The sequence below is a fragment of the Blastochloris sulfoviridis genome (assembly GCF_008630065.1).
GTDB classification, from domain to species: Bacteria; Pseudomonadota; Alphaproteobacteria; order Rhizobiales; family Xanthobacteraceae; genus Blastochloris; species Blastochloris sulfoviridis.
This window is the reverse complement of sequence record NZ_VWPL01000024.1, coordinates 1-47,882: the sequence shown is the minus strand read 5'-3', so window position 1 is coordinate 47,882 and position 47,882 is coordinate 1. Positions and strand designations below refer to the sequence as shown.

Here is a 47,882-nt window from a genome sequence, read left to right as displayed (position 1 = left end):
GCCCTCATCGCCATCGCCCGAAAGCTCCTGACCATCCTCAACGCCATGATTCGAGACAACAAACCCTGGCGAGACCCCAAAGCCGCATGACAGTTGCTCGCGCGCGCCACGCGCGCTTGCCCGGGACGACGACCTCACGTCTGTTGTCATCCCGGACGTCGCGCCGAGCCGGGATCGTGTGCCGGAAAGGCTCCCTTTTCTGCGAACGGTCCCGGGTTGCGCGGCTGGCGCCGCTTGCCCGGGACGACAGGCGGGGCGTCAGCGCGCGCAGATGATGGCGATGAGCTCGCCGCAGGCGCGGCCCGTGCAATTGGCGGCAACCTGGGTGCCTTGGGCGGGCTGGGCGGTCGGCCGTGCGCTGGTGGAGTTGGTGCGGTCGAGGCGGCCGAAATCGACCACGGTCTGGTAGTCGCGGCTGTGGCACCAAGCCGCCGCCGCCGCCTGTCCGCATGGGCGGCCCTCCGCCAGGCACTGGTCGACGCCGTAGCCGTCGAAATTGGAGATCACGAACGTCTCGGTCTCGACGGCGGCAGCATGGGTGACCGACAGGCCCAGGGCGGCGATGGCGGACAAAAGGGGGCGGGGAAAACGCATCGTAAAACCTCGCGCGGGCCGGCGCAAACCGGCCCGACGGAACACGGCACGGAAGGAGGATGGAGGGCGCGAAGACCTCGCGGCGCCAGAATCAGGATGCCTTGGATAGAGCGGCAGCGCGCCGCGCCCGTCAATGAAGCGGGTTTCGCGGGGGCCACTTTGCGCCGAGGTGTTGCGCGCCTGCCGCAGCCCGCGCTTCGCCGGCGCGGGGAGGGGCGCGTCATTGGGTGTCCGGTGGATCCCTTCGGGACACCGGAAACGGGCTTTTCGGCGAGGGGACAACGAGAATCCGGCCCTGTCGGCCGGATTTCGCCTCAGTCATTCTCAGGCGTTTGAACTGTGCGGGATCAGTGCAGCCCGAAGGGCAGGCGCAACAGCCGGCCGAGCCGGCGACGGCCGAACAGCGACCAGCCATCGACCGGCGGAGCCTCGCCCGGCAGCATGATGGCATCCGAGCGCGAGAAGCCGACCACGCCGAGCAACGTGTCGAGGCTCGGCAGAATCACCACCACGCGCGTCCCGTCGCTCTCCACATGTTCGCTGACGCGCGTCTCGGTGGGATCGGGGAATCGCGGACGGGGTGATCTTGTCATGGTGCCTTCCTGACGCAGCGTATGTGGTTTCTTCTGTCGCGTGCTATTCATGCGCTTGCTGTCGTTGCGCGCGCTGTTCTTGCGTCGTCTGTAAGGCGTACGAGGTTCATGACTCGCCAAGAGATTTGCCTAACAGAATTCTTGGTGAAAGGTTCCAAAACAAGTCGGAGTTTTTCGTCTGGTGCGGCGATGGCGGGGCATCTTTGTGGCCGGCCGCCATTCTGGCGCTTGACAAGCTCTGCCGGGGTGATCACGGTGCCGGCCATGACGGGAAATCGCGTCACATCGCGCTGTGCCATCGTCGCACAGATTATCGGCGGCTGAGGAATATCCGGCCGCGGACGCCCCGCTTTACCCATCGCGAGCGCCTCCGCCGGTCCGGCAGGGGGATACTTGTGGCGGAACTCAAGCTCTACGACACGCTGACGCGCGAAAAACGGCTCTTTGCCCCGCTCGATCCGGCGCGCGGCGTGCGCATGTATGTCTGCGGGCCGACCGTCTATGACTTCGCCCACATCGGCAACGCCCGGCCGGTGATCGTGTTCGACGTGCTGTTCCGCCTGCTGCGCCACCTCTATGGCGCCGACCACGTCACCTATGTGCGCAACATCACCGACGTCGACGACAAGATCAACAAGCGCGCCTTCGAGCGCTGGACGCATGAACGCCCGCTCACCGCCGAGATCCGGGCGCTGACCGACCAGACGCTCGCCCAGTTCCACGCCGATGTCGACGCGCTGGGCTGCCTGCGCCCGACCCACGAGCCGCGCGCCACCGACTTCGTGTGCCGGCCCGAGCCGTCCGCGCTCGACATGGTCAAGATCATCGAGAGACTGATCGCGCGCGGCCACGCCTATGTCGAGCAGGGGCACGTGCTGTTCGACGTGCCCTCGATGCCGGCCTATGGCCGGCTCGCCCGCCGCTCGCTCGACGAGATGGTGGCCGGCGCCCGCGTCGATGTCGCGCCCTACAAGCGCGATCCCATGGACTTCGTGCTGTGGAAGCCCTCCGACCCCGAGAAGGAGCCGGGCTGGGAGAGCCCCTGGGGCTTCGGCCGGCCGGGCTGGCACATCGAGTGCTCGGCGATGTCCGGCGCGCTGCTGGGCGAGATGTTCGACATCCATGGCGGCGGCATCGACCTCGTGTTTCCGCACCACGAGAACGAGATCGCGCAAAGCTGCTGCGCCTTCGGCACCGAGCGGATGGCGAACTTCTGGATGCACAACGGCTTCCTGATGGTGGAAGGCGAGAAGATGTCGAAGTCGCTCGGCAACTTCATCACCATCCGGGAATTGTTGGCGAGCGACAGGTTCGGTGGGCAGAATTGGGTCGGCGACGTGCTGCGCCTCGCCATGCTCAAGACGCACTACCGCCAGCCGATCGACTGGACCGTCGAGGGCCTGAACGAAAGCACGAATACGCTCGACGACTGGTTCCGCCTCGCCGCGCCGGACCAGCCGGCCGAGCCTTCGCCGGCGGTCATCGCGGCGCTCTCCGACGATCTCAACACGCCCAAGACGATCGCTGAGCTGCACGCGCTGCGAAACCACATCCGCGTGCCGCAGCAGGGTCAGGACGCCGAGGAATTGGGGCGCAACCTCGCCTTCCTCGGCTTCGATCGCGCGCAGTTCGCAGCATGGCAGAAAGGGCGCGAGCACGCGGTGCTGCAGGCGCTGGGCGGCATCGACGAGGCGGACATCGGTCGCCTGATCGCGGCGCGCCTCGCCGCGCGCAAGGCCAGGAACTTCGCCGAGTCCGACCGCATCCGCGACGAGCTGGCGGCCAAGGGCATCGCGCTGATGGACGCCAAGGATCCGGCCACCGGCGAACTCACCACCACCTGGAAGGTGGCGCGATGAAGCCACCTCGTCAGCGAAAATCTGCCTCATGTGAGGGAGCAACGGCCGAGCGCTTTCCCTCTCCCCTTGCGGGAGAGGGTGCCGAGCGATCGAATGATCGCGAGGCGGGTGAGGGGGCCTCTGTTGCCAGCGTGCAGTCCCCCTCACCCGGCGCTCGCGTTGCTCGCGCCACCCTCTCCCGCGAGGGGAGAGGGAAGGGGGCGTCGCGCGGCACCGCAGGTGATGACCAAGACACTATCGAGCGGCATGCCGCCATCATCCGCGCTCGTGCGTTGCGCCGCGAGATGACCGAGGCCGAGCGCGCGATGTGGCGGCTGCTGCGTGACCGCCGCCTTGCCGGCGCGAAATTCCGCCGGCAGGTGCCGCTTGGTCCCTATGTCGCGGACTTCCTGTCGTTCGATCGGCGGCTTGTCATTGAGGTCGACGGTGGCCAGCACGCCGGCTCCATGCGCGATCAGCGGCGCGAGGCATGGTTTGCTGACAGCGGTTTTCGCACGCTGCGCTTCTGGAACAACGACGTACTTGGTAACGCCGAAGGCGTGTTTTCGCGGATCCAGGAGGCCGTGCAATGACCGCGCCTTCAAGCCGTGCGAGGTGATCTCATGGCCCAATCCAAGCCAACCATCGCGCTCCGGCCCTATCTGCCGGCGGATGCGCCGGCGCTGACGGCGCTGTTCGAGGCGTCGGTCGCCGAGCTCGCGGCCGAGGACTATTCCGAGGCGCAGCTTGCCGCCTGGATCGCCACGCTCGACGTGGACGAACTGGCCGAGCGCCTTGCGGATCAGCTCGCGCTGGTCGCCACCGTCGGCGGCGAGATTGCCGGCTTTGCCTCGCTCGAAGGCAACCGGACGATCGACATGCTCTACGTGCATCCCGAGATGGCGCGGCAGGGCGTGGCGACGGCGCTGATCGATGCGCTGGAGAAGCTTGCCGCCGCGCGCGGCGCAACGGCGCTGGAGGTCGAGGCGAGCGACACTGCCGAGCCGTTCTTCCGCTATCGCGGCTATTCGCCGGAGCGGCGCAACACCAAAGTGCTGGGCGACGAATGGCTCGGCAACACCACCATGAAGAAGACCCTGTGAGCACAGGAACCCAAGGACCGAACCCCATGAGCCGCGAGCGCGTCTATCTGTTCGACACCACTCTGCGCGACGGCGCGCAGACCAATGGCGTCGATTTCTCCCTCGATGACAAGGCCGCGGTGGCGGCGATGCTGGACGGGCTCGGCATCGACTATATCGAGGGCGGCTATCCCGGTGCCAATCCGCAGGACACCCGCTTCTTCAGCGAGAAGAAAAACCTCAACGCCACCTTCACCGCCTTCGGCATGACCAAGCGCGGCGGGCGCTCGGCCTCCAACGATCCCGGCCTCAACGCGCTGCTCGACGCGGAGGCCGACGCCATCTGCTTCGTCGCGAAAAGCTGGGACTATCACGTCGACGTCGCGCTCGGCATCTCGCGCGAGGAGAACCTCGACTGCATCCGCGAGTCCGTTGCCGCGGCGCGGGCGCGCGGGCGCGAGGCGCTGGTCGATTGCGAGCACTTCTTCGACGGCTACAAGGCCAATCCGGAATACGCGCTGGCCTGCGCCAAGACGGCGTATGAGGCCGGCGCGCGCTGGGTGGTGCTGTGCGACACCAATGGCGGCACGCTGCCGGAGGAGGTCAGCCGCATCGTGTCGGAGGTGGTGCGCGTCGTGCCGGGCGATCATCTCGGCATCCACACCCATGACGATTGCGGCTGCGCGGTGGCGAACGCGCTGGCGGCGGTGGCGGCCGGCGTGCGGCAGGTGCAGGGCACGCTGAACGGGCTCGGCGAGCGCTGCGGCAACGCCAACCTCACCACCATCATTCCGGCGCTGAAGCTGAAGCCGGAGTTCGCCAACCGCTTCGATACCGGCGTGTCGGACGAGGCGCTGTCCAGCCTCACCCATGTCAGCCGCGTGTTCGACGAGATGATCAACCGCGCGCCGAACCGCTACGCGCCGTTCGTCGGCGAGAGCGCGTTCGCCACCAAGACCGGCATCCACGCCTCGGCCATCGCCAAGAACCCGGCGACCTACGAGCACGTGGCGCCCGAGCGCATCGGCAACCGCCGCAAGGTGCTGGTGTCGGACCAGGCCGGCAAGTCGAACGTGCTGGCGGAGCTGGAGCGGCTCGGCATCTCCATCAATCGCGACGACCCGCGCATCTCGCGCATGCTCGACGAGATCAAGGAGCGCGAGGCCGAGGGCTACGCCTATGAGGGCGCCGACGCGTCGTTCTTCCTGCTTGCCAAGCGCGTGCTGGGCGAGGTGCCGGAGTTCTTCAAGGTCGAGCGCTTCTCGGTGAATGTCGAGCGGCGCTGGAACGCGGTCGGCAAGCTGGTCACGGTGGCCGAGGCGATCGTGAAGGTGAAGATCGGCGACGAGGAGGTGATCTCGGCGGCCGAGGGCAACGGCCCGGTCAATGCGCTCGACGTGGCGCTGCGCAAGGATCTCGGCAAGTACCAGGGCCTGATCCGCGATCTCGAACTGGTCGACTACCGCGTGCGCATCTTCCGCGGCGGGTCGGATGCGGTGACGCGCGTGCTCATCACCTCGCGCGCCGCCGATGGCGAGACGTGGACGACGGTCGGCGTGTCGCCCAACATCATCGACGCGTCGTTCCAGGCGCTGATGGATTCGATCGTCTATCAGCTCGTGCGGGTGGGCGCCGCGGCGTGAAGCGCGTCGTGAATCCGTAGGGCGCAATAGCGACAGCGTATTGCGCCGCGCAGGCCGTGCGTGTGGTGGAATACGCTTCGCTATTCCACCCTACGCATTCCGCTACGCTCTGTGCGTTCGTCATCCCGGCCAAGCGGCGAAGCCGCGCGAGCCGGGATCGTTTTCAGGAGGGTGACTTTTCCTGCGGACGGTCCCGGGTCTCGGCTCGCGCCTCGCCCGGGACGACGTGAATCCGTCGACGCGAATCCGCAGGGCGCAAGAACGATAGCGTAACGGCAGCGTATTGCGCCGGGCGCCTCACATCTGCCGGGCGATCTCGCGCTCCTCGGCGACGAGCGGCGGGCGGGCGGCGGCGCGCAGCATCGGGATGATGTCGTGGACGTGCGCGGCCACCAGCGGCCGCACCTCCCATTGCGGGCGGATGAACGCATTTGTGCGCATGTGGTCGAGCAGCGCCAGCAGCGGATCCCAGAAGCCGTCGACATTGGCCATGAGGATCGGCTTGCGGTGGCGGCCGAGCTGGGCCCACGTCAACTGCTCGACCAGTTCCTCCAGCGTGCCGATGCCGCCGGGCAGCGCGACGAAGGCGTCGGCGCGCTCGAACATCAGCCGCTTGCGCTCGTGCATGTCGTCGGTGACGATCATCTCCTCGGCGTGTTCGAAGGCGAATTCGCGCTCGACCAGGAAGCGCGGAATGATGCCGGTCACCCGGCCGCCGGCGTCGGCCACGGCGTGCGCCACCGTGCCCATCAGCCCCATGCTGCCGCCGCCATAGACGAGGCGGATGCCGTGCTCGGCGAGAAGCCGGCCGAACGTGCGCGCGGTCTCGACGAACACCGGCGCGCTGCCGTCCGACGAGCCGCAATAGACGCACACGGCGTCGATGACGGGCTTGAAGGCGTCTTCTGGCTTGAAGGCGTCGTCGGCGGGCTTGCTGGAGTCGGCGGGCTGCGGAGCGCGGGAGGTGTCGTGCATGTGGTCCTTCTTCGGTTCGGGACCGGGGTGTCCCGTGGAACGCCCGGTCCGGCGGTGCCGGGCCGGACGCTCGGATCGACCGGAATGAAGCGACAGCGCGCCGTCCGGTCCCGTGTCGCGTTACGCCGCCGCTCGGCGGTAGTTCGCCCCTGCGGTGTCCCAGTTGACGGTGTTCCACCAGGCGGTGAGGTAGTCCTTTCGGCGATTCTGATACTTCAGATAGTAGGCATGTTCCCACACATCGACGCCGAGCACGATGCCGGACTGGCCGTCCATCAGCGGGCTGTCCTGGTTGGGGGTGGAGAGGATCCGCAGCTTCTTGTCCTTGTCGACGATCAGCCACGCCCAGCCTGAGCCGAACCGGCCGAGCCCCGCGGCGTCGAGCTGGTCGCGCATCTGGGTCAGGCCGCCGAGGTCGGCGTCGATCGCCGCCTTGAGCGGGCCGGTGGGCTCCCTGGCGCCGCCGGGACGCATCAAGTCCCAGAAGAAGCTGTGGTTCCAGTGGCCGCCGAGATTGTTGCGCACGCCGGTGCGGATCGAGTCCGGCACGGAGCCGAGGTCGGCCAGCGTCTGCTCGATGGGCCTTGCGCCGAGCGCGGGATATTTGGCGGCCAGCGCATTGGCGTTGGCGACATAGGCGCCGTGGTGGCGCTGGTGGTGGATCATCATGGTCTGCGCGTCGATATGGGGTTCGAGCGCAGCGTAGTCATAGCCCAGCGGCGGCAGCGTGAACGGCCCGCCCGACGCCGTGGGCTGGGCGAAGGCAAGGCCGCTGTGGCCGGCGAAGCCGGCCGCCGTCATCGCCACCAGGGCCTTCAGGGCATCGCGTCTGTCGATCTCGCGTCTGATCATGGCAGTCTCCGGGGGAGGGTGCCGCGACATGCAGCGCGTTATCAACGTGGATGACGACGGAAAGATCACGCACACGCAAGCGTGTGCGCTGCCGCGGGCGGCTGCATGCAGACGACGCGCGCGGGGCGTTCTGCGCACCCCCCACCCCCGACCCCTCCCCACCGCTCGCGAAGCTCGCGGGGGGAGGGGAGAAGCGGGATGCCTCTTCTCCCCTCCCCCCATGAACGCAGTGAATGGTGGGGAGGGGTCGGGGGCAGGGGGCTTCGAGGGCGAAGCTCGAAACCAGAAACTGGCCGGGAGCCGTTAGAGCGTGATCCGATCTGACTGCATCAGATCGGACCACGCTCCAAGTTTCTGGTTTGTCGCATTTTCTTTCGCGCAACCGGTATCCACTTGCGCGGAAAATGCTCCAGTGTGGTGTTGGCCCGGAAACTTTCTGCTCAGGCCACCGCGGCGCCGGCGCGCTCGAGGTGGGCGCGCACCGCGGAAAACACCGCGCGGAACATCTGCGGCGTCAGCCGGCCGGTGTTCGTATTGTAGCGGGAGCAGTGATAGCTGTCGAAGATCGTCACCCGCCCCACCGCGTGGGCGGCGCCGTGGCCGAACGGGTGCCAGGCCGGGCGGGCGCCGAGCGCGGTCAGCGTGGTGTCGTGGGCGATGCGCCCCAGCGCGACCACGGCCTGAAGCTGCGGCATGGCGTCCATCAGCGCGGCCAGGAACGGGCGGCAGGTGGCGATCTCGCCGCCGGTCGGCTTGTTCTCCGGCGGCACGCAGCGCACGGCGTTGGTGATTCGCGTCTCTTTGAGCGCCAGCCCGTCGTCGGGGCGCGCGCCATAGGTGCCCTCGGCCAGTCCGAACTCGAGCAGGGTGGCGTAGAGCAGGTCGCCGGCATAGTCGCCGGTGAACGGCCGGCCGGTGCGGTTGGCGCCCTTCAGCCCAGGCGCGAGGCCGACCACCAGCAGCCGCGCGTCGGCGCGCCCGAACGATGGCACGGGCGCGTTGTACCAGTCCGGCCAGGCGGCGCGGTTGCCGGTGCGAAAGCTGGCCAGCCGGGGGCACAAGGCGCACGCCCGCTCCGGCTCCGGCGTCGCGAGCATCGTCAGATGTCGTCGTCAGCCGTCGCCGGGGTCACCGGGCGGCGCAGGAAGTTCGGCGTGTGGTCGCCCTGGCGGGCGGCCCGCTCGGCCGGGTCGCGGCCGATCTTGGTGGCCAGCGTCGCGAGGTCGACGAACTCGTCGGCCTGGCGGCGCAATTCGTCGGCCACCATCGGCGGCTGGGTGGAGACGGTCGATACAACCGACACACGCACGCCGCGCCGCTGCACCGCTTCCACCAGCGACCGGAAGTCGCCGTCGCCGGAGAACAAAACCATGTGATCGAGATGCTCGGCGAGCTCCATGGCATCGACCGCGAGCTCGATGTCCATGTTGCCCTTGACCTTTCGGCGGCCGGACTGGTCGACGAACTCCTTGGTGGGCTTGGTGACCACCGTGTAGCCATTGTAGTCGAGCCAATCGAGCAGCGGGCGGATCGAAGAATATTCTTGGTCTTCGATCAGGGCGGTATAATAAAACGCTCGGAGGACATAGCCGCGGCCCTGAAACTCTTTCAGCAGTCGCTTATAGTCGATATCGAAGCCGAGCGACTTGGCCGTTGCGTACAGATTGGCGCCATCGATGAATAAAGCAATTTTTTCGGCTGAAGCGGTCATACTCTTACTTCCTTTCGGCCAAGGTGGGCTTGACCCGGATTTGTGCTCTGCAACAACATGTTCCGCTGGCCAGGCCAGCGTCGGTGACCGGTTAGGCGGACATTTGCAATGCCGGCTTCACATCGTGTGAATGAAATCGATGTCCGAATAACCTCATGATTGCGATACTATTGTTCGCGCATGAAACCGGAAATTATGCGTAGCAGGAGTTCCGCCCTCTGCAAAGCGGTTTGCCGCAGGGTTGGATGCGCTTCTTGCATGCCGCGACTGTTTCGTGTACGCGACACGTATCATCCAAACGCCGAAGAATGTGGAGTGACGACCGATGGCTCGCGTCACCGTCGAAGATTGCGTCGACAAGGTCGAGAACCGTTTCGAGCTGGTCCTGCTCGCCAGCCACCGCGCCCGCATGGTCTCGGCCGGTGCGCCGATCCTGGTCAGCCGCGACAATGACAAGAACCCGGTGGTGGCGCTGCGCGAGATCGCCGACCAGCAGATCATGCCGGGCGACCTCAAGGAGGAGCTGATCCACTCGCTCCAGAAGTTCACCGAGGTCGACGAGCCCGAGGCCGAGGCCGTGCCGCTGATCGCCGGCACCGCCGGCATGGAGTCCGACGATTCCGACGTGGCGATGGACCGCATGACCGAAGAGGATCTGCTGCGCGGGCTGGAAGGGCTGGTGCCGCCCCAGAACAACGACGACGACGAGCGCGAGTGAGGCCGCCGCGCCCTGTCCCGTCCGCCTGATACGGTTTGCGGCCGATCGCGCCCGAGAACCGTGTTCCTGTCGTCAAAAATCCCGTTTCCGAACAGGGATTTTCGGCGGGATCGTTTCCGGTGTCCCGAAGGGATCAGCCGGAAGCCGTCCGAAGCCTGCTGGCGGCCCCGAGCGGGGCCGCTTTGCGTTTGGGGCGGCATCCGCCCGTCTTGTGCCTTGCGTCGCGGCCGAGCTGCGACGATAAGTCCAGCAACCGTACCGCGTTGGGGTTTGCGTCCATGATGCGGCAATACGAGCTCGTCGAGCGCGTTCGCCGATACAATCCCGATACCGACGAGGCCCTGCTCAACCGCGCCTATGTCTATGCGATGCGCGCGCACGGCACGCAGAAGCGCGCCTCGGGCGATCCCTATTTCTCGCACCCGCTGGAAGTGGCGGCGATCCTCACCGATCTGCGACTCGACGACGCCACCATCGTCGCGGCGCTGCTGCACGACACCATCGAGGACACCGCCACCACCCGTGCCGAGATCGACGAGCTGTTCGGCGCCGAGATCGGCGCCCTGGTCGAGGGCCTGACCAAGATCAAGAAGCTCGACCTGGTCTCCAAGCAGGCGGCGCAGGCGGAGAACCTGCGCAAGCTGCTGCTGGCGATCGCCGAGGACGTGCGGGTGCTGCTGGTCAAGCTCGCCGACCGGCTGCACAACATGCGCACGCTGCACTACGTGCCCGAGGTCAAGCGCAACCGCATCGCCGAGGAGACGCTGGAGATCTACGCGCCGCTGGCCGGGCGCATGGGCATGCAGGCGATCCGCGAGGAGCTTGAGGAGCTGTCGTTCCGCCAGCTTTCGCCCGAGGCCTACCGCACCATCGTCGGCCGGCTCGAATCCTCGCGCGAGCGCCACATCCAGGCGATCGCCGAGATCGAGGCGCAGCTCACCAAGAAGCTCGCCGACAACGGCATCACCGCCGAGGTCACCGGGCGCGAGAAGCGGCCCTATTCGATCTGGCGCAAGATGGAGCGCAAGACGGTCGGCTTTGAGCAGCTCTCCGACCTCATCGGCTTCCGCGTCATCGTCGGCGAACTGGCCGAGTGCTACCGCACGCTCGGCATCGTCCACACCACCTGGCCGATGGTGCCCGGCCGGTTCAAGGACTACATCTCGACGCCCAAGCAGAACGGCTACCGCTCGCTGCACACCACGGTGGTCGGCCCCGGCCGCCAGCGCGTCGAGCTGCAGATCCGCACCCGCGGCATGCAGGACGTCGCCGAATACGGCATCGCCGCCCACGCCCTCTACAAGGACGGCAACAGCGCCTACGAGCGGCTGTCCAGCGACACCCAGGCCTATGGCTGGCTGCGCCGCACCATCGAGCTGCTGGCCGAGGGCGATTCACCGGAAGAGTTCCTGGAGCACACCAAGCTCGAACTGTTCCACGACCAGGTGTTCTGCTTCACCCCCAAGGGCCGGCTGATCGCGCTGCCCAGGCGGGCGACGCCGATCGACTTCGCCTATGCCGTGCACACCGACATCGGCGACACCGCGGTGGGCTGCAAGATCGACGGCAAGATCTCGCCCTTGGTGTCGGAGCTGCAGAACGGCTCGGAGGTCGAGATCATCACCGCCACCGGGGCGACGCCGCCGGCGGCGTGGGAATCGGTGGTGATCACCGGCAAGGCGCGTGCCGCCATCCGCCGCGCCACCCGCGCCGCCATCCGCGCGCAATATGCCGGGCTCGGGCGCAAGCTGGTCGAGCGGGCGTTCGAGCGCGCCGGCAAGCCGTTCGACGAGCCGCGCGTCATCGCCTCGCTGCACCGTCTCGCCCGCACCTCGCTGGAGGATGCGCTGGCGGCGGTCGGCCGCGGCGAGCTGCGCGCCAATGACGTGATCAAGGCGGTGTTCCCCGAGTGGACCGAGGATGTCAGCGTGCCGCAGCAGCAGCGCCGGCAGCCGGAGCCGATCACCGAGGCCGGCTGGTTCGCGCTGGCGCGCGCGCGCAGCGTCAAATTCAAGGTGCCCGGCCACGGCGCGGTGTCGCCGGCCGGACCGGCCATCCCCATCCGCGGCATCAATGGCGACCTGCCGGTGCGCTTCGCGCCCGATGGCGGGGCGGTGCCGGGCGACCGCATCGTCGGCATCCTGACGCCGGGGGAGGGGATCACCATCTATCCGATCCAGTCGCCGGCGCTGAAGGTGTTCGACGACGAGCCCGAGCGCTGGCTGGACGTGCGCTGGGACGTCGACGGCCAGGAACGCCACCGCTTCCCGGCCCGGCTGAAGCTGACCTCGCTCAACGAGCCGGGCTCGCTCGCCCAGATCGCCCAGGTGATCGGCGAGCGCGACGGCAATATCGACAATGTCCGCATGTCGCGCCGCTCGCCCGATTTCACCGAGGTGACCATCGACATCGAGGTGTTCGACCTCAAGCACCTCAACGCCATCATCGCCGATCTGCGGGCCAAGTCGGTGGTGTCGTCGGTCGAACGCTATAATGGCTGAGTTATTCGGCGTCGTCCCGGGCGAGCGCGAGCGAGACCCGGGACCGTTGGCAGGAAGGGTGCTTCTTCCTGATCGCGATCCCGGGTCGCGGGCCTTCGGCCCTTGCCCGGGATGACAGGAAGGATCAGGCGTCGTCCCGGGCGAGCAGCGAAGCTGCGAGACCCGGGATCGTCCGCCGGAAAAGACACCCCATTTTGAAAACGGTCCCGGCTCGCGCGGCTTGCGCCGCTTGGCCGGGACGACGAGATCCCGTCGTCGTCATCATTGGAGGCTTCCGTGTCCGTTCCGCCGCTCCGCCTCGGCGTCAATATCGACCATGTCGCCACGCTGCGGAATGCCCGCGGCGGCGCCCATCCCGATCCGGTGCGGGCGGCCCACGCGGTGCTGGCGGCCGGCGCCGACGGCATCACGTTCCATCTGCGCGAGGACCGCCGCCACATCCGCGACGACGACGTTCGCCGCCTGAGGGCGGAGATCAGCGCGCCGCTCAATTTCGAGATGGCGGCGACCGACGAGATGTTGGCGATCGCGCTCGCCACCCGGCCGCACGCCTGCTGCCTGGTGCCGGAGCGGCGCGAGGAACGCACCACCGAGGGCGGGCTCGACGCCGCGGGCGGGCGGGCGGCGCTGACGCCCTATGTCGGCCGGCTGGTCGCCGCCGGCATCCGGGTGTCGCTGTTCATCGCCCCCGATCCGGCGCAGATCGCGGCGGCGGCGGCGATCGGCGCGCCGGCCGTCGAGTTCCACACCGGCCACTGGGCCGATTTCGTGCTGGCCGGGCAGGCGGCCGACGCCGAAGCCGAGTTCGCCCGCCTCAAGGCCGGCGCCCGGCAGGCCGCGGGTCTCGGCATCGAGATCCATGCCGGCCACGGCCTCGACTACGCCACCTCGGAGACCATCGCGGCGATCCCCGAGATCGTCGAGCTCAACACCGGCCATTTCATCATGGGCGAGGCGCTGTTTGCGGGGCTTCCGGCGGTGATCCGCACGCTGCGGGCGGCGATGGAGCGTGGCCGCGCGGCGGCGCGGGTGGCGTGAGCAGCGGCATGATCCTCGGCCTCGGTTCCGACCTCGTCGACATCCGCCGCATCGAGAAGACGCTGGAGCGCCATGGCGAGCGCTTCATCGAGCGCGTCTTCACGCCGGTCGAGCGCGCCGCGGCGGAGCGGCGGGTGACCAAGGCCGCCACCTACGCCAAGCGGTTCGCCGCCAAGGAGGCGTGCGCCAAGGCGCTGGGCACCGGGTTCCGGGCCGGGGTGTTCTGGCGCGACATGGGGGTGGTCAATCTGCCGGGCGGGCGGCCGACGCTGAGGCTCACCGGCGGCGCGGCGGCGCGGCTGGAGGCCATCACCCCGCCGGGCTTCGCGGCCCGCATCGACCTGACCCTGACCGACGACTATCCGCTGGCCAGCGCCGTGGTGATCATCTCGGCGATTCCGCCCGGAAACACCTTGGCTTGATTGCGCCGCAGCCTCTCCAGCGGCTATAGGAGCGCCGGGACGCGGCTTGCGTCGAGATCCAGGATCATCAACGTGTCGACCGAAGCCAAGAAAAACGGCGGAACGAACGAAACCGTGCGCGTCCTGTTTCAGGCGCTGCTGATCGCACTGTTCATTCGAACAATCCTGTTTCAGCCCTTCAACATTCCTTCAGGATCAATGAAGGAAACTTTGCTGATCGGCGACTATCTGTTCGTGTCGAAATACTCCTATGGCTACAGCCGCTTCTCCCTGCCGCTGTCGCCCAACCTGTTCTCGGGCCGCATCTTGGCCAGCGATCCCAAGCGCGGCGACGTCGCGGTGTTCCGCAACCCGCGCCAGGAAGACACCGATTTCATCAAGCGGATCATCGGCCTGCCGGGCGACCGCATCCAGATGATCGACGGCGTGCTGCAGATCAATGGCGACGCCGTGCCGCGCGAGCGCATCGACGATTTCGTCTCCGAGGAAGCGGATGGCCGCCGCGTGCCCATTCCGCGCTATCGCGAGACGCTGCCGAACGGCGTGTCCTACACCACGCTCGACATGGTCGAGAACGGTTTCTACGACAATACCAAGGTCTATGTCGTGCCGGCCAACCATTATTTCATGATGGGCGACAATCGCGACAATTCCACCGATTCGCGGGTGGAGAGCGCGGTGGGGCCGGTGCCGTTCGACAATCTGATCGGCCGGGCCGAGGTCATCTTCTTTTCGCTCGAGGAGGGCAAGTCGGCCTGGCAGGTCTGGCAGTGGCCCTGGACGGTGCGCTGGGAACGGATATTCAAGCTGGTGCGATGAGCCGGAAGCGCGATCCTCTCGAACAGTTCGAAGCGTCCATCGGATATGCGTTTGCCGACCGCTCCCTGCTGGAGCTGGCGCTGACCCATGTCAGCGCGGCGAGCGGCGCCCGGGCCCGGCTCGACAGCTACCAGCGCCTGGAGTTCCTGGGCGACCATGTGCTCGGGCTTGCCGTCTCGACCATGCTCTACCGCGCCTTCCCCGACGCCGACGAGGGCGAGCTGTCGCAGCGGCTCGCCGATCTGGTGCGCAAGGAGTCGTGCGCCGAGGTGGCGCAGGACTGGCAGGTCGGCCCGCACATGCGGCTCGGTCCCGGCGAGGTGCAGACCGGCGGCCGGCGCAAGGCGGCGATCCTCGCCAATATCTGCGAATCGGTGATCGGCGCGGTGTTTCTCGATGGCGGCTACGCCGCGGCCGAGGCGTTCATCGAGCGCCACTGGTCGAAGCGGATGCTGTCGCCGGTGGTGCCGGCGCGCGACCCCAAGTCCGCGCTGCAGGAGTGGGCGCAGGCGCGCGGCCTGCCGCCGCCGGTCTATCGGGTGGTCGAGCGGGTGGGGCCGGACCATTCGCCGCGCTTCACCATCGCCGTGGAGCTGCCCGGCCTGCCGGGGGTCGAGGGCGGCGGCCGCTCCAAGCGGCTGGCCGAGCAGTCCGCGGCCGAGGAATTCCTGGTCCGGCAGGGTGTCATCTCCCGGATGCCGAGTGATGCCTGACGCGGTTTCCGCACGGTCGCCTCGGAACATCCGTTGGTTGGGAGCTGCCTTCCTTCCCTCTCCCCTTGCGGGAGTAGGGTGCCGAGCGATCGAAAGATCGCGAGGCGGGTGAGGGGTGATATTTTGCCATGCGTGAGGAGACCCCTCACCCGGCTCGACCTCGCTAGAGCGTCCACCGATCCGATTGGATCATGCTGACGCTCCAAGTCTTTGAGTTGTCGCTTTTTCTTTCGCAAAACCGGTTCCCACTTTTGCGGAAAATGCTCTAACGCTCGGCCTCGCCATCCTTTCCCGCAAGGGGAGAGGGAAGAAGAGGCGAGGGGATCAACCAAAAGCCATATGAGGCACCCAGAATGACCGACGGCACGCCTCCCGGCGTAGAGCCCTCGCGCTGCGGCTTCGTCGCCCTGATCGGCGCGCCGAACGCCGGCAAATCGACCCTGGTCAATGCGCTGGTCGGCGCCAAGGTGGCGATCGTCACCCACAAGGTGCAGACCACCCGCACCCTGGTGCGCGGCATCGCCATGGAGGGCGCTTCGCAGATCGTGCTGGCCGACACGCCCGGCATCTTCGCGCCGAAGCGCCGGCTCGACCGCGCCATGGTCACCACCGCCTGGAGCGGGGCGGCCGACGCCGACCTCGTCTGCCTGCTCATCGATGCCCGGCGCGGCATCGATCCGGAGATCGAGGCAATCCTGGACAAGCTTGCCGGCGCGGCGCAGCCGCGGGTGCTGGTGCTGACCAAGGTCGACGTGGTCGCCGAGAAGCCGAGGCTGCTGGATCTGGCGGCCGAGCTCAACCGGCGGCTGGCGTTCGAGGCCACCTTCATGGTGTCCGCCACCACCGGCAGCGGCATCGACGAGATGCGAAGCTGGCTGGCCCAGCGCGTGCCCGAGGGGCCGTGGCATTACCCCGAGGACCAGGTGTCGGACGCGCCGCTGCGCAGCCTCGCCGCCGAGATCACCCGCGAGAAGCTGACGCTGCGCCTGCACGAGGAGCTGCCCTACCAGTCGACGGTGGAGACCACCTCCTGGCAGACGCGGCCGGACGGCTCGGCGCGCATCGAGCAAACCATCTTCGTCGAGCGCGAGAGCCAGCGGAAGATCGTGCTCGGCAAGGGCGGGGAGACCATCAAGGCGATCTCGATGGCCGCCCGCAAGGAGATCGAGGAGGCGGTCGAGGCCAAGGTGCACCTGTTCCTGTTCGTCAAGGTGCGCGAGAACTGGAGCGACGACCCCGAGCGCTACCGCGAGATGGGGCTCGACTTCCCGCGGGAGTGACCAGGCCGTCGTCCCGGGCAAGGGCCGAAGCCGGACCGTGGTCGTCCCCGGCGAGCATCGCGGCAGCGATGCTCGGGAAGGGGACCCATCCTGCGCCGCAGGGTGGCGTCCCGCCTGTGGTCAGATGGGTTCCCTTCCCTCGCGCACCTATGGTGCGCTCGCCGGGAACGACGGCGGGGTGGCGCCTCGCCCGGGATGACGAGACCCGGGCTGTCGTCCCGGGCAAGCGGCGAAGCCGCGCGACCCGGGATCGTGCTCCGGAAGGGGTGTCTTGTCCCGCTGACGATCCCGGGTCTCGCTTCGCTCGCCCGGGATGACGAGGCCCATTCTGACGATCCCGGCTCTCGGCTGGCGCCTCGCCCGGGATGACGCTTCGGACTAAGTCGCCCCGGGACGACGTGGCCGCCTCACTTCGGCAGCGGCGTCTTGTCGGTGCTTACCGGCAGGACCGGCAGTTCGACCCGCGGCTGCTCGCCGGTCAGCGTGCCGAGGAAGGCGGTGATCGCCTCGATCTCCTTGTCGCTGAGCTTGGCGCCGAGCTGGCTCGTCGCCATGATCGCCACCGCCTGCTTGAGGTCCCACACCTTGCCGGAGTGGAAGTAGGGGGCGGAGAGGGCGATGTTGCGCAACGGGCCGGCGCGGAACACGTAGTCGGCGTCGGCGGTCTTGGTCACCTCGAAGCGGCCGCGGTCATTGGCCGGCAGGATGTCGGCGCCCGGCTTCTCGACCACGCCGAACGGAAAATAGGCCTCGCCGCCGACATTGACGCCGCTGTGGCAGGCGACGCAGCCCTTGTCCATGAACAGCTTGAGGCCGGTCTTCTCGGTGGCGTTGAGGGCGTCGAGCTTGCCCTCCAGGAACTGGTCGAAGCGCGAGCCGGGCGTGATCAGCGTGGCCTCGAACGCCTCGATGGCCCGGGCGAGATTGTCGAAGGTCACCGGCTCGGCCTCGTTGGGGAAGGCCGCCTTGAACTTCCCGACGTAGTCGGGAATGCTTTTCAGCGTCTCCTCGACCACCTTGGGCGTGTTGTTCATCTCGACGCCGGCCTGGATCGGCCCCTTGGCCTGGGTCTTCAGGTCGCCGGCCCGCCCATCCCAGAACTGGGCGATGTTGAACACGGCGTTGAGCACGGTCGGCGCGTTGCGCGGGCCCTTGGCCCAGCCATGGCCGATCGAGGTCTCCAGATTGTCGTCGCCGCCCATCGACAGGTTGTGGCAGGTGTTGCAGCTGATGAGCTGGGAGGCCGACAGGCGCGGATCGAAGAACAGCATCTTGCCGAGCTCGACCTTGTCGCGGGTCACCGCATTGTCCTTGACGGCCGGAACCATCGACGGGATCGGCTTGAAGTAGCCTGCGGCCTCCTTCTGCAGCGCCGCGTCGTCGGCGAAGGCGGGCAGGCCGGCGAAGGCCAGAATGGTGGTGGCCAGCAGGGTTGTGGTCAGCAGGACGCGGGTCATGTCACGGTTCGTGTCGCGCGGCGCGCTGCGCTGCTGTTCGCCCTGCGGGTTGCTCATCTGTTTGCTCTGCGGATTGCTCTGCGGATTGCTCTTCATGGCACCTCTCCGTTTCGGGAGCTGGCATCGCGGGGGCGGTGCGAGCGACAATTAGAATGATTAAAAACAGATCCTTTCGCTTTGCTTTGGGTCAATCGCGCCGGGCGTAGAAACCCGGATGCGGCCCAAAGCTGCATCCATGCCAATGGCTTGAACCAACGGTTTGGATCAACGGTTTCGGCCAATGGCGCAGCCTCCGCTGTTTTGGCGCGGCGGGCCGCGCCATCCTGATACGGTTTCCGGATGATCCCTTCGGGATCCCGGAAACGGGATCGCCGAAAAATCCTTGATCCGGAAGGGATTTTTCGGTGACTGGCATACGGTTCTCCGGCCCTGCAGGCCGGAAGCCGTATGAGACAGAGATTCCAGACTCGCTCAAAATCCCTGGTGGCGGAAGGGTTTTTCAGCAACTGGACTGCGAAGTCCGGGCCTGTCGGCCCGTTTGGCGCGAATTGAGACGGCGATGGATTGGACGGACGAGGGACTGGTCATCGGCAGCCGCCGGCACGGCGAGGCCGCGATCATCCTCGAACTGATGACCGCGGCGCATGGCCGCCATCTCGGCCTGGTGCGGGGCGGGCGCTCGCGCAGCCTCGCGGGCGTGCTGCAGCCCGGCAACACGGTGGTCGCCACCTGGCGGGCGCGGCTCGACGAGCATCTGGGCACCTATTTGGTCGAGGGGCAGGTGCTGCGGGCGGCGGCGCTGATCGCCACGCCGGCCTCGACCTTCGGGCTGCAGCATCTGGCCTCGCTGCTGCGGCTGCTGCCCGAGCGCGATCCGCACCCCGGCCTGCACGCGGCGGCCGAGCGGGTGGCGGGGCGGCTGACCGAGCCGCTGCTGGCGGCGGCACTCCTGGTGCGCTTCGAGCTTGGGGTGCTGGCCGACCTCGGCTTCGGCCTCGACCTCGGCGCCTGTGCGCTGACGGGCGTGCGCGCCGACCTTGCCTTCGTGTCGCCCAAGACCGGCTGCGCCGCCTCGCGCGCGGCCGGCGCGCCCTGGGCCGACCGGCTGCTGGTGCTGCCGGCGTTCCTGCTCGGCGGTGAAGAGGTGCCGTCGCCGGCCGACATCGCCGCCGGCTTCGCGCTCACCGGCCATTTCCTCAGCCGCCGCGTCTACGAGCCGCGCGGCCTGCCGCCGCCGCGCGAGCGCGAGGCGTTCCTGCGTGCGCTCGAACTTGCGTGAAGGGCCTGCGTGAAGAACTTGTGTGAAGCAGCCGGAAATTCGGCTCGCCGGCGCGTCAGTCTGCGCGCAGAACACGTTGATTTTGAACGTTTTTCCGCAGATTGTAGAATAGGATCCGGGCAGGCTTGGCCGGGTTTGCTGACAGGGAGAATCACCGGCGGGCTTGTTGACAGATCGAGTCTGGAAAACGCCGGAAGCCGTTGTTCGGGAGTCGCATTCGCTGCGTGCGGCCATGGGGCGGCCGGCCGGCGGGTGCGCCGGGCCGCGAAGTGCCCTATACCCCTGGCGTGGACGAGGTTGCGCGGAGCGGGATTGCGGTGAGGCTGGGCATCGAGTCGTTCGGTTCCAGGCGGGCAGGGCAGCCGCAAGACCGGCACGGCGGCGGGCGCCGCTGCCGGTTCCCGGGTCCCGGTTGACGGTTGGTGCTGCCGCCCATGCTGTTCGAAGTCCTGAAGACCGTGCACCTTGTCGGCGTGGTGCTGCTGGTCGGCAACGTCACCATCACCGCGTTCTGGAAGGTGTTCGCCAACCGCACCGGCGATCCGGCGGTCATCGCCTTCAGCCAGCGCCTGGTCACCATCACCGATTTCGTGTTCACCGCCTCCGGCATCGTGCTGGTCTATGTCGGCGGCGTCGGGGCGGCGCTGGCGCGCGGCCTCCACCCGTTCGCGCCGGGCTGGCCGCTGTGGGGGCAGGTCCTGTTCCTGTCATCGGGCGCGGTCTGGGCGGCGGTCCTGGTGCCGGCGCAGATCCGCATGGCGCGCGCCGCCCGCGCCTTCGCCGCTGGCGGCCCCATCCCGGAGTCCTATTGGCGCGACAATCGCCGCTGGCTCGTCTGGGGCGTCGTCGCCTGCGTGCCGCTGTTCGTGGCGATCCCGGTGATGGTGTTCAAGCCGCTTTGATGCGGTTTCCGGGATCCCTGCGGGATCGGTCGGACGCCGAATGACGAGTCCGGCGAGCGGATTGACGGGCATTCCGGCGGCGATGTCTCAAAACCGGCTGACGTGGGGCGGCAGCCGGCCAAGCTGACTTATGACGCAAATACATCTTTAAGAAGAATTAAACACTCAATGGTTGCTGCCACAGCAGCTCTCATATTTCCTTCACATAGAATGGTGTATGTTGAACAAGCTGGATAGATAAAAGCAATTATATTGAATGGTCACGCCACATTCCCTCAAGTGAAATGTGGAGATGACTCGTGCTGGTCGGGCGTATCATGCAATGTTCATGGCGTTATTTCTGGCGTCTTGATGCCAGATCGACCGCATCTGTAGCTTTAATATTATTGATTGCGTGTCTTTTTGTGTCGAGTGTGCCGGAAATCACGTCAAACGGTACGCTCTTTGTCGCATATCTGCAATGTCACTTTGAGATCACATCAATTCTGGTCATGACAGCGCTGCCGGCGCTCGGCGTCTTCCTCGTCGATGTTGCGCGGACAGGCTTTCCGCCACCGTGGTTCGAGGCTTGGTCTCTTGTGCCGATCTTCATCGGCCCGGCGGCGGATTTGGCTTTGGCCCCGCCTCAAGCCGCGGCCGACAGGCGGCAGGGCCGCGCCGCCTCGGCGGCTTGAGCGAGGCTGCAGCGTTGCGACAACTGGGCTGAAGGCGACGATGAACATCAACCCTCACATGACCGGCGACGAGCGGTTCGATCGGACGCCGGCCGACGAGAGCATGAGCCCGATCTCGGTTGCGGACCTGATCGAGTGGGCGAAGGGCTTTTTCGGCCGGCAATACTGGATCTTCGCCATCGGCGTGGCCTGCGCGCTGGCCGCCGCCATCGCCTATCTGAGCGTCACGCCGCCGCAATACACGGCCACGGCGATGTTGATGATCGACCGGGGCAAGGTTCGCGACCTTCAGGTTCCCGGATCGCCGCTGGGCGACGGGCCGCTCGATACCGTTCAGGTCGACACCCAGGTCGAGGTTCTGCGATCCGACACCATCGGGCTGGCGGTCATCAGGGCGCAGAACCTGATGGAGGATCCCGAACTGGATGGCAGGGCAAGGGCTGCCGTCAACCCGCTGGCGAAGCTGTTCTCGCTGTTCAGGTCGAATGCCGCCCCGGAACCGCTGAGCACGAAGGCCGTTCTCGGCGGGTTCCTGTCGCGCCGCAAAATAACGCGCGTGGGAAAGACCTATATACTTGAGGTGTCCTATCAGTCGTCGGACCCGGTCCACGCCGCCAACATCGCCAATGCCATTGCCGAAGCCTATATCGACAATGAGCTTGAGACGAAATACCAGGTGACCCGGCGCGCCAGCACTTGGCTGCAGGGACGCATCAAGGAGCTTCGGGCACAGGCCGCGGACGCCGACCTTGCGGTATTCGAATACAAGGAAAAGAACAAGATCATCGATTACGGCAACGTCTCGGTCAGCGGTCCGGGCGCGGCGTCCGGCCGGCTGATCGGTGACCAGCAGCTCTCCGAGCTCAACTCCCAGCTCATGGCGACGCGCGGCGCCACCGCCGAGGCCAAGGCGCGGCTGGACCGGATCGAGGACGTGCTCAAGCAGGACGTCCGCGACGCCACCGTGGCGGACACGCTGAAGAACGAGATCATCAACCGCCTGCGCACCCGGTATCTCGACATGGCCGCGCGAGAGGCGAGCTGGTCCGTGCAGTACGGCTCCAACCATCTCGCGGCCGTCAATCTGCGCACCCAGATGGACGAGCTCCTGCGCTCGATGAGCGACGAGCTCAACCGCATCGCCGCGAGCTATCGCAGCGAGTTCGAGATCGCCAAGGCGCGGGAGGAGGCGCTCGAACGTCGCCTTGCCGAACTGGTCAGCGAAAGCCAGAGCACCTATCGCGACCGAATCGGGCTGGGCGACCTGGAGAGCGGCGCCAAGGTGTCGCGCGCGATCTACGACACCTTCCTGCAGCGCTACCTGGAGGCGATGCAGCAGCAATCCTTCCCGATCACCGAGGCGCGGGTGATCAATCCGGCCACGCCGCCCTCCTTCAAGAGTTCGCCGATCGCCGGGCAGGTGATGGGTCTCGGCGGGGCGATCGGCTTCATCCTCGCCCTCGGGGTGGCGCTGCTGCGCGAGACCACGGACGGCACGTTCCGCACCGCGCGCCAGGTCGAGGAGAAGCTGCAGGCGCCGTGCCTGTCGGTGCTGCCGCTGATGGGGGAGGACGCCGAGGCCGCCTCGAACGTCTTTTCGGGCCTGCCGGTCAAGTGGACCGGGCGGCCGACGCGCCGGGACACGCCAGAACCGCCGGGCTGTGCGCCGCCGCTGGCGGGCGGGACGATGCTCAACGAGGCGGTGCTGCGCTATGTGGTCGAGCAGCCGCTGTCGGCGGCGGCCGAAGGCTTCCGCGCCATCAAGATCGTCGCCGACATCCGCAAGGCGAGCACCGGCAACAGGATCATCGGCGTCACCTCGACGCTGCCGGGCGAGGGCAAGTCCACCGTCGCCTGCAATCTGGCCGGGCTGATGGCCCACGCCGGCAAGCGCGCCATCCTGATCGACGCCGATCTGCGCAAGCCCTCGCTCGGCCGCAGCCTCACGACCGCCCCCGAGGTCGGCCTGCTGGAGGTTCTGGCCGACCCGGCGCAGCTCGACCGCGCCGTCTGCATCGACGCCGTCACCGGGCTCGCCCTTCTGCCGTCGGTGGTCGATGGCGGCCTCGTGCACAGCGACGAGATCGTGTCGTCGGAGGCCTTCCGCAGGCTGCTGGAGCAATTGCGCCAGCGCTACGACTACATCATCGTCGACCTGCCGCCGCTGGCGCCGGTGGTCGACGTGCGGGCGATCGCCGCGATGATCGAGTCCTTCGTGTTCGTCGTCGAATGGGGACGCACCAAGGCCGATCTCGTCCACCGCCACCTGCAGGCCAAGCCGGAAGTCTACGACCGCCTGCTCGGCGTCGTGCTGAACAAGGCCGACACCCGACTGTTCAAGAGATACGAGCAGGGCAGCCAGTTCAACCACATGTACTACGTCCACCATGGCGAAGACCGCCTGCCGGCCAAGGTCTGATACGGTTTCCGGCCGGGCGGCCTTGGTGTCCGAGTTCGGGTTTCGCGGCGCCCCCCACCCCGCCGCATCCGCACCCCGCCGTGCCCTGCGCCTCACCGCAGTGGCGGCCGGGCGGGTTTCCGCGGCAAACGGAGTCGGTTTTGGCCGTTCAGGCCGTCGGGCCGCAGTCCGAACGGAGCTCGGCCTCAAAATGCAGCCGAACGAACACATTTCGCATCTGCGAGGTTGCGGCCGCGAGACCTTGTTATTTTGTGGCGTGTCGTCGGGCGGCCGGGCAATTATTGCAGGCTGGGGGCTTTTCGCACCGTTGCCGTTCCGAAAAACCCTGTAATTTCAAACCGTGGATGTTGAGCAACACTGCCCAGGAAAGCGCCCGGTGCTCATACTTTGTTGTTTTCGCGGCGGATGGCGATGCTATCCTCCCGAACAAGTTGAGAATCGTGTGCCGCGGGGGCTTCTGCGGCGATAACAGCGGCGGCGTCAAGAGGTCGGTGATGGATCCCAAGTTCGGGGTCGGACCAGAAGCGGGCGAGGAGCGCGAAGAGCGGCTCGAAAGCCTCGTCGAGGTGTCCGGTTACATTAAGTGGTTCGATGTGGCCAAGGGCTACGGCTTCATCGTGCCGGATGACGGATCTCCGGACGTTCTTCTCCATGTCACCTGCCTGCGGCGCGACGGCTACCAGACCGCGCACGAGGGGGCGCGGGTGGTGGTGGAGGCGGTGCCGCGCGCCAAGGGCTTCCAGGCGCTGCGCATCCGCTCGATGGACCGGTCGACCGCCGTGCACCCGGCGCAGCTTCCGGTGGCGCGCACCCACGTGTCGGTCGCGCCCACCTCGGGGTTCGAGCGCGCCTATGTGAAATGGTTCAACCGGCTGCGCGGCTTCGGCTTCCTCAGCCGCGGCGAGGGCACGCCCGACATCTTCATCCATATGGAGACCCTGCGCCGCTACGGCATGGCCGAGCTGCGGCCGGGCCAGACGGTGATGGTGCGGTTCGGGCCCGGTCCCAAGGGCCTGATGGCCGCCGAGATCCGCCCCGAAGGGCCGGTCAGCGGCGGGGTGGCCTCGCACTGACGGCGCGGGCGATGGCGAGCCTGATGCGGCGAATGCTCGATGACACGACCGCGGCTCGGCGCGGGCGGCTGAACGCGCTGCTGGCGGTCATGCTGGTGGCGGCGCTGGCCGTTCTGTTCGCGCTGGCGCCGGCAGGGCCGGGGCTTGCCGATTCGGCAAAAGGGATCGGATCGCCAGGGATCGGATCTCCGGCGATCGATCTGCCGGCCGACGTGCCGCCGGTGCGGTTCGGCGGGCCGGAGGCGCTGGAGATCGCCACCCGCGGCGGCGTGCGCAGCTTCGATGTCGAGCTGGCGGTCGACGAAGCGCAACGGGCGCGCGGGCTGATGTACCGGCGCTCGCTGCCGGCCGGGCGCGGCATGCTGTTCGACTTCGGGGCCGAGCGCGACGTGGCGATGTGGATGCAGAACACCTATGTCTCGCTCGACATGGTGTTCATCCGGTCGGACGGGCGGATCGCCCGCGTCGCGGAGCGTGCCACGCCGCTGTCGACGGCGACGATCTCCTCCGGCGAGCCGGTGCGTTTCGTGCTGGAGCTGCCGGCCGGCACCGCCAGGGCGCTTGGCATCGCGGCGGGGGATCAGGTGGCCCATCGGCTGATCGGGCGGTGAGGCCGCCGGCGCCTGCGGTTCGGGCGCGCGCGCCTCGGTTCAGTCCTTGCCGTGGGCCGGCGGCACGTGTATCCGGAATGGGCCGCGGTGGCGGCGCCCGGGGTGCTCGGGGCGTGGCTCAAGTGGTAGAGCGGGAGCTTTGGGTGCTCCAGGTTGTCGGTTCGAGTCCGGCCGCCCCGACCAAACGGCTGATCATGTGATGGAAAATCCAGCCCTGTGGGCTGGCGTTTCGCGGTCCGGTCGGTGAAAATCCGGTCATCCGGTTCGGTTTTTCGGCGCGGCCGCTTCTTGGGAGCACGGGCTGGCCGGCCGGGCATCGTTGGCGAGGATGAAGCATGGTTGCACGCATCTACAGGCCGGCCCGCACGGCCATGCAGTCGGGCCGGGCCAAGAGCCGGGACTGGCTGGTCGAGTTCATGCCCGAGACGCGGGCGATCGAGCCGCTGATGGGCTGGACGGCGAGCAGCGACACCCAGCCGCAGGTGAAGCTGCGCTTCGCCACGCGCGAGGAAGCGGTATCTTACTGCCAGCGGAGCGGCATCCCGTTCCAGGTGTCCGAGCCGAACGAGCCCGCCCGCCGCAAGGTGTCCTATTCCGACAATTTCGCCTTCCAGCGCGTCGGGGCGTGGACCCACTGAACGCGCGGCGCGATGGCAGACCGGTTTCGGGCCGGTGTGGTCTGACCTGCGTGGTATGACCTGCGAAGATCCGGCGTCCGGGCCGGGATTTCCGGGGACAATCGGCCCCGGAATGGAGATTTGATCTATCGTGGCGTGTCTTGTCGCGATGTGATCTGCGAACGTCTGTACGAGATGATCGGCGTATGCCGCATGCGGGATGACGGCCGGCACCTGGATTGCGGATCGACGCGCCAGATGCTGGAGTTGTCCCTAACGGCCCCGTAGCTCAGCTGGATAGAGCAACAGCCTTCTAAGCTGTGGGTCGCAGGTTCGAGCCCTGCCGGGGTCGCCACTAACGATAAAACGCGGCGCAGATGATTTCGACTTGGTGCTGGGTTAGGATGCCTTTGGAATCTTGTCATCCAATTCCCGAAGCCGAGCCTCGATCTGCGGAGCAAATTGATAGATCTGGGTCAGTTCGGATATCAGGTGACGTTGCTCTTCTTTGCCTGAGAACGTTCCAAAGTGCTTGGTTGTGATAGCGTTGAAGTGAAGGCGTGCTATTGTTTTGCGGTTATTGTCGTCAAGTAGAATTGCACAGTAAGATTTTGCGTCACGAATTATTACCCTCTTCGGGTCGACGAACTTCGCTGCGATCGCTTGCACAATATGAAATCCAGACATTTCTTCCTGGGTGGTGATGACGCTTTCTTCGGCTTCATCTGGCGCGGAAAGGTCGACTGCTTCGATTGGTGCCGGCGCGGACGCATTCAAGGCGGACGATAGCCGCTCATTCACAAGATCTCTGATGATCGTCGCAATCGTAGGTCCCAGCATTCGAGCGATGTTGTCTTTCACTGCTGGCGTCATGCGCCCTTCGTGGACGCGGTAAGCCAACATTCTCGCTAGTTCCTCCGACGGTTCTGCGAACTCTTTCTCGATCTCCTTACGTAGCAAAGATTGTATCTTAAGATTCCCTGCCTCTTGGACAATCTTCTCGATATCGAACGTTGCCTTCGCAAATTTCTCCAGCGTCTTTGCGTCTGTTGGTTTAATTGCGTCCATTGTGAACGTGAAGAATGGACGCTCGTCCATTTTATTTGGCTTCTCCACGTCAGAATAGAATTGGTAATTTACTCCATTCGTTAAAATCGCAAGCCTCGCGTCCGTGACGCTGAAATACCTAAACAATTGGCCTGCGTGATTGATGTTTAGTTCTGTTGATGATGGCTTGCATTCAATTAATATTGTAACCTTACCAGAATTGCATATCGCATAATCAACTTTTTCACCCTTTTTTGTGCCAATATCAGCGGTGAACTCTGGCTTAACTTCGGATGGATTAAATACGTCGTAACCCAAAGATTGTAGGAAGGGCATAACAAGAGCCGTCTTTGCGGCTTCTTCTGTAAGTAAAACCTCGCGGTGCTCAATTGTTCTCTTCTGTAATTCTAGGAGCCTCGCAGCCAGTTCCATGGTCTCCCTCTCTTCTGATTCGGCAAAATTTTGCCAGGGGGCGATCGTGACGTCTACAAGTATAGATATTCTCCTGATGCATGCGGGGGGTGCGTGGGTATAATTTTTCAAAATGAAAGCGGAAGCGAAGATCGTCCAGCCAAATAGATTTCACAAGCAAATAGTTGATCCGACTGCGGGACCGCCAGTTCTCGAGGATGATAAATTTATATGCGGAAGCCGACGTGGTGGTACGAAATAGAACGTGGTCGCTTGGAGATGGAATCATTTGGACTCGTCGAAAGTATCCGCCGCTTTCTTCGACCGGGGCCGACGCCGATGAAGACGCTCTACGACAAGGACACCGATGCGCTCTATGTGCGCTTCGCCGAGGCGAAGGTGGTGGAGTCGGAGGAGGTGGCGCCGGGCGTGGTGCTGGATTTCGACAAGGACGGCCGCATCGTCGCCCTGGAGGTGCTTTCCGCCTCCCGCCACCTCGCCGCGGGCGCCCTGCCGCTTGCGGCGGAGTAGGCGAGCCGGGCGTTGACGACCCGCGAGCGGGAACCAACGACGAGCCTTCGCTGCCGTTGGGTTCGCCCCCACGAACCGTTTGACCTTGCCGGGCGCTTGGGCATGCTAGTGGACCGCTCCCGGGCGGCGGTCGTCCGCCACGCCAGGAGCGGCGACGCGATATCGGTAACGCCGTGACTCAGCAGCCCCGTGACACCCCGCAATTCTATCTCACGGCGCCCACCGCCTGCCCGTATCTGCCGGGCAAGGAGGAGCGCAAGGTCTTCACCCACCTCGTCGGCGAGCGGGCTGCCGCGCTCAACGACATGCTGACCCATGGCGGGTTTCGCCGCTCGCAATCCATCGCCTACCGGCCGGCCTGCGAGCATTGCCGCGCCTGCGTGTCGGTGCGGGTGGTGGTGGAGGGGTTCGTGCCCTCGGCGAGCCAGCGGCGCATCAGCCGGCGCAATGCCGACGTGGTCGGCGACGTGCGGGCGTCGGTGCCGACGGCAGAGCAGTATTCGCTGTTTCGCACCTATCTCGACGCCCGCCACGCCAATGGCGGCATGGCCGACATGAGCGTGCTCGACTACGCCATGATGATCGAGGACAGCCACGTGCGCACGCGGCTGATCGAATACCGCCGGCGCGGCCCGGACACGGCGATCCACGGCCGCGGCACCGGCCGGCTGCTCGGCGTGTGCCTGACCGACGTGCTCTCGGACGGCCTGTCGATGGTCTATTCGTTCTACGATCCGACCGAGACCGGCCGCTCGCTCGGCAGCTTCATCATCCTCGACCACGTCGCCAAGGCGCGCGCGCTGGGCCTGCCCTACGTCTATCTCGGCTATTGGGTCGATGGCTCGCGCAAGATGGACTACAAGCGCCGCTTCCTGCCGCAGCAGCGGCTCGGCCCCGAGGGCTGGGAGCCGGCGGAGGGGGCGGTGCAGGACGCCGCGGTATGACACGGCCTCATTCCGCCGGCGCCCCGGCCCGGCGGACCGCGGGGTCTCGGCTCGGCCGGAGAGTCAGGGCGAGGCCGAGCGCGATGATTGCCGCTCCGACGAAGTCGGTCGGCCGCAGCGCCGTGCCCAGCACCAGGTGCGACAACACCACGCCGGAGACCGGGTTGAGCAGATGGCAGGCCGATGCCTTGGCGGCGCCGCGGCTCCGGATCAGCAGCAGCCACAGGGCCATGCCGCCGATCGTTGCCACAGCCGCCAGATAAAGCAGGGCCAGCACGGTCGGCATCGCCGGGACCGGCCATGGGCCGCCCGACGCCAGCGCCACCGGCGCCAGCACCACGGCACCCGTGACCGACTGCCAGAAGTTGACCGGCAGGATGGCCAGCCCGTGAGCCCGCCCGCGGAACAGCACCGTGCCGGCGGCGAAGGCCAGGGTTCCGCCGGCGGCCAGCACCAAGCCAAGCGGATCGGGCGGCGCGCTGCCCGGCGAGGCCACGCCGCACATCACCACCACGCCGGTGAAGCCGAGCACAATCCCCACCAGCCTGGCGATCTCGATCCGCTCCAGACCGGCGAGGGCGGCGAACAGCGTGGTCAGGAACGGCGTGCAGCTCACCATCACCACCACGATTTCCGGTCGCAGGGTCCGCAGCGCCGAGAAGGTCAGCCCGAGATAGACCGCGTTGTTGAGAAGGCCGAGCAGGACGCCCCAGCGGACCGTTTGACGGTCAAGCAGCGCGGCGCCCTGCCACCGGATCAGCGGCAGCATCAACGCGGCGCTGAGGCAGAACCGGGCGGCCAGCACCGTGAAGGGATCGAGTTCTGCCATCGCCACCTTTCCGGCGACGAAGGCGGAACTCCAGATCAGGCTGAACAGGACGGCGACGGCATAGAATTGCGGCTGGGTCATGCGATGCACCTTTGCGGCATCGTCCCAAGGCGCCGGTTGCCTGGAAAATGAATTATCGCTATTTCATAATAAGGCCGATCGATAATCTAATGCCAAGGGGAGCCCGGCATGGCCCTGCGCACCGTGGCCTCACGCGACACCGGCAGGCCGGACGCTCCTCGGGCGGCGCAGCGGGACGTCCGGCCGGTGACGCTGGAACAGCTTCGCGCCCTCGTCGGCGTTGCCGAGGACGGCGGGTTCCAGCGCGCCAGCTTGACCCTGCACCGCAGCCAGTCCGCCATCACCCAGAGCATCCGCAAGCTGGAGGACATCCTCGGTTGCCGGCTGCTGGAGCGGCGGCAGGGCCATGTCGTCGGCCTCACCGCCGCGGGGGAGCGTTTCCTGCCAGCGGCGCAGGACGTCCTGGTGCGGCTGTCGGAGGCGGTGGCGGCTGTGCAGCGGCCGGAATTGGCCGGCCACATCGCGCTCGGGGTGCCGGATGATTTCCGCGTCGCCGACATCCACGGTGCGATCTCGCGCTGCCTCGGCGTCAATCGCGGTCTGAGGGTCGAGATCACCTCGACATTGTCGTCGAAGATCGCGCGGCTGCTCGACAGCGGCCGGCTCGACCTTGGCATCCTGAGGACCACGGCACCGCAGGTCGCCGCCGCCCGCCTTCCGGGCGAGCGGGTTCTGCGGATCGAGACACTGCATTGGGTGAGCCGGTCGCAGATTGCCGCGGACGCCCTGGCCGAGGTGCCGCTGGTGGTGTTTCCGGAGGGCTGCGCCTACCGCACCGCGGCGCTCGATGCATTGGGCCGCGCCGGGCGCGCGGCCTATTTCGCCTATGTCAGCGCCTGTGACGACAATATTCAGGGCGCGATCTCGGCCGGTCTCGGCGTCGGCATTCTGCCGCGCAGCGCCATTGCTCCGGACCACGTGGTGCTCGGTGCCGCCGACGGCTTTCCCGATCTGCCGCCGGTCCGGCTCAGTTTGATCGTGCGGTCGAAGGGCGCGCTGTTCGAGCACTTCGCCGACGTGCTTGAGGCGACCGCCGACGTGTTTGGCCCGGCGGACGACACTGCGCTCACTCCGCCGCGATGCGGCGCGGCTCGGCCTCGACCGGGTGCAGCGGCTCGCGCCTGCGGCGGTGGAACAGCCGGTCGAACGCCAGGAACACCACCGGCGTGATGTAGAGCGTGAGAAGCTGCGACAGGCACAGGCCGCCGACCACGGCGATGCCGAGCGGCTGGCGCAGCTCGGCGCCGGCGCCGACGCCGAGCGCGATCGGCAGCGTGCCGAACACGGCGGCGAACGTCGTCATCATGATCGGCCGAAAGCGCAGCGCCGCTGCCGCGACGATGGCCTCCTCGGCCGTGGCGCCGGCCTGCTGGCGGGTGCTGGCGAAGTCGATCATCATGATGGCGTTCTTCTTGACGATGCCGATCAGCATCACCAGGCCGATCATCGCGATGACGCTCAGGTCCATGCCGGCGAACGAGAGCGCGATCAGCGCGCCGATGCCGGCGGTCGGCAGGCCGGACAGAATGGTCAGCGGGTGGATGAAGCTCTCGTAGAGAATGCCGAGCACGATGTAGATGACGATGACGGCGGCAAACAGCAGCAGGCCTTGATTGCCGAGCGCGTCCTGGAAGAGCTGCGCCGTGCCCTGGAAGCTGGTCGAGATGGTCGCCGGCATGCCGATGTTGCGCGTCTCCTGCTCGATGCGGCCGACTGCCTCGCCGAGCGACACGCCGGGCTTCAGGTTGAACGAGATGGTCACCGCCGGAAGCTGCGCCAGATGCTGCACGGTCAGCGTGGTCGGCTGCTGCTCCAGCCGCGCCACGGTGTCGAGCGGCACCACCGCGCCGGTGGCGGTGCGCACGGTGAGGCGGCGCAGCAGCTCGGCCGGGTCGGTGGTGTATTTGGGGTCGGCCTCCAGGATCACCTGATAGGTGTCGTCGGGGGCGTAGATGGTCGACACCTGCCGCGAGCCATAGGCCGAATAGAACAGGCTGCGGATCTGATCGACATTGAGGCCGAGGCGGGCGGCGAGGTCGCGGTCGATGTCGATGTAGCCGGCGCGCGCCTTGATCTGCAGGTCGGAGTTGATGTCGAGCACGCCGGGGATCTGCCGCATCCGGCTCTCAAGCTTGGGCGCGAAGGTGCGCAGCGCGGCGAGATCGGCCGATTGCAGCGTGTACTGGTACTGGCTGCGCGAGGACACCGCGCCGACCGAGATCGACTGCACCGGCTGGAAGAAGGCGTTGATGCCCGGCACCTCGGCCACCGCCCGCCTGAGCCGGCCGATCACCTGCTGCATGTCGGCGGTGCGTTCGGGCCGGTCGCGCAGGCCGATGAACAGGCGCCCGGCGTTCTGGGTGTTGGCGCCGGGGCCGGAGCCGACATTGGACATCACCGTGACGACGTCGGGGTCCTTGGCGACGATGTCGGCGACCAGCTTCTGGCGCGCCACCATGGCCTCGAAGGAGGCATCGTCCGGCCCCACGGTCGAGCCGAAGATCAGGCCGTTGTCCTCGCTCGGAAAGAAACCCTTCGGGATGTCGCGATAGAGCTCGAAGGTGACGGCGAAGGTGGCGAGCGTGATCGCCAGCATCACCCGCTGGTGGGCGAGAACCTTCTTCAGCGACCACGCATAGGCGGCGGCCATGGCATCGAAGCCGCGCTCGAAGCCGCGCAGCAGAAGATTGGGCCTGGGCTCCTCGATCTGCGGCTTGAGCAGGCGCGAGCACAGCATCGGCGTCAGCGTCAGCGACACGATGCCGGAGATGATGATCGACATCGAGATGACGAGGCCGAACTCGTTGAACATGCGCCCGACCACCCCGCCCATGAACAGCACGGGGATGAACACCGCCACCAGCGACACGGTCATCGAGATGATGGTGAAGCCGACCTCGCGCGAGCCCTTCAGCGCCGCGTCGTAGGGTTTCTCGCCCTTCTCGACGTGGCGCATGATGTTTTCGAGCATGACGATGGCGTCGTCGACCACGAAGCCGACCGACAGCGTCAGCGCCAGCAGCGAGATGTTGTCGATGGAATGGCCGAACAGATACATGCCGGCAAACGTGCCGATCAGCGAGATCGGCAGCGCGATGGCCGGGATCAGCGTCGCGCGGGCGCTGCGCAGGAAGAAGTAGATGACGATGATCACCAGCACCATGGCGATGCCGAGCGTGATCTCGACGTCATGGATGGCGGCGCGGATCGGCTTGGAGCGATCCATGATCACGTCGATATTGACGCCGGCCGGCAGCGAGGCGCGGATGCTCGGCATCAGCGCCTGGATGCGGTCGACCACCTCGACGGTGTTGGCGTCGGGCTGGCGCTGCACCGCCAGCACGATAGACCGGTTGCCATTGAACCAGCTCGCCACCTTGTCGTTCTCGACCGAGTCGATGGCGACCCCGATGTCCTCCACCCGCACCGGCGCGCCGTTCTGCCAGGCCACCACCACCGGCATGTAGTCGGCGGCGCGCAGGATCGGGCCGGTTGAATCGAGAATGATGTTGCGGCTGCCCTGGGTGACCGAGCCCACCGGCTTCGACGAATTGGCGTTGGCCAGCGCCGCCTGGATCTCGGCGAGGCTCAGGCCGCGGGCGGCGAGCTGGTCGAGATCGGCGCGCACCCGGACGGCATATTTCTGGCTGCCATAGACCATCACCTGCGCGACGCCGGTCAGCGTGGACAGCCTTGGTACGATCGAGGTCTGGGCGAAGGCGTCGACATCCGACAGCCGCACCTGATCGGACGACAGCGCCAGGAACAGGATCGGCTGGTCCGCCGGGTTGATCTTGCGGAAGCTCGGTGGCGTCGTCATGTCCTCCGGCAGCTTGCGCTGCGCGGTGGAGATGGCCGACTGCACGTCGAGGGCGGCGCCGTCGATGTTCCGGGCGAGGTCGAACTGCAGGACGATCGAGGTCTGGCCCAGCGTCGAGGTCGAGGCCATCGAGGTGACGCCGGCGATGGTCGAGAACTGGCGCTCCAGGATCGAGGCGACCGAGGCCGCCATGGTCTCGGGGCTGGCGCCGGGCAGGGAGGCCGACACCTGGATGGTGGGGAAGTCGACGCGCGGCACCGCCGCCACCGGAAGCTGGCGGTAGGCGAACAGGCCGGCGACCACGAAGGAGACCATCAGCAGGATGGTCATCACCGGGCGGCGGATGCACAGCGCGGAGAGCATGACGTCAGCTTCCGTTGGCCAGCGCCGGGGCAGGGCGGGGGCTGCGGGCGGAATCGCGCGTCACGGCGGCGCCATTGACCAGCCGGAGATGGCCGTCGGTGACCACGTCCTCGCCGCCCTCGAGGCCGGAGGCGACGACCGTGACGGCGTCCTGCGTGCGCTTCACCGCGATGCGGCGCAGCTGCGCCTTGTCATCCTTGACCACGAACACGAACGGCCCGTCCTGGCCGATCTGCACGGCGGACGAGGGCACCACGGTGGCGTCGGGCTCCTCGCCCAGGGTCAGCGTCACCGTGACGAACGCGCCCGGCCACAGCAGTTCTTCGGCGTTGGGCATCGACGCCTTCACCCCCACCGTGCCGGTGGCGAGGTCGACGGCGTTCTCGACGAAGGCGACGGTGCCGCGCACCGCGCCGGCCGGCGTCTTCGCCTCCACCGCCACCTTGCCCTCGGCCATCGCCCGGCGCAGCGGCGCCAGCGCCGCCTGCGGGACCGAGAAGGCGACATAGATCGGGTCGAACTGGTTGATGGTGGCGATGACGCCGGAATCGGCGGCGCGCACCACGGTGCCGGCCTTGGCGGTGATGGAGCCGATGCGGCCGGAGAAGGGGGCGCGGATGCGGGTGAAGCTGAGCGAGGTGACGAGGCTGTCGCGCTGGGCGCGGCCGGCGGCGAGCTGGGCCTCGTTGACGCGGACCAGGGTGGCGGCGATGTCGCGCTGCACCTGGGTGGCGATCTTGCGGCGCAGCAGATCCTCGGCACGGTCGAGGTCGCGCTTGGCCTGCTCAAGCTGGGCCGTGTCCTTTTCGATCTGGGCCTCGATCTGGGAAAGCTGGGCCTGCAGCGCCCGGTCGTCGAGCGCGAACAGCAGGTCGCCGGCCTTCACCACCGCGCCCTCGGCGACATGGACCTCGGTGATCTCGCTGTCGATGCGCGGGCGGATGGCGATCGAGGCGACCGGCTGCACGGTGCCGACGGCATCCAGCGTCACCGGCACGTCGCGCCGCTCCACCTTCTCGGTGACCACCGGCACGGCGGCGCGGGCCGGCGGGCGCGGCGCGGCGCTCTGGCTGGGCATGAGGGCGGACAGGCCCGGCACGCTGGCCACGATCGGCCTCAGTTGCGGCCAGAACCACCAGCCGAGCCCGGCCAGCACAGCGAGGGCGGCGATGGTCAAGGGGCGCGTGCGCGTCATGTCCGTTCCGTTTCCGTTGGGGCACCGACGCCGCGCAGTGGGCGGCAAATAAAATTGGCGGGTGCCCGGCATGTTGTGTCCCGACATGGCACGTGGGGACACAACAGGCCGTGTGCAACAACCGCCGGGACAATGTGTAACCCGGCTGTTCCTTCGAGCCACGTTAATTATCGGCAAAGGTGGCGGGGGTGCGGACTGTCCGCGCCGCCGCCTCTTCAAACAATTGCGAGCCGCCGGCAGATGAAGAGGGGATGCGGGCCGGACGAGACGCGGGAAACCGGTCAGCGGAACAGGGACGCGCCCGGATCGCGGCCGCGGAACAGCACCCGCAGGATCAGCACGCGGCCCGGCTCGACCAGGAATGCGATGGTCGCCCGGCGGTGCCAGCCAACAGTACGCAGGCCGGGCATCAGATCGTCACGCTTGGTGCCGCGGTGCGGGAAGGTGTCGAAGCTGAGGCAGTAGGCACGGAGGCGATCGGTAAAGTTCGTTGCGTTCGCAATCCCCGATCGGTCGGCGATATATTCGTACAAATCGTCAAGATCGCGTTCCGCGATAGGATCGAAGACGACCCGGCGAGGCATTATTTTTGCTTATGCCTTGATGTTGTTCTTCTGCTTTGCCTTGCGAGCCAGATACCGGCGTTCAAGACCATCGAAAACCTCTTCCGCCGGGATGGCGCGCGACGGATCGGCCAGATAGGCCTGACAGGTCGGCACGACCTCCTCGCGCAGCCAGCGCTCGACCTCCTCGTCGGGGATCGGCGGCATCTCGTCGGCGAAGGGGTCGAGCTGCATCAGCCCGTCGAGGACGACCTCGCTGGCGGAGGCGTATTCGCCCGCGGCGACCCGCGCCTCGACGGCGCGAACCACCTCCTCGGGCAGGGTGACGGTGAGCTGGCGGGTCGGGGACATGGAATGGTTTCCCGGTTTCAGCTTGGCCTTCTTTTCCCTCTCCCCTTGCGGGAGAGGGTGGCGAGAGCGAGCGTCAGCGAGGTCGAGCCGGGTGAGGGGTCTCTTAAAAGACCGCTCGAATTCACCCCTCACCCGCCGCGCGATCTTCGATCGCCCGGCACCCTCTCCCGCAAGGGGAGAGGGAAAGAAAGTCCGTAACTCTCGGCTGGCGGCTTTTTCTGATCGGCCGCAAGCCTTATGAAGCGATCATCACCCGGCAGAATAGCCCAAAACCGCTACGCTGCGGAGCCTGCATCGGGTCGCCGCCCCGCCATGCTCACTCGAACTTGTTCGACTTCGGGAAGCCCTTGGGCGGCAGGCGGCCCGAATCGGAGCGGGTGCCGATCCATTCGCGCAGCTCGCGCTTGTCGACCGTGAAGTTGCGCTCGGCCGAATCGGTCCACGACAGGCCGTCGTCGAGCGCGAAGCATTTCGCATCGGCGAGGCCGCCGTCGCGGAAGCGCTGCAGCCGCACGCCCTTGCCGCGCGGCATCTCCGGCACTTGGTTGAGCGGGAACACCAGGAGGCGCCGGTTGTCGCCGATGGTGGCGACGTGGTCGCCCTCGACCGGCTTCACCAGCCGCGCCTCGTCCGGGGCATCGACGACCAGCACCTGCTTGCCCTTGCGGGTGGTGGCGAGGCACTCGTCCTCGGCCACCACGAAGCCCTTGGCCTCGCGGCTCGCCACCAAGAGCCTGCGGCCGCCCTCATAGACGAAGGCGTCGACCACGTCGTCGGCCTGCTCCATGTCGATGGCGAGGCGGATCGGCTCGCCATGGCCGCGCCCGCCCGGCAGCTTGGCGGCATCCAGCGTGTAGAACCGGCCATTGGTGGCGAACACCATGATCTTCGACGTGGTCTCGGCATAGAAGGCGAGCTTCAGCCGGTCGTCGGTCTTGAAGGTGAGGTTGGAGACGTCCTCCTGGTGGCCTTTCAGCGCGCGGATCCAGCCCTTCTCCGACAGGATCACGGTGATCGGCTCGCGCTCCATCAGGGCTTCCTGCACCGCCTCCTCGTCGTGCTCGGGCGCGCTGCCGAACACGGTGCGGCGCTTGCCGAGCTTGGACTTCGGATCGTAGCTCTCGCGCACCTTGGCGATCTCGGCCGCGATGGCGCGCCACTGCAGCGGCTCCGACGCCAGCAGCCGCTCCAGCCCGGCCTTCTCGCTGGTCAGCGCGTCGTGCTCGCGCCGGATCTCGATCTCCTCCAGCTTGCGCAAACTGCGCAGCCGCATGTCGAGAATGGCGGTGGCCTGCACGTCGGTGAGCGTGAAGACGCGGATCAGCTCGGCCTTCGGGTCGTCGTGATTGCGGATGATCTCGATGACGCGATCGATGTTCAGATACGCGATCAGATAGCCGCCCAGCACCTCAAGCCGGTGGCCGATCTCGCTGAGGCGATGCTGCGAGCGGCGCAGCAGGACGGTGCGGCGGTGGTCGAGCCATTCGCGCAGGATATCCGCGAGGCTGACGACCTTGGGCACCTGGCCGCCGACCAGCACGTTCATGTTGAGGGGAAAGCGGCTCTCAAGCTCGGTGAGCTTGAACAGGCTCTCCATCAGCAGCGACGGCTCGACGTTGCGGCTCTTGGGCTCAAGGACGACGCGGATGTCCTCCGCCGATTCGTCGCGGACGTCGGCCAGAAGCGGCAGCTTCTTGGCGTCCATCAGCTCGGCGATCTTCTCGATCAGCCGCGATTTCGCCACCTGATAGGGGATCTCGGTGACGACGACGACCCAGGCGCCGCGCGCGCCGTCCTCGACGTGCCACGTGGCGCGCACGCGGAAGCCGCCGCGGCCGGTCTCGTAGGCCTCGCGGATCGAGGCCTTGTCGTCGACGATGATGCCGCCGGTGGGGAAGTCCGGCCCCTTGACGATCTTGAGCAGGTCGCGCGTCGTCGCCTGCGGGTTGTCGATCAGGTGCGCCGCCGCATCGAGCAATTCGGCCATGTTGTGCGGCGGGATCGAGGTCGCCATGCCCACCGCGATGCCGGCCGAGCCGTTGGCGAGGAGATGCGGCACGGCTGCGGGCAGCACCACCGGCTCGGATTCCGAGCCGTCATAGGTGGGGCGGAAATCGACGGTGTCGTCGTCCAGCCCGTCGAGCAGGAAGCGCGCGGTCTCGGTGAGGCGAGCCTCGGTGTAGCGCATGGCGGCGGCGCTATCGCCATCGACATTGCCGAAATTGCCCTGGCCGTCGACCAGCGGGTAGCGCTGGGCGAAGTCCTGGGCGAGGCGCACCAGGGCGTCGTAGACCGACTGGTCGCCGTGCGGGTGGAACTTGCCGATGACGTCGCCGACGACGCGGGCGCTCTTCTTGAACGCCGCGCCCGGATCGAGCCGCAGCGCCCGCATGGCGAACAGCACGCGGCGGTGGACGGGCTTCAGGCCATCGCGCGCGTCGGGCAGCGCGCGGTGCATGATGGTGGAGAGCGCATAGGCGAGATAGCGCTCCTCGAGCGCGCTCTTGAGGTCGATCGGCTCGATGTTGCCGCCCGCCCCCGCGCCATCCCCCGACGGCGGCAGAATCCGTTTTCCCATGGCTCAACGGGTACAGGAGGGGAACGGAGGCGGCAAGGGTGGGGGGCCTTCGTCGCCCCGGCCAAGCGAAGCGCGAGCCGGGGCCCGTCGTCCGGAAGGGGGCTGGTTCTGAGAACGATCCCGGGTCTCGGCTGACGCCTCGCCCGGGATGACGAAGCCCGGAAAGGGCTCCCTCACGCCAGGATGAGGAACAGCCGGGCCAGCAGGTCGCGGGTGGTGCGGTAGATGCCCGGGTGCTCGCTCTCGCGCGGGCCGGCGATGTTGAGGCGGACGTGGCCGCGCATGGTCTTGCACACCGCGGCCATGGCCTTGACCGAGGTTTCGCTGTCCACCGCGAAGCCGAACAGCGGCTTCTTGTGGGCGCGCGCGAAGCTCGCCGTCAGCTCGGTGCCCGGCGAGACGCACGCCACCCCCGGCACCAGCAGGAAGGTGAGGTCGCTGTCGCGCACGTTCCACTCGGTGCGCTGGCCGGGGTCGTCGTCCGGCGTCTCCTTGAGGCGGGGATAGAGCGCGAGCAGGCCCGGCGGCGCCGGCAAATCCTCCGCCCAGCCGCCGCGCGGGCACCAGCCCTCATAGGCGAGGCCGCTGGCCAGCGCGGCATCGAGCGCGGCGCGGTCGACCCCGGTCTGGCCGCCGGAGCGGACGATCGGACGAAAATGGGTCATGACGTGTCATCCGCGACGGCGTCCTGTCCGTGACGACGTCTCATCCGCGATCCGGACGAATGCCGCGGCATGCCGGATCAGGTTTGGCGAAAATCTTCGGCCGAAACCGGGACCCTCGGCAAGCGGAATAGGGAGCGCCGGGCCGAGGTGCGGATTTTGCCTCACCGCGGGCGGCGTCCGTAGAGCGTGTAATGCCACCAGGAGGCGCCGACGAGCGCCAGTCCGGTCGCCACATGGGTCGACTTGACCGCCGACTTGTTCCAGCCGTGGTGGCGCATCAGCATGAGGCCGGTGAGGGTGGCCACCCCCATGGTGGCGACCATCGCCACCTTGGCCGCCTCGCGGTCGCGCTTGCGCGACTTTGCCGCCACCGCGGCAGCGGACGGCTTGACGGACACGGACGCAGGCGCTTGCGGCATCGCTCGATCCCTGTTCGCAGGTCCGCACGCCATGCCGGCCAACGGCCGGACACCGATGTCGATGCACCGGGGATGACGTCGCGATATCGAAGTTCTGACGGATGCTGGCGGGCGCGCCGCAGGGCGGCTGGCTGGCTTGCGCGGACTCGCGGAAGGGCTTCAGCGAGGCCGCAAGTATTCACCCGCCTGCCGCAAAGTCAATGAAGCGGGCGCGGCGGCTGCGCCGGCACGGAACTCGGGGAGCGCTTTGTCGGCGAGGGCATCGAGCCTGCCGGTCGCAGCGTCCTGGGCAGTCCGGGCTTCGAAAGCTCGAACACCCGGCTATCCGAAGCGGCGGCGATGTCGTCGCGCTTGAGGGCAAGGCGGACGGTGTCGAGCTTGCGCGCGTCCTCGACCGAGAGATAGGGTGTCGAGGCTCATTCGCCGCTGGGACGTGAAATTGTGCTTGACATAGCGCGCGTCGTCTTGGAACATATCAAGAACATTTGGGGTGTAAGGCGGGCGGCATGTCAAAAAAGGTTCTTATTACCGATCTCGATAATACTCTCTTCGATTGGGTAGATGTTTGGTATAGTTGCTTTTCAGCGATGCTTCAGGAGATTTGTGATATTAGCGGGTTGTCTGCGGATGAGTTGAAGCCTGAGATTAGAAAGGTGCATCAGCGGCATGGGACGTCAGAATATTCTTTCCTTATAGAAGAGTTGCCCCTGCTTAAACAATTTTTCCCGGATAAAGACTTGTTAGAGGTCTTTCGTCCGGCAATTGAGAGGTATCGCGCGGAGCGTGCGAGAACGCTTCGGCTGTACTCAGGCGTTGCTGATACTTTACTTATAGTTAAGGGATCTGGCGCGCTGATTATTGGCTATACTGAATCGATGGCATTTTATTCGAATTATCGAGTGAGAAAGCTTGGGTTGGATGGCGTGATTGATAAAATTTTCTCACCTAAAGATCACGATATACCGAAGGCTCTTTCGCGGGAGGACATTCGTAAGTATCCATCGTCGCGATATGAGTTTAGGTACACGCAACATCATCACACTCCCGCTGGTTCGCTGAAGCCGGATCCTGACGTGTTAAAGGAGATTGTTGGCACTCTGGGTGTAGGGGTGTCTGAGTGCGTTTATGTGGGTGATAGTTTACATAAAGACATTGCTATGGCTCAAGACGCTGGTGTGATGGATGTTTATGCAGAATATGGAAAGGCCCAGCATACGAGCGCGTACCAACTCCTTCGCGAGGTGACTCATTGGAGTGATGCGGATGTCGAAAGAGAAAAGCGGATCACTACGCGAGACGTTAAGCCTGGGATAACGCTACGAAGCAGTTTTAGGGAAATCATTGAGCATGTGGAATTCAGATCGTGGGATGGATCCCGACCGACGCAAGGAAGTGATAGAAATTTGGAAAGCTGTTATTGATGTGCAAAAACACTTCAATGACATAGAAATGCGCATCCGCGGTTTGTTTATTACGATAGTTTTAGCGATCGCAGCAGCGCAAGGGTTTTTGATTGAGAACGATATTTCGTTTAACTATAGCCAATTAAAGATAAAATCTGTGATATTTGCCCCTATTCTTGGCATAATCGCATCATTTCTATTTTATCTAATGGACAGGTATTGGTATCATCGTCTGCTTGTCGGTGCAGTTAAGCATGCGATAGAAATTGAGAAGAGGTTTGGGGACACGCTTCCTGAGCTATGTTTGACGAAGGCAATCGGAGGCGAGAGTCCTGTTGAGGTTAGAGGTCGATTTATGAGGGCCTTTGCGCGTTTATTCGTTTCTGACCTCCGATTTAATAAAGATAAAATGCTGCATTCTGATGGAAAAATTGAGTTGTTTTATAAATCAATAGGATATATGTTCTTATTTGTGCTTATTGGGACCGTCCTGCTGGGCGGTGTGCTCATCAGCAATGAGCCCCTAGCGGTTGTTCTTTGGCGGCTAACGTGAGTCAACTTGTGACAAGCGCTCCACGCTTCCGCCTGTCATTTGCGGCCTTGCGCGCCCGCCCTCACTCCGCCGCCTGCTTGCCCTTCGCCTTGCCCCGCGCCAGCACCGGCTTGAGGAACTTGCCCGTATAGCTCCTCGGCTCCTTGGCGATCAGCTCCGGCGGGCCTGCGGCCACGATCTCGCCGCCGCCGTCGCCGCCCTCGGGGCCCAGATCGATCAGCCAGTCGGCGGTCTTGATGACTTCGAGATTGTGCTCGATCACCACCACGGTGTTGCCCTGGGCCACCAGCTCGTGCAGCACTTCGAGCAGCTTCGCCACGTCGTGGAAGTGCAGGCCGGTGGTCGGCTCGTCGAGAATATAGAGCGTGCGGCCGGTCGAGCGCTTGGCCAGCTCCTTCGACAGCTTCACGCGCTGCGCCTCGCCGCCCGAGAGTGTCGTCGCCTGCTGGCCGATATGGATGTAGCCCAGCCCGACGCGCGACAGCGTCTCCAGGATGCGGCGGATGGTCGGCACCGCCTGGAAGAACTGCACGCCCTCGTCGACCGTCATGTCGAGCACGTCGGCGATCGACTTGCCCTTGAAGATCACCTCCAGCGTCTCGCGATTGTAGCGCTTGCCCTTGCAGACGTCGCAGGTGACGTAGACGTCCGGCAGGAAGTGCATCTCGATCTTGATGACGCCGTCGCCCTGGCAGGCCTCGCAGCGGCCGCCCTTGACGTTGAACGAGAAGCGGCCCGGATCGTAGCCGCGCGCCTTCGATTCCGGCAGGCCGGCGAACCAGTCGCGGATCGGCGTGAAGGCGCCGGTATAGGTGGCGGGGTTGGAGCGCGGCGTGCGGCCGATCGGCGACTGGTCGATGTCGATTACCTTGTCGAGGTGTTCGAGGCCGATGAGCGCATCGTGCACGCCGGGCACGTCGGAGGCACCATTCAGCCGCCGTGCCACCGCCTTGTAGAGCGTGTCGATCAACAGCGTCGACTTGCCGCCGCCCGACACGCCGGTGATGCAGGTGAACAGCCCCAGCGGAATCTCGGCGGTGACGTTCTTGAGATTGTTGGCGCGCGCGCCGACCAGCTTCAGCATGCGGGCGGGGTCGGGCTTGCGGCGCGCCGGCACGGCGATCGATTTGGCGCCGGTCAGGTACTGTCCGGTCAGCGATTTGGGATCGGCCATGATCTCGGCGGGTGTGCCCTGCGCGACGATCCGTCCGCCATGGATGCCGGCGCCGGGGCCGACATCGACCACGTAGTCGGCCTCGCGGATGGCGTCCTCGTCGTGCTCGACGACGATGACGGTGTTGCCGAGGTCGCGCAGCCGCTCCAGCGTCTTGAGCAGGCGTTCGTTGTCGCGCTGGTGCAGGCCGATCGACGGCTCGTCGAGCACATAGAGCACGCCGGTGAGGCCGGAGCCGATCTGCGAGGCGAGGCGGATGCGCTGGCTCTCACCGCCGGACAGCGTGCCGGAATTGCGCGAGAGCGTGAGATAATCGAGCCCGACATCCATCAGGAAGCGCAGGCGCTCGCGGATCTCCTTGAGGATGCGCACCGCGATGTCGTTCTGCTTTTTGGTGAGCGTGGCGGGCAGCGCCTCGAACCACTCGCCGGCGCGGCGCACGCTCATTTCCGCCACCTCGCCGATGTGGCGGCCGTCGATCTTCACCGCTAAGGCCTCGGGCTTGAGGCGATAGCCGGCGCAGGCGTCGCACGGGGTGGCGGAGAAGTATTTGCCGATCTCCTCGCGCGCCCACTCGCTCTCGGTCTCGCGCCAGCGGCGCTGGAGATTGGTGACCACGCCCTCGAACGGCTTCTTGGTCTCGTAGGCGCGCAGGCCGTCGTCATAGACGATGGTCACCGTCTCCTCGCCCGAGCCGTAGAGGATGACGTCGCGCGCCGTCTTGGGCAGCTCCTTCCACGGCACCGTGACCTTGAACTTGTAGTGGCGGGCCAGCGCGTCCAGCGTCTGGGCGTAATAGGGGCTGGTGGAGCGCGCCCACGGCGCGATGGCGCCCTGGCGCAGGCTTTTCGCGGTGTCCGGCACCACCAGATTGGGGTCGATGGTCTGCTCGGTGCCGATGCCGCCGCAAGTCGGGCAGGCGCCGAACGGGTTGTTGAACGAGAACAGCCGCGGCTCGATCTCGGAGATGGTGAAGCCGGACACCGGGCAGGCGAATTTCTCCGAGAACAGGATTCGGGTGGGTTCCGATTCCCTCCCCCCTTGCGGGGGAGGGTTGGGGTGGGGGGTGCTCGCGGTGGCTTCGGGTTTGTCACCCCCCACCCGGATCGCTTCGCGATCCGACCTCCCCCGCAAGGGGGGAGGTGAAGAGAGTGCAGCGTCCGCGCTCCCTCCCTCCTTGCAGGGGAGGGCTGGGGTGGGGGGTGCGTCCGCAAGCTCGATGACCGCCAGCCCGTCGGCGAGCTTGAGCGCGGTCTCCAGCGAATCGGCGAGCCGCGTGGCGATGTCGGGGCGCACCACCAGCCGGTCCACCACCACCTCGATGGTGTGCTTCAGCTTCTTGTCGAGCGCCGGGGCTTCCGAAATCTCGTAGAACGTGCCGTCGATCTTGACGCGCTGGAAGCCCTTCTTCTGGAACTCGGCGAGCTCCTTGCGGTACTCGCCCTTGCGGCCGCGCACCACCGGGGCCAGCAGATAGAGCCGCGTGCCCGCCGGCAGCTCCATCACCCTGTCGACCATCTGCGACACGGTCTGGCTCTCGATCGGAAGACCCGTCGCGGGCGAGTAGGGGGTGCCGACCCGCGCCCACAGCAGGCGCATGTAGTCGTAGATCTCGGTGACGGTGCCGACGGTGGAGCGCGGGTTCTTCGACGTCGTCTTCTGCTCGATGGAGATGGCCGGCGACAGGCCGTCGATCTGGTCGACGTCCGGCTTCTGCATCATGTCGAGGAACTGCCGCGCATAGGCCGACAGGCTCTCGACATAGCGGCGCTGGCCCTCGGCATAGATGGTGTCGAAGGCGAGCGACGACTTGCCCGAGCCGGACAGGCCGGTGAACACCACCAGCCGGTCGCGCGGGATGTCGAGGTCGACGCCTTTCAGATTGTGCTCGCGCGCGCCGCGGATCGAGATGGTGCGGGCGGGATCGATGGTGGCGCGATCATTTTTGGTGCGATCATTTTTGGAACGATCGCGGGAGGAACGGGAGGCGGTCATGCGGGGGTCTCGGCACGCGGCCGAGAGGGCCCGGCGGCGGTTCGACAAGAACAAAACGAGGCCATAACCTAGGGCGCCGCGATCGAAAACGCCAGAGGCGCGACGCACGGCCGGCCGGCGGCCAACGGGCAGCCAGACGCGCGGCAGCAGGGCGCGGCATTCGGTTTCCGGTCGATCCCTTCGGGATACCGGAAACGATCTCGCCGAAAACCCGTGTTCGATGACGGAGTTTTCGGCGATCGGAATACGGGTTTCCAGCCCTGCAGGCCGGAAACCGTATCATTCGGCAATTGTGAGGAGGGCCGGTTTGCGCTAAGAACGTAACCGGAACATCGTCGCTTGTGGACAGTGGCGGGGCCGGGGCAGTATTGGCGGGATGGCCGGGGTAGGGTGGCGGTCCAGAACGCATAGCGGAAGGCACAAAGCCATGGCGGGCAGCGTCAACAAGGTCATCCTGGTCGGCAATCTCGGGCGCGATCCGGAAGTGCAGCGCTTCTCGAACGGCGGGCAGGCGGTGAAATTCAGCATCGCCACGTCCGAGCGCTGGCCCGACAAGGCCACCGGCGAGAAGAAGGAAAGGACCGAGTGGCATAATATCGTCATCTACAACGAGAACTTGGGCAAGGTCGCCGAGCAGTATCTGCGCAAGGGATCGAAGGTCTATATCGAGGGGCAGCTCCAGACCCGCGAGTACACGGACAAGGACGGCCAGCAGCGGCGGATCACCGAAGTCGTGCTGCAGCGCTTCCGCGGCGAACTGACGCTGCTCGACGGGCGGAGCGGCGGCGGCGGCGCCGAGATCGACGATGCCGGTGGCGATTTCGGCCAGCGCAGCCCGTTGCCGGCGCGCGGCGCGGCCCGTCCGCAGGCCTCGGGCGGCGGCAAGTATTCCAGCGATCTCGACGACGAGATCCCGTTCTGAGGGCGGCCGGCGCGCCGGAATGGCCGCGTCCGGGGGCGCGGCGGGGGTCGGCGGGTATGCGCCGCGTGCAGGGCGGTGCCTTGGTGCGGCCATACGCTTGCGAGAATGTGAAGTGATCCGACGCCGCCGGGAGGTCCCGGCGTCTTGGAATGCGGTCGGTAGCGCGTTAGGACACGGCGCGCTCGGACGTGACGCGTTAGGACGTGACGCGTTAGGACGTGACGCGCTCGGACGTAGCGCGCTCGGACGTAGCGCGACGGATGGATTGCGGAGGGGCTGGCCGTTTGACGGCACAATCGGATGTGACAATCGGCGCCGCCGGCCGAATCGGCACGAACAGTGCCGCGGCAGTGGGCGCAGGCCGAACCCGCGCCAGGCGCGACGTGCCGCTGGCATGGCTGCTGGCGTTCCTGATCCTGGCGTCGGTGGCACCGCTGGTGCTGATCGGCGCCTACACCATCATGCGCTGGGCGGATGTCGAGCACGCGGCGGAAGTCGGCCGCGTGTCCGAGGTTGCGCACACGCTGGCGCAGGCGGTGGACCGCGAGCTGCGCAGCCACAGCGAGACCGCCGAGGTGCTGGCCGCCTCGCGGGCGCTGGTCAAGGCCAATTTCCAGGCGTTCGACGAGCAGGCCCGGGCCTTGTCCGCGCGCGGCGGTCACGTCGTGCTGGTGGACCGCGCGCTGCGGCCGCTGGTCGACACGCGCGACGAGCCTGACAGGCCGGCGGAGGTTCGCGCCAATCCGGTCGAGCAGGTGTTCGCCTCCGGGCGGATGAAGGTCGGCAATGCCGGGCCGATGACCGGCGAGCCCAACCGGTTTGCGATCTATGTGCCGGTGAGCGTCGAGCGCGAGGTGCGCAGCGTGCTGATGCTGATGCCGCCGCCCGCCACGATCCAGAACGTGCTGAAGCAGACCTACCGGCCCGAGGGCTGGTCCGCCGCCATCATTGACGGCGAGGGCCGCGTCATCGCGCGCTCCTTGCCCGAGCGCGGCGAGGGTGACACGCGCGTCGGCCGGGCCGCGTCGCCCGGCTTGCTGGCGCCGCGCACCGAATCCGAGGGTGTGCTGACGGTGAGCGACCTCGATGGCCAGCAGGCCGTCGCCGCCTATCGCCGCTCCGGCCTGAACGACTGGCATGCCGTGGTGTGGGTGCCGAAGGCCGTGCTGGAGGCGCCGAGCAATCAGCGCCGCAACGCGGTTCTGGCGCTGCTCGGCCTCACCACGCTGGTGTCGATCGGCGCCGCCTTTTTCGGCGCCCACCTGATCAACCGCTCGACGCGGCGCACGGTGAACGCGGCGCGCGCGCTGGGCGAGGGGGCGCCGATCTCCCTCAAGCCGACGCTCATCCGCGAGGACAATCTGGTCTGCCGGGCGATGGCGGATGCGGCGCAGATCATCGCCGCGCGCGAGGATGCGCTGCACGAAAGCGCCCGCCAGATGGGCTTCGTGATGCGCGAGCTGTCGCACCGCTCGAAGAACCTGCTCACCGTCGTGCAGTCGATGGCGCGCCAGACCGGGCGCCACACCAGCGACGCCGCCGAGTTCCAGGCGCGGTTCGAGGACCGCATCTCCAGCCTCGCGCGCTCGCACGATCTGCTGGTTGCCCGCAACTGGACCGGCGCCACCATCGCCGAGCTGGTCGAGCGGCAATTGATGCCGTTCCTCGACGCCGCCAACGACCGCGTCTCGCTCGACGGGCCGACGCTGCTGCTGAGGCCGGACGCGGCGCAGAACATCGGCATGGCGCTGCACGAACTGGCCACCAACGCCTCCAAGCACGGTGCGCTGTCGGTGCCTTCGGGATGCATCCGCGTCGCCTGGCGGGTCGAGGAGGCGGCGCCGGAACCGCGGCTGCACATGAGCTGGGAGGAGACCGACGGCCCGCCGGTGACGCCGCCGGAGCGGCGCGGCTTCGGCCACGTGGTGATCGAGCGCATGGTGTCGATGGCGCTGCGCGGCTCGGCCCGGCTCGACTGGAAGCCGGATGGCGTGGCGTGGACCCTCGACGTGCCGCTGGCCGCGGTGTGCGAGCACATGGACCAGCCGATCGCCGCCGCGGCGGCGTGAGGGCCGGCCGCCTGGGGTCGTCCCGGGGGCTGTCGTTTGACTGGGCTGTCGTTTGGGGTGGCTGTCGTCCCGGGCAAGGGCCGAAGGCCCGCGCCCCGGGACCGTCATCCGGAAGAGGTGTCTTGTCCTGCAGACGATCCCGGGTCTTCGCTTCGCTC

Annotated in this window: 42 protein-coding genes and 2 tRNA genes; 27 read left to right on the top strand and 17 right to left on the bottom strand. The window is 66.6% G+C overall.

What is annotated here, in order from left to right; genetic code table 11:
- Nucleotides 1-258: 258 nt before the first annotated feature.
- Both F1193_RS12790 and F1193_RS12785 read right to left on the bottom strand, forming a co-directional pair.
- Complete coding sequence (locus F1193_RS12790) at nucleotides 259-594, bottom strand: hypothetical protein (protein ID WP_150098195.1); 336 nt, start codon at nucleotides 592-594, stop codon at nucleotides 259-261.
- 347 nt (nucleotides 595-941) lie between these two features.
- Nucleotides 942-1,187 (bottom strand): hypothetical protein, encoded by a 246-nt coding sequence (locus tag F1193_RS12785; RefSeq protein ID WP_150098194.1) that lies wholly within the window; start codon nucleotides 1,185-1,187, stop codon nucleotides 942-944.
- Between the two features lie 395 nt (nucleotides 1,188-1,582).
- Between F1193_RS12785 and cysS the strand changes: the two genes are divergently transcribed.
- From cysS to cimA, 4 genes are all read left to right on the top strand, one after another.
- Nucleotides 1,583-3,046: a cysteine--tRNA ligase gene (cysS, locus tag F1193_RS12780; RefSeq protein ID WP_150098193.1), complete on the top strand. Its 1,464-nt coding sequence runs from the start codon at nucleotides 1,583-1,585 to the stop codon at nucleotides 3,044-3,046.
- 272 nt (nucleotides 3,047-3,318) lie between these two features.
- Nucleotides 3,319-3,618 carry an endonuclease domain-containing protein gene (locus F1193_RS17495; RefSeq protein ID WP_281287250.1) on the top strand — a complete coding sequence of 100 codons (300 nt, stop codon included), beginning with the start codon at nucleotides 3,319-3,321 and terminating at the stop codon, nucleotides 3,616-3,618.
- A gap of 30 nt (nucleotides 3,619-3,648) precedes the next feature.
- Nucleotides 3,649-4,128, top strand: a complete 480-nt coding sequence (locus F1193_RS12770; protein WP_150098191.1) for a GNAT family N-acetyltransferase — start codon at nucleotides 3,649-3,651, stop codon at nucleotides 4,126-4,128.
- Between the two features lie 26 nt (nucleotides 4,129-4,154).
- Nucleotides 4,155-5,750, top strand: coding sequence for a citramalate synthase (cimA, locus tag F1193_RS12765; RefSeq protein WP_150098190.1), 1,596 nt, complete (start codon nucleotides 4,155-4,157; stop codon nucleotides 5,748-5,750).
- 297 nt (nucleotides 5,751-6,047) lie between these two features.
- On the opposite strand, the gene F1193_RS12760 is transcribed toward cimA, so the two are convergent.
- The 4 genes from F1193_RS12760 to F1193_RS12745 all read right to left on the bottom strand — a co-directional run bounded on the left by F1193_RS12760 (nucleotide 6,048) and on the right by F1193_RS12745 (nucleotide 9,288).
- Nucleotides 6,048-6,725 (bottom strand): LOG family protein, encoded by a 678-nt coding sequence (locus F1193_RS12760; RefSeq protein ID WP_150098189.1) that lies wholly within the window; start codon nucleotides 6,723-6,725, stop codon nucleotides 6,048-6,050.
- 120 nt (nucleotides 6,726-6,845) lie between these two features.
- Complete coding sequence (locus tag F1193_RS12755) at nucleotides 6,846-7,577, bottom strand: superoxide dismutase (RefSeq protein WP_150098188.1); 732 nt, start codon at nucleotides 7,575-7,577, stop codon at nucleotides 6,846-6,848.
- 440 nt (nucleotides 7,578-8,017) lie between these two features.
- Complete coding sequence (locus tag F1193_RS12750) at nucleotides 8,018-8,674, bottom strand: uracil-DNA glycosylase (protein WP_150098187.1); 657 nt, start codon at nucleotides 8,672-8,674, stop codon at nucleotides 8,018-8,020.
- 2 nt (nucleotides 8,675-8,676) lie between these two features.
- Nucleotides 8,677-9,288: a LabA-like NYN domain-containing protein gene (locus F1193_RS12745; RefSeq protein WP_150098186.1), complete on the bottom strand. Its 612-nt coding sequence runs from the start codon at nucleotides 9,286-9,288 to the stop codon at nucleotides 8,677-8,679.
- 325 nt (nucleotides 9,289-9,613) lie between these two features.
- On the opposite strand from F1193_RS12745, the gene rpoZ reads away from it, so the two are divergent.
- The 7 genes from rpoZ (at nucleotide 9,614) to era (ending at nucleotide 16,779) form a co-directional block, all read left to right on the top strand.
- Nucleotides 9,614-10,006, top strand: a complete 393-nt coding sequence (rpoZ, locus tag F1193_RS12740) for a DNA-directed RNA polymerase subunit omega (protein ID WP_150098185.1) — start codon at nucleotides 9,614-9,616, stop codon at nucleotides 10,004-10,006.
- A gap of 278 nt (nucleotides 10,007-10,284) precedes the next feature.
- The gene (locus tag F1193_RS12735) at nucleotides 10,285-12,507 is read left to right on the top strand and encodes a RelA/SpoT family protein (protein ID WP_150098184.1); all 2,223 of its coding nucleotides are present in this window, start codon (nucleotides 10,285-10,287) and stop codon (nucleotides 12,505-12,507) included.
- A gap of 276 nt (nucleotides 12,508-12,783) precedes the next feature.
- On the top strand, nucleotides 12,784-13,545 hold the full coding sequence (locus F1193_RS12730; RefSeq protein ID WP_150098183.1) for a pyridoxine 5'-phosphate synthase: 762 nt from the start codon (nucleotides 12,784-12,786) through the stop codon (nucleotides 13,543-13,545).
- Between the two features lie 8 nt (nucleotides 13,546-13,553).
- Nucleotides 13,554-13,967 (top strand): holo-ACP synthase, encoded by a 414-nt coding sequence (gene acpS, locus F1193_RS12725; protein ID WP_150098182.1) that lies wholly within the window; start codon nucleotides 13,554-13,556, stop codon nucleotides 13,965-13,967.
- A gap of 66 nt (nucleotides 13,968-14,033) precedes the next feature.
- Nucleotides 14,034-14,786, top strand: a complete 753-nt coding sequence (gene lepB / locus F1193_RS12720; protein ID WP_150098201.1) for a signal peptidase I — start codon at nucleotides 14,034-14,036, stop codon at nucleotides 14,784-14,786.
- Nucleotides 14,783-15,499: a ribonuclease III gene (gene rnc / locus F1193_RS12715; RefSeq protein ID WP_150098181.1), complete on the top strand. Its 717-nt coding sequence runs from the start codon at nucleotides 14,783-14,785 to the stop codon at nucleotides 15,497-15,499. Before lepB ends, rnc begins: the two co-directional genes overlap by 4 nt.
- A gap of 353 nt (nucleotides 15,500-15,852) precedes the next feature.
- On the top strand, nucleotides 15,853-16,779 hold the full coding sequence (gene era / locus F1193_RS12710) for a GTPase Era (RefSeq protein ID WP_150098180.1): 927 nt from the start codon (nucleotides 15,853-15,855) through the stop codon (nucleotides 16,777-16,779).
- Between the two features lie 407 nt (nucleotides 16,780-17,186).
- Here the strand turns inward: era and F1193_RS12705 are convergent, their stop codons facing one another.
- Complete coding sequence (locus tag F1193_RS12705) at nucleotides 17,187-18,236, bottom strand: cytochrome-c peroxidase (RefSeq protein ID WP_150098200.1); 1,050 nt, start codon at nucleotides 18,234-18,236, stop codon at nucleotides 17,187-17,189.
- Between the two features lie 559 nt (nucleotides 18,237-18,795).
- Between F1193_RS12705 and recO the strand changes: the two genes are divergently transcribed.
- From recO to F1193_RS12660, 9 genes are all read left to right on the top strand, one after another.
- Nucleotides 18,796-19,515: a DNA repair protein RecO gene (gene recO, locus F1193_RS12700; protein ID WP_150098179.1), complete on the top strand. Its 720-nt coding sequence runs from the start codon at nucleotides 18,796-18,798 to the stop codon at nucleotides 19,513-19,515.
- 434 nt (nucleotides 19,516-19,949) lie between these two features.
- Nucleotides 19,950-20,417 carry a DUF2269 family protein gene (locus tag F1193_RS12695; protein WP_342781820.1) on the top strand — a complete coding sequence of 156 codons (468 nt, stop codon included), beginning with the start codon at nucleotides 19,950-19,952 and terminating at the stop codon, nucleotides 20,415-20,417.
- A gap of 299 nt (nucleotides 20,418-20,716) precedes the next feature.
- Nucleotides 20,717-21,091 carry a hypothetical protein gene (locus F1193_RS12690; protein ID WP_150098178.1) on the top strand — a complete coding sequence of 125 codons (375 nt, stop codon included), beginning with the start codon at nucleotides 20,717-20,719 and terminating at the stop codon, nucleotides 21,089-21,091.
- A gap of 40 nt (nucleotides 21,092-21,131) precedes the next feature.
- The gene (locus tag F1193_RS12685; protein ID WP_210247370.1) at nucleotides 21,132-23,510 is read left to right on the top strand and encodes a polysaccharide biosynthesis tyrosine autokinase; all 2,379 of its coding nucleotides are present in this window, start codon (nucleotides 21,132-21,134) and stop codon (nucleotides 23,508-23,510) included.
- A gap of 494 nt (nucleotides 23,511-24,004) precedes the next feature.
- Nucleotides 24,005-24,583: a cold-shock protein gene (locus F1193_RS12680; RefSeq protein WP_150098177.1), complete on the top strand. Its 579-nt coding sequence runs from the start codon at nucleotides 24,005-24,007 to the stop codon at nucleotides 24,581-24,583.
- Nucleotides 24,584-24,615: 32 nt separating this feature from the next.
- Nucleotides 24,616-25,194 carry a DUF192 domain-containing protein gene (locus F1193_RS12675; protein ID WP_246164371.1) on the top strand — a complete coding sequence of 193 codons (579 nt, stop codon included), beginning with the start codon at nucleotides 24,616-24,618 and terminating at the stop codon, nucleotides 25,192-25,194.
- Between the two features lie 107 nt (nucleotides 25,195-25,301).
- Nucleotides 25,302-25,377: transfer RNA gene (locus F1193_RS12670), tRNA-Pro, on the top strand.
- Between the two features lie 152 nt (nucleotides 25,378-25,529).
- Nucleotides 25,530-25,832, top strand: a complete 303-nt coding sequence (locus F1193_RS12665) for an ETC complex I subunit (protein WP_150098176.1) — start codon at nucleotides 25,530-25,532, stop codon at nucleotides 25,830-25,832.
- 257 nt (nucleotides 25,833-26,089) lie between these two features.
- A tRNA-Arg gene (locus F1193_RS12660) sits at nucleotides 26,090-26,166 on the top strand.
- Between the two features lie 44 nt (nucleotides 26,167-26,210).
- On the opposite strand, the gene F1193_RS12655 is transcribed toward F1193_RS12660, so the two are convergent.
- Nucleotides 26,211-27,290, bottom strand: a complete 1,080-nt coding sequence (locus F1193_RS12655) for a type I restriction endonuclease (RefSeq protein ID WP_150098175.1) — start codon at nucleotides 27,288-27,290, stop codon at nucleotides 26,211-26,213.
- 318 nt (nucleotides 27,291-27,608) lie between these two features.
- Between F1193_RS12655 and F1193_RS12650 the strand changes: the two genes are divergently transcribed.
- Both F1193_RS12650 and F1193_RS12645 read left to right on the top strand, forming a co-directional pair.
- Nucleotides 27,609-27,800, top strand: a complete 192-nt coding sequence (locus F1193_RS12650) for a DUF2283 domain-containing protein (protein WP_150098174.1) — start codon at nucleotides 27,609-27,611, stop codon at nucleotides 27,798-27,800.
- 173 nt (nucleotides 27,801-27,973) lie between these two features.
- Nucleotides 27,974-28,744 (top strand): arginyltransferase, encoded by a 771-nt coding sequence (locus F1193_RS12645; protein WP_150098173.1) that lies wholly within the window; start codon nucleotides 27,974-27,976, stop codon nucleotides 28,742-28,744.
- Between the two features lie 7 nt (nucleotides 28,745-28,751).
- Here F1193_RS12645 and F1193_RS12640 read toward each other — a convergent pair whose 3' ends face one another.
- A complete protein-coding gene (locus F1193_RS12640) occupies nucleotides 28,752-29,654 on the bottom strand; it encodes a DMT family transporter (RefSeq protein ID WP_150098172.1) in 903 nt (300 codons plus the stop codon).
- Nucleotides 29,655-29,762: 108 nt separating this feature from the next.
- Here F1193_RS12640 and F1193_RS12635 point away from each other — a divergent pair, with 108 nt between their 5' ends.
- Nucleotides 29,763-30,824 (top strand): LysR family transcriptional regulator, encoded by a 1,062-nt coding sequence (locus tag F1193_RS12635; RefSeq protein ID WP_210247369.1) that lies wholly within the window; start codon nucleotides 29,763-29,765, stop codon nucleotides 30,822-30,824.
- Here the strand turns inward: F1193_RS12635 and F1193_RS12630 are convergent.
- The 7 genes from F1193_RS12630 to F1193_RS12600 all read right to left on the bottom strand — a co-directional run bounded on the left by F1193_RS12630 (nucleotide 30,721) and on the right by F1193_RS12600 (nucleotide 39,608).
- Complete coding sequence (locus F1193_RS12630) at nucleotides 30,721-33,837, bottom strand: efflux RND transporter permease subunit (protein WP_150098171.1); 3,117 nt, start codon at nucleotides 33,835-33,837, stop codon at nucleotides 30,721-30,723. The two genes, F1193_RS12635 and F1193_RS12630, sit on opposite strands and share 104 nt — an antisense overlap.
- 4 nt (nucleotides 33,838-33,841) lie before the next feature.
- Complete coding sequence (locus tag F1193_RS12625) at nucleotides 33,842-35,032, bottom strand: efflux RND transporter periplasmic adaptor subunit (protein WP_170263610.1); 1,191 nt, start codon at nucleotides 35,030-35,032, stop codon at nucleotides 33,842-33,844.
- 281 nt (nucleotides 35,033-35,313) lie between these two features.
- Nucleotides 35,314-35,616 (bottom strand): type II toxin-antitoxin system RelE/ParE family toxin, encoded by a 303-nt coding sequence (locus tag F1193_RS12620; RefSeq protein ID WP_150098169.1) that lies wholly within the window; start codon nucleotides 35,614-35,616, stop codon nucleotides 35,314-35,316.
- A 9-nt stretch (nucleotides 35,617-35,625) separates the two neighbouring features.
- Complete coding sequence (locus tag F1193_RS12615) at nucleotides 35,626-35,946, bottom strand: ribbon-helix-helix domain-containing protein (RefSeq protein ID WP_150098168.1); 321 nt, start codon at nucleotides 35,944-35,946, stop codon at nucleotides 35,626-35,628.
- Between the two features lie 316 nt (nucleotides 35,947-36,262).
- A complete protein-coding gene (gene parC / locus F1193_RS12610; protein WP_150098167.1) occupies nucleotides 36,263-38,524 on the bottom strand; it encodes a DNA topoisomerase IV subunit A in 2,262 nt (753 codons plus the stop codon).
- Between the two features lie 173 nt (nucleotides 38,525-38,697).
- Nucleotides 38,698-39,189: a YpsA SLOG family protein gene (locus F1193_RS12605; protein ID WP_150098166.1), complete on the bottom strand. Its 492-nt coding sequence runs from the start codon at nucleotides 39,187-39,189 to the stop codon at nucleotides 38,698-38,700.
- 161 nt (nucleotides 39,190-39,350) lie between these two features.
- Entirely contained in the window at nucleotides 39,351-39,608 is a 258-nt protein-coding gene (locus tag F1193_RS12600) for a hypothetical protein (RefSeq protein WP_150098165.1), read from the bottom strand.
- Nucleotides 39,609-40,114: 506 nt separating this feature from the next.
- On the opposite strand from F1193_RS12600, the gene F1193_RS12595 reads away from it, so the two are divergent.
- On the top strand, nucleotides 40,115-41,029 hold the full coding sequence (locus F1193_RS12595) for an HAD family hydrolase (protein ID WP_150098164.1): 915 nt from the start codon (nucleotides 40,115-40,117) through the stop codon (nucleotides 41,027-41,029).
- Nucleotides 40,977-41,564 carry a hypothetical protein gene (locus tag F1193_RS12590; RefSeq protein WP_170263608.1) on the top strand — a complete coding sequence of 196 codons (588 nt, stop codon included), beginning with the start codon at nucleotides 40,977-40,979 and terminating at the stop codon, nucleotides 41,562-41,564. Before F1193_RS12595 ends, F1193_RS12590 begins: the two co-directional genes overlap by 53 nt.
- Nucleotides 41,565-41,625: 61 nt before the next feature.
- Here F1193_RS12590 and uvrA read toward each other — a convergent pair whose 3' ends face one another.
- The gene (uvrA, locus tag F1193_RS12585) at nucleotides 41,626-44,733 is read right to left on the bottom strand and encodes an excinuclease ABC subunit UvrA (RefSeq protein ID WP_210247368.1); all 3,108 of its coding nucleotides are present in this window, start codon (nucleotides 44,731-44,733) and stop codon (nucleotides 41,626-41,628) included.
- 427 nt (nucleotides 44,734-45,160) lie between these two features.
- Between uvrA and ssb the strand changes: the two genes are divergently transcribed.
- Together ssb and F1193_RS12575 are read left to right on the top strand one after the other, a co-directional pair.
- Entirely contained in the window at nucleotides 45,161-45,655 is a 495-nt protein-coding gene (gene ssb, locus F1193_RS12580) for a single-stranded DNA-binding protein (RefSeq protein WP_150098162.1), read from the top strand.
- Between the two features lie 350 nt (nucleotides 45,656-46,005).
- Nucleotides 46,006-47,724 (top strand): sensor histidine kinase, encoded by a 1,719-nt coding sequence (locus F1193_RS12575; RefSeq protein ID WP_170263606.1) that lies wholly within the window; start codon nucleotides 46,006-46,008, stop codon nucleotides 47,722-47,724.
- The last annotated feature ends 158 nt before the right edge of the window (nucleotides 47,725-47,882 follow it).

Coding starts and splice junctions, on each gene's coding strand:
- F1193_RS12750 (WP_150098187.1), bottom strand. CDS start 8,674: ATGCTCGCGACGCCGGAGCCGGAGCGGGCGTGCGCCTTGTGCCCCCGG.
- ssb (WP_150098162.1), top strand. CDS start 45,161: ATGGCGGGCAGCGTCAACAAGGTCATCCTGGTCGGCAATCTCGGGCGC.
- F1193_RS12665 (WP_150098176.1), top strand. CDS start 25,530: ATGGTTGCACGCATCTACAGGCCGGCCCGCACGGCCATGCAGTCGGGC.
- F1193_RS12785 (WP_150098194.1), bottom strand. CDS start 1,187: ATGACAAGATCACCCCGTCCGCGATTCCCCGATCCCACCGAGACGCGC.
- F1193_RS12620 (WP_150098169.1), bottom strand. CDS start 35,616: ATGCCTCGCCGGGTCGTCTTCGATCCTATCGCGGAACGCGATCTTGAC.
- F1193_RS12595 (WP_150098164.1), top strand. CDS start 40,115: ATGTCAAAAAAGGTTCTTATTACCGATCTCGATAATACTCTCTTCGAT.
- rpoZ (WP_150098185.1), top strand. CDS start 9,614: ATGGCTCGCGTCACCGTCGAAGATTGCGTCGACAAGGTCGAGAACCGT.
- F1193_RS12600 (WP_150098165.1), bottom strand. CDS start 39,608: ATGCCGCAAGCGCCTGCGTCCGTGTCCGTCAAGCCGTCCGCTGCCGCG.
- era (WP_150098180.1), top strand. CDS start 15,853: ATGACCGACGGCACGCCTCCCGGCGTAGAGCCCTCGCGCTGCGGCTTC.
- F1193_RS12640 (WP_150098172.1), bottom strand. CDS start 29,654: ATGACCCAGCCGCAATTCTATGCCGTCGCCGTCCTGTTCAGCCTGATC.
- F1193_RS12735 (WP_150098184.1), top strand. CDS start 10,285: ATGATGCGGCAATACGAGCTCGTCGAGCGCGTTCGCCGATACAATCCC.
- F1193_RS12635 (WP_210247369.1), top strand. CDS start 29,763: ATGGCCCTGCGCACCGTGGCCTCACGCGACACCGGCAGGCCGGACGCT.
- F1193_RS12685 (WP_210247370.1), top strand. CDS start 21,132: ATGAACATCAACCCTCACATGACCGGCGACGAGCGGTTCGATCGGACG.
- cimA (WP_150098190.1), top strand. CDS start 4,155: ATGAGCCGCGAGCGCGTCTATCTGTTCGACACCACTCTGCGCGACGGC.
- F1193_RS12770 (WP_150098191.1), top strand. CDS start 3,649: ATGGCCCAATCCAAGCCAACCATCGCGCTCCGGCCCTATCTGCCGGCG.
- uvrA (WP_210247368.1), bottom strand. CDS start 44,733: ATGACCGCCTCCCGTTCCTCCCGCGATCGTTCCAAAAATGATCGCACC.
- parC (WP_150098167.1), bottom strand. CDS start 38,524: ATGGGAAAACGGATTCTGCCGCCGTCGGGGGATGGCGCGGGGGCGGGC.
- F1193_RS12655 (WP_150098175.1), bottom strand. CDS start 27,290: ATGGAACTGGCTGCGAGGCTCCTAGAATTACAGAAGAGAACAATTGAG.
- F1193_RS12680 (WP_150098177.1), top strand. CDS start 24,005: ATGGATCCCAAGTTCGGGGTCGGACCAGAAGCGGGCGAGGAGCGCGAA.
- F1193_RS12625 (WP_170263610.1), bottom strand. CDS start 35,032: ATGACGCGCACGCGCCCCTTGACCATCGCCGCCCTCGCTGTGCTGGCC.
- F1193_RS12650 (WP_150098174.1), top strand. CDS start 27,609: ATGAAGACGCTCTACGACAAGGACACCGATGCGCTCTATGTGCGCTTC.
- F1193_RS12745 (WP_150098186.1), bottom strand. CDS start 9,288: ATGACCGCTTCAGCCGAAAAAATTGCTTTATTCATCGATGGCGCCAAT.
- F1193_RS12695 (WP_342781820.1), top strand. CDS start 19,950: ATGCTGTTCGAAGTCCTGAAGACCGTGCACCTTGTCGGCGTGGTGCTG.
- F1193_RS12790 (WP_150098195.1), bottom strand. CDS start 594: ATGCGTTTTCCCCGCCCCCTTTTGTCCGCCATCGCCGCCCTGGGCCTG.
- F1193_RS12590 (WP_170263608.1), top strand. CDS start 40,977: ATGGATCCCGACCGACGCAAGGAAGTGATAGAAATTTGGAAAGCTGTT.
- recO (WP_150098179.1), top strand. CDS start 18,796: ATGGATTGGACGGACGAGGGACTGGTCATCGGCAGCCGCCGGCACGGC.
- F1193_RS12675 (WP_246164371.1), top strand. CDS start 24,616: ATGCTCGATGACACGACCGCGGCTCGGCGCGGGCGGCTGAACGCGCTG.
- acpS (WP_150098182.1), top strand. CDS start 13,554: ATGATCCTCGGCCTCGGTTCCGACCTCGTCGACATCCGCCGCATCGAG.
- rnc (WP_150098181.1), top strand. CDS start 14,783: ATGAGCCGGAAGCGCGATCCTCTCGAACAGTTCGAAGCGTCCATCGGA.
- F1193_RS12705 (WP_150098200.1), bottom strand. CDS start 18,236: ATGACCCGCGTCCTGCTGACCACAACCCTGCTGGCCACCACCATTCTG.
- F1193_RS12605 (WP_150098166.1), bottom strand. CDS start 39,189: ATGACCCATTTTCGTCCGATCGTCCGCTCCGGCGGCCAGACCGGGGTC.
- F1193_RS12630 (WP_150098171.1), bottom strand. CDS start 33,837: ATGCTCTCCGCGCTGTGCATCCGCCGCCCGGTGATGACCATCCTGCTG.
- F1193_RS12615 (WP_150098168.1), bottom strand. CDS start 35,946: ATGTCCCCGACCCGCCAGCTCACCGTCACCCTGCCCGAGGAGGTGGTT.
- F1193_RS12760 (WP_150098189.1), bottom strand. CDS start 6,725: ATGCACGACACCTCCCGCGCTCCGCAGCCCGCCGACTCCAGCAAGCCC.
- F1193_RS12755 (WP_150098188.1), bottom strand. CDS start 7,577: ATGATCAGACGCGAGATCGACAGACGCGATGCCCTGAAGGCCCTGGTG.